This is a genomic window from Trinickia symbiotica (assembly GCF_002934455.1).
In the GTDB taxonomy this organism is placed as follows: Bacteria; Pseudomonadota; Gammaproteobacteria; order Burkholderiales; family Burkholderiaceae; genus Trinickia; species Trinickia symbiotica.
Genome location: NZ_PTIR01000031.1, coordinates 1 through 47,328, shown reverse-complemented (window position 1 = coordinate 47,328; position 47,328 = coordinate 1). Strand labels below are relative to the sequence as shown.

42 protein-coding genes and 1 pseudogene are annotated in these 47,328 nt (G+C 60.4%); 10 read left to right on the top strand and 33 right to left on the bottom strand.

Going from position 1 to position 47,328, the window contains the following annotated elements; genetic code table 11:
* Positions 1–109: 109 nt before the first annotated feature.
* The 9 genes from B0G57_RS28765 to rfbF all read right to left on the bottom strand — a co-directional run bounded on the left by B0G57_RS28765 (position 110) and on the right by rfbF (position 9,765).
* On the bottom strand, positions 110–2,380 hold the full coding sequence (locus tag B0G57_RS28765; protein ID WP_189595316.1) for a DUF7024 domain-containing protein: 2,271 nt from the start codon (positions 2,378–2,380) through the stop codon (positions 110–112).
* A 22-nt stretch (positions 2,381–2,402) separates the two neighbouring features.
* Positions 2,403–3,401, bottom strand: a complete 999-nt coding sequence (locus tag B0G57_RS28760; protein WP_018442341.1) for a glycosyltransferase family 2 protein — start codon at positions 3,399–3,401, stop codon at positions 2,403–2,405.
* Complete coding sequence (locus B0G57_RS28755; protein ID WP_223258608.1) at positions 3,398–3,757, bottom strand: GtrA family protein; 360 nt, start codon at positions 3,755–3,757, stop codon at positions 3,398–3,400. Before B0G57_RS28755 ends, B0G57_RS28760 begins: the two co-directional genes overlap by 4 nt.
* Positions 3,758–3,818: 61 nt before the next feature.
* A complete protein-coding gene (locus B0G57_RS28750; protein ID WP_020566386.1) occupies positions 3,819–4,742 on the bottom strand; it encodes a transketolase family protein in 924 nt (307 codons plus the stop codon).
* Positions 4,739–5,545 (bottom strand): transketolase, encoded by an 807-nt coding sequence (locus B0G57_RS28745; protein WP_018442338.1) that lies wholly within the window; start codon positions 5,543–5,545, stop codon positions 4,739–4,741. The genes B0G57_RS28750 and B0G57_RS28745 overlap by 4 nt, the downstream gene beginning before the upstream one ends.
* 4 nt (positions 5,546–5,549) lie before the next feature.
* Positions 5,550–6,593 (bottom strand): NAD-dependent epimerase/dehydratase family protein, encoded by a 1,044-nt coding sequence (locus B0G57_RS28740; protein WP_018442337.1) that lies wholly within the window; start codon positions 6,591–6,593, stop codon positions 5,550–5,552.
* 11 nt (positions 6,594–6,604) lie between these two features.
* On the bottom strand, positions 6,605–7,918 hold the full coding sequence (rfbH, locus tag B0G57_RS28735; protein WP_018442336.1) for a lipopolysaccharide biosynthesis protein RfbH: 1,314 nt from the start codon (positions 7,916–7,918) through the stop codon (positions 6,605–6,607).
* A 6-nt stretch (positions 7,919–7,924) separates the two neighbouring features.
* Positions 7,925–8,995, bottom strand: a complete 1,071-nt coding sequence (gene rfbG / locus B0G57_RS28730; RefSeq protein ID WP_020566385.1) for a CDP-glucose 4,6-dehydratase — start codon at positions 8,993–8,995, stop codon at positions 7,925–7,927.
* Positions 8,995–9,765 carry a glucose-1-phosphate cytidylyltransferase gene (rfbF, locus tag B0G57_RS28725; RefSeq protein ID WP_020566384.1) on the bottom strand — a complete coding sequence of 257 codons (771 nt, stop codon included), beginning with the start codon at positions 9,763–9,765 and terminating at the stop codon, positions 8,995–8,997. Before rfbF ends, rfbG begins: the two co-directional genes overlap by 1 nt.
* A gap of 1,320 nt (positions 9,766–11,085) precedes the next feature.
* Between rfbF and B0G57_RS28715 the strand changes: the two genes are divergently transcribed.
* The 3 genes from B0G57_RS28715 (at position 11,086) to B0G57_RS28705 (ending at position 14,985) form a co-directional block, all read left to right on the top strand.
* The gene (locus tag B0G57_RS28715; protein ID WP_026229980.1) at positions 11,086–12,975 is read left to right on the top strand and encodes a polysaccharide biosynthesis protein; all 1,890 of its coding nucleotides are present in this window, start codon (positions 11,086–11,088) and stop codon (positions 12,973–12,975) included.
* A gap of 46 nt (positions 12,976–13,021) precedes the next feature.
* A complete protein-coding gene (locus B0G57_RS28710; protein ID WP_051090086.1) occupies positions 13,022–13,987 on the top strand; it encodes an NAD-dependent epimerase/dehydratase family protein in 966 nt (321 codons plus the stop codon).
* Positions 13,988–14,121: 134 nt separating this feature from the next.
* On the top strand, positions 14,122–14,985 hold the full coding sequence (locus tag B0G57_RS28705) for an MraY family glycosyltransferase (protein ID WP_018442328.1): 864 nt from the start codon (positions 14,122–14,124) through the stop codon (positions 14,983–14,985).
* A gap of 72 nt (positions 14,986–15,057) precedes the next feature.
* Here the strand turns inward: B0G57_RS28705 and B0G57_RS28700 are convergent, their stop codons facing one another.
* The 4 genes from B0G57_RS28700 to B0G57_RS28685 form a co-directional block, all read right to left on the bottom strand.
* Positions 15,058–17,121, bottom strand: coding sequence for a DUF7024 domain-containing protein (locus tag B0G57_RS28700; RefSeq protein ID WP_018442327.1), 2,064 nt, complete (start codon positions 17,119–17,121; stop codon positions 15,058–15,060).
* 115 nt (positions 17,122–17,236) lie between these two features.
* Positions 17,237–18,223 (bottom strand): glycosyltransferase, encoded by a 987-nt coding sequence (locus B0G57_RS28695; protein ID WP_018442326.1) that lies wholly within the window; start codon positions 18,221–18,223, stop codon positions 17,237–17,239.
* A gap of 121 nt (positions 18,224–18,344) precedes the next feature.
* Positions 18,345–18,749: a GtrA family protein gene (locus B0G57_RS28690; RefSeq protein ID WP_018442325.1), complete on the bottom strand. Its 405-nt coding sequence runs from the start codon at positions 18,747–18,749 to the stop codon at positions 18,345–18,347.
* 11 nt (positions 18,750–18,760) lie between these two features.
* On the bottom strand, positions 18,761–19,867 hold the full coding sequence (locus B0G57_RS28685; RefSeq protein WP_018442324.1) for an MraY family glycosyltransferase: 1,107 nt from the start codon (positions 19,865–19,867) through the stop codon (positions 18,761–18,763).
* Between the two features lie 184 nt (positions 19,868–20,051).
* Here B0G57_RS28685 and B0G57_RS31025 point away from each other — a divergent pair, with 184 nt between their 5' ends.
* Positions 20,052–20,963 carry a hypothetical protein gene (locus tag B0G57_RS31025; protein ID WP_146013341.1) on the top strand — a complete coding sequence of 304 codons (912 nt, stop codon included), beginning with the start codon at positions 20,052–20,054 and terminating at the stop codon, positions 20,961–20,963.
* 394 nt (positions 20,964–21,357) lie between these two features.
* Here B0G57_RS31025 and B0G57_RS28675 read toward each other — a convergent pair whose 3' ends face one another.
* From B0G57_RS28675 to B0G57_RS28645, 7 genes are all read right to left on the bottom strand, one after another.
* Positions 21,358–22,707, bottom strand: coding sequence for an O-antigen ligase family protein (locus B0G57_RS28675; protein ID WP_018442322.1), 1,350 nt, complete (start codon positions 22,705–22,707; stop codon positions 21,358–21,360).
* A gap of 71 nt (positions 22,708–22,778) precedes the next feature.
* The gene (locus B0G57_RS28670; protein ID WP_018442321.1) at positions 22,779–23,642 is read right to left on the bottom strand and encodes a glycosyltransferase family 17 protein; all 864 of its coding nucleotides are present in this window, start codon (positions 23,640–23,642) and stop codon (positions 22,779–22,781) included.
* 574 nt (positions 23,643–24,216) lie between these two features.
* Positions 24,217–24,507 (bottom strand): HigA family addiction module antitoxin, encoded by a 291-nt coding sequence (locus B0G57_RS28665; protein WP_026229977.1) that lies wholly within the window; start codon positions 24,505–24,507, stop codon positions 24,217–24,219.
* Positions 24,508–24,561: 54 nt separating this feature from the next.
* On the bottom strand, positions 24,562–25,584 hold the full coding sequence (gene galE / locus B0G57_RS28660; protein WP_018442319.1) for a UDP-glucose 4-epimerase GalE: 1,023 nt from the start codon (positions 25,582–25,584) through the stop codon (positions 24,562–24,564).
* 18 nt (positions 25,585–25,602) lie between these two features.
* Positions 25,603–26,742 (bottom strand): glycosyltransferase family 4 protein, encoded by a 1,140-nt coding sequence (locus B0G57_RS28655; RefSeq protein ID WP_018442318.1) that lies wholly within the window; start codon positions 26,740–26,742, stop codon positions 25,603–25,605.
* Between the two features lie 4 nt (positions 26,743–26,746).
* The gene (locus B0G57_RS28650) at positions 26,747–27,577 is read right to left on the bottom strand and encodes a glycosyltransferase (protein WP_018442317.1); all 831 of its coding nucleotides are present in this window, start codon (positions 27,575–27,577) and stop codon (positions 26,747–26,749) included.
* Positions 27,574–28,836 carry an oligosaccharide flippase family protein gene (locus tag B0G57_RS28645; protein WP_018442316.1) on the bottom strand — a complete coding sequence of 421 codons (1,263 nt, stop codon included), beginning with the start codon at positions 28,834–28,836 and terminating at the stop codon, positions 27,574–27,576. Before B0G57_RS28645 ends, B0G57_RS28650 begins: the two co-directional genes overlap by 4 nt.
* 353 nt (positions 28,837–29,189) lie before the next feature.
* On the opposite strand from B0G57_RS28645, the gene B0G57_RS28640 reads away from it, so the two are divergent.
* Entirely contained in the window at positions 29,190–30,584 is a 1,395-nt protein-coding gene (locus B0G57_RS28640) for a phosphomannomutase/phosphoglucomutase (RefSeq protein ID WP_018442315.1), read from the top strand.
* A 13-nt stretch (positions 30,585–30,597) separates the two neighbouring features.
* On the opposite strand, the gene B0G57_RS28635 is transcribed toward B0G57_RS28640, so the two are convergent.
* Positions 30,598–31,650 (bottom strand): DUF2242 domain-containing protein, encoded by a 1,053-nt coding sequence (locus tag B0G57_RS28635; RefSeq protein ID WP_020566381.1) that lies wholly within the window; start codon positions 31,648–31,650, stop codon positions 30,598–30,600.
* 283 nt (positions 31,651–31,933) lie between these two features.
* Between B0G57_RS28635 and waaC the strand changes: the two genes are divergently transcribed.
* From waaC to waaA, 3 genes are read left to right on the top strand one after another with little or no spacing between them, the layout of a single operon-like run.
* A complete protein-coding gene (waaC, locus tag B0G57_RS28630) occupies positions 31,934–32,929 on the top strand; it encodes a lipopolysaccharide heptosyltransferase I (protein WP_026229976.1) in 996 nt (331 codons plus the stop codon).
* Between the two features lie 18 nt (positions 32,930–32,947).
* Positions 32,948–33,832, top strand: a complete 885-nt coding sequence (locus B0G57_RS28625; RefSeq protein ID WP_018442312.1) for a Kdo hydroxylase family protein — start codon at positions 32,948–32,950, stop codon at positions 33,830–33,832.
* A gap of 14 nt (positions 33,833–33,846) precedes the next feature.
* Positions 33,847–35,151, top strand: coding sequence for a lipid IV(A) 3-deoxy-D-manno-octulosonic acid transferase (gene waaA, locus B0G57_RS28620; RefSeq protein WP_018442311.1), 1,305 nt, complete (start codon positions 33,847–33,849; stop codon positions 35,149–35,151).
* 17 nt (positions 35,152–35,168) lie between these two features.
* Here the strand turns inward: waaA and B0G57_RS28615 are convergent.
* The 12 genes and pseudogenes from B0G57_RS28615 to B0G57_RS28560 all read right to left on the bottom strand — a co-directional run.
* Positions 35,169–35,330, bottom strand: a pseudogene (locus B0G57_RS28615) (XRE family transcriptional regulator); the annotation flags it as partial.
* Between the two features lie 3 nt (positions 35,331–35,333).
* Positions 35,334–35,954 (bottom strand): urease accessory protein UreG, encoded by a 621-nt coding sequence (gene ureG, locus B0G57_RS28610; protein WP_018442310.1) that lies wholly within the window; start codon positions 35,952–35,954, stop codon positions 35,334–35,336.
* A gap of 23 nt (positions 35,955–35,977) precedes the next feature.
* Positions 35,978–36,658 carry an urease accessory protein UreF gene (locus B0G57_RS28605; protein ID WP_026229975.1) on the bottom strand — a complete coding sequence of 227 codons (681 nt, stop codon included), beginning with the start codon at positions 36,656–36,658 and terminating at the stop codon, positions 35,978–35,980.
* On the bottom strand, positions 36,645–37,310 hold the full coding sequence (gene ureE / locus B0G57_RS28600; RefSeq protein WP_018442308.1) for an urease accessory protein UreE: 666 nt from the start codon (positions 37,308–37,310) through the stop codon (positions 36,645–36,647). The genes B0G57_RS28605 and ureE overlap by 14 nt, the downstream gene beginning before the upstream one ends.
* A gap of 21 nt (positions 37,311–37,331) precedes the next feature.
* Positions 37,332–39,038 (bottom strand): urease subunit alpha, encoded by a 1,707-nt coding sequence (gene ureC / locus B0G57_RS28595; RefSeq protein WP_018442307.1) that lies wholly within the window; start codon positions 39,036–39,038, stop codon positions 37,332–37,334.
* A gap of 99 nt (positions 39,039–39,137) precedes the next feature.
* A complete protein-coding gene (locus B0G57_RS28590) occupies positions 39,138–39,443 on the bottom strand; it encodes an urease subunit beta (RefSeq protein ID WP_018442306.1) in 306 nt (101 codons plus the stop codon).
* Positions 39,444–39,462: 19 nt separating this feature from the next.
* On the bottom strand, positions 39,463–39,765 hold the full coding sequence (gene ureA / locus B0G57_RS28585) for an urease subunit gamma (RefSeq protein WP_018442305.1): 303 nt from the start codon (positions 39,763–39,765) through the stop codon (positions 39,463–39,465).
* 47 nt (positions 39,766–39,812) lie between these two features.
* Complete coding sequence (locus tag B0G57_RS28580) at positions 39,813–40,532, bottom strand: amino acid ABC transporter ATP-binding protein (RefSeq protein ID WP_018442304.1); 720 nt, start codon at positions 40,530–40,532, stop codon at positions 39,813–39,815.
* On the bottom strand, positions 40,519–41,169 hold the full coding sequence (locus B0G57_RS28575) for an amino acid ABC transporter permease (RefSeq protein ID WP_018442303.1): 651 nt from the start codon (positions 41,167–41,169) through the stop codon (positions 40,519–40,521). The genes B0G57_RS28580 and B0G57_RS28575 overlap by 14 nt, the downstream gene beginning before the upstream one ends.
* On the bottom strand, positions 41,166–41,834 hold the full coding sequence (locus B0G57_RS28570) for an amino acid ABC transporter permease (RefSeq protein ID WP_018442302.1): 669 nt from the start codon (positions 41,832–41,834) through the stop codon (positions 41,166–41,168). Before B0G57_RS28570 ends, B0G57_RS28575 begins: the two co-directional genes overlap by 4 nt.
* Complete coding sequence (locus tag B0G57_RS28565; protein ID WP_018442301.1) at positions 41,834–42,631, bottom strand: transporter substrate-binding domain-containing protein; 798 nt, start codon at positions 42,629–42,631, stop codon at positions 41,834–41,836. Before B0G57_RS28565 ends, B0G57_RS28570 begins: the two co-directional genes overlap by 1 nt.
* Before the next feature lie 235 nt (positions 42,632–42,866).
* Positions 42,867–43,790 carry an urease accessory protein UreD gene (locus B0G57_RS28560; RefSeq protein WP_018442300.1) on the bottom strand — a complete coding sequence of 308 codons (924 nt, stop codon included), beginning with the start codon at positions 43,788–43,790 and terminating at the stop codon, positions 42,867–42,869.
* Between the two features lie 312 nt (positions 43,791–44,102).
* On the opposite strand from B0G57_RS28560, the gene B0G57_RS28555 reads away from it, so the two are divergent.
* A complete protein-coding gene (locus B0G57_RS28555) occupies positions 44,103–46,352 on the top strand; it encodes a T6SS effector phospholipase Tle3 domain-containing protein (RefSeq protein ID WP_018442298.1) in 2,250 nt (749 codons plus the stop codon).
* Positions 46,349–47,328 (top strand): virulence factor (locus B0G57_RS28550; protein ID WP_104489611.1); only part of this gene is annotated, 980 nt, incomplete at its 3' end. The genes B0G57_RS28555 and B0G57_RS28550, both read left to right, overlap by 4 nt.

Below are 47,328 nucleotides of genomic sequence, written 5' to 3'. Positions count from 1 at the left end.
CCGCATGATAGCGACGGCCGCGACCTCAGCAGGTCAGCCGCCGAACACCGGCAAATCTAGTTGTCGCCACCGGCAAAAGTAATTGTCGCCAGACACCCGGTGCTTGCAATTACTGAACCGCTTCTATGGAAAGGGCTTCGAGGCCTACCCCAAGACGGCGAACGTCGGAACTCATACCTAAGTCACTGGGCGACGTTGGTTGTGCCGAGTGAATCTCCATAACATTCGATCCAGCTGTATTATCAAAGTACAGTGAGAATTGATCTATCCCTGACGTCGGCATAAAGGCTTCTTCCTTTGTGCCGACGACCACCCTCACCGGTTTATCGGCATTCGGCCCAAATGCTCGGACGCGCAGATGAACGACAAAACGTTTCGGGAGTGACTGCGCGAATCGTAGCTCGACGTACGGAAACATATTCGCGTCCGACCAGCGCCCCCAGGTCTCCGGAACTGATAACCCCCGCACCCCGCTTAAGAATTTTGGTAAGGCTTCGCGAGAAAAGTCGATTCGTTCATGCAGCATTGTGTAATCGATCAAGCCCTGCCGATCGACCACAAAGTGAGCTCGTCTCATAATAGCCTCTGCACTTTCACCGGGAGGCAGCTGTTCGATCGGTCCTAAGGAACGGAGATCAAAAAGAAGCTGATCGCTACTTTTACTAACGGCTACAGGGCCGGTGCCGAGGATATGTGTTAAACGACCCACAATCGCGGCCGCATTGTCCGCGTATCCCCGCTTGTCCAAATAAATGGCACTGAAACCGAGTCGGCGGATGATTGCGATTTGCAGCTCCATGGGTTGCTCCGCTAGTGCGCGCAAGAAAAGGTCAGGGAGGCGCCCCTTAATAGGTCCGTAGCTCCATTTGAATGTCGTTGATTGAAGATAGCCACGCGCTAAATCATAAGAGCCCAGACGATTTTGAGGCGGCGCCTCAGGGAAGCGCACGTAGGGGAGAACGTAGATAGCGGCTCCAGCGGGCATTACCTTTCCGATTGCAGCGACGAAGTCGGCGTCGTTTTGGAATTGGGCGAGATTCGCAGCGGCGCACTTGTCGCAGGGCGGAGTCGTTTGGTCCCATATTGCGACGACGGCGAGCGTGCTGCTTATCAGTGTTGTCGCTATGACCGCGCTGCGATACTTGTTCAGCCAGGCGTCGATCACTAGCAATGCGCCGAAGATCGATGTAAAACCAATAAAGACGCTCACCCGGTTCCATGCGCGGATCAACGGGCTAATGAGAATGCTGAATAGCGAAGAAAATCCTCCGATCGTGCAGAACAGCAGAAGACTGAGTGTGATCAGCGACAACAAGTAGAATTGCTGCCGGCGCGGTGCGACTCTGGTTGGAAAAAAGAAGCCTGCAAGCAATGCGAGAAATCCAGCGGCGCCGATCATGCCAAGCGGTGACATGGCATTTTCGTTAACGAGCGGAAAGGACGCTGAATAGGAATGGTTGAATTCAGCAAGCGGCTCAGAGCGATGCTCCGGGCGGGGTAGTAGGAGTTGAGAAATCTTCAATCCGTAGGTTTCCGACTCAGCAGGTGAGCGCTGAGCTGTCTCTTGGTCCGCGCCGTTGATCAACCGGTAAGCGATGTTAGGCGCGACATTAATTGCTATACCGAGCGTGACCACAACGGCAGCAACGATCGACGTCCCTGCGGGTCGAAAGGAGTGCATCCATGCACAACGCGCGGCTCCGGCGGTAACCATTGCTATCACACCGAAGCACGAGTAGTACACACCGAAGCAAGAGAGCAGCATAAGCGCGGCGATATCGATAACTGAGCGCGCGGCGTTCTGGCGCGGATCAAAGAAATTCATGTCGCCGCTGAAAATGCGAAGCGCGAACCAAACGAAGCAGGGAGATGGAAAATACCAAGTGTAAAAGAGATGCCCCAGCCGCAAAAAATGGAAGGGCAGTATGGTAAATACAAACGCGCCTGCGGCGCTCAAATGGCGCGATATGCTAACGTTTCTAAAGACGGCGTATGCCAGGAGGGCGTTTATCGGAAATCCAATAAAGTAGTAGATATTGAATGCGAGTCCTGCGCTGCCCGTTATAACTCCGAACAACTTTAGGGCGAGAAGGCTGCCGGTGTCTGGAATAGGGTAATCGTAGAGGGTCGAACCAAACGGGAATCCCATTGAGCTACTATGGAAAATCCACGCGTTTTCCATAAGGCGTTTGATCAGGGTTAGGATCAAAAGTCCATCGCCGGAATACAGCAAGGGCACGTGCAAGTCGGCATGCTTTCCCCCAACGGCCCGCCAGGCGATAAGCAGCGAGAGCGCAGCAAGCGCGACAGGCGTGCCCCATCGCAACATCACACTTTTAGCTCGCGATGTCGCAATGGATCGATTTGTAGCGAAATCCATCTTGTGACGAGGCTCCGATGCGTTAAGCTGCTGCGGCGGGCGAGTCGACTTTATTAGTCACGCATGTTTCTACAACGCCGGCGTGCAACGAACTAGCGCCGATTCTTTCGCGTTCAACGACAAGCGGGCGCTTCTGTGCATACGTCAGAATCGCTCCGACGTATTCACCGAGCAGTCCGATGAAGAACAACTGCACGGAGGAGAAGAAGAACAGGCCGATGAGCATGGGCGCGCTACCCATAGTGAAACTGTTCCAGTACAGGAGTTTCAACACCAGGTACACGAGCGACACGCAAAGACTGGCCCCGGACAGCAAGAATCCGCCTATGGCGGCAAGGCGCAACGGCACCTTGGAGTGCGAGGTTATTCCGAGCATGGCGATATCGTAGAGCGTATAGAAGTTGTTCTTCGATATCCCTCTCTTACGGCGGGGCTGGACGTAGGGAATTTGAACCGCGTCGAAGCCGATTTCACAAATAAGTCCGCGGAAGTATGGGTACGGATCGTCAATCTTCCGCAGAATCTCAATGATCTTGCGGTCGTAGAGTCCAAAGCCGGTGAAGTTCTGTATGAGCTTCACGTTGGCAATGCGCGTAACGAGCCGGTAGTACATTCGGCGGAGCGCAAAGAAGAATGCCGACTCCTTTGCCTCAGGCTTAACTCCGATGACGATGGGTGCGCCGGCAAGCCATTTCTCGATGAATTCACGCATCAAGTCGGGCGGATCTTGTAGGTCCGCCACGAGCAAGACGACGGCATCGCCTTTGGCTTGAAGCAAGCCATGCATCGGCGAGCGGATATGCCCGAAGTTCCGTGCGTTCACGATCACGCTGACTGCCGGATCGCTCCCTGCGATTTTGCGGAGGATGCTGACAGTGGCATCCGTCGATGCGTTGTCAATGAACAGATGATCGTAGGTGATTCCCGGAATCGCCGAGAGAACGCGGCGAGCCTCACTATAGACCGTCTCGACGTTCTCCTCTTCATTAAAACAGGGGGTAACGACCGTAATGTGTTTCATGGCAGGTTGAATACGAATCGACGATTTAGGATGAACGCAATGAGGCTGAGTGGTCCGAGCGTAATCGCATTGGCCAGGTAAAGACCTGTACCGAGCTCGAGTGCGAGACGTACTCCACCGAGGTTCAAGATGTAGATAAGCGAGTAAACAGCGACAAATCGCAAAAAGCGCGAGTGCGGCGAACCGTTGAACACAAGCCGACCGACGCTCTGAAAATTGAACAGCACGCCACCAATCGTCGCGAGACCGATCGCTGCCGGGTATGGCATACCAAAATACGTTAGAGCGGCGAAAAGCGAGTAACCGAAGATTGTGTTTAGGCCAGCCACGACGAGGAATCGCAGCAATTGCCACATCGTCGCTCGTTGCTTCGATTCAGCGCGCACGTCATCTCCGAACGTCACGTTCGCGCGACCTTTATTGGTATTCGACATGTTCACGGAGCACCTTGCGGATCCGGTTTTCGACATCTGAGAGACCCAATCCATGGCTTTCCATCAAGAAAGGGTAGTTGCCGCAGAGGGTGCTGAACTGGTCGGGAATGCCGATACGCAGGAATGTGCCGACATATCGACCGACGAGAGACTCAGCAACGGCGCCGCCGAGGCCGCCGTAGATGGAATGCTCTTCAAACGTGACTACAGCCTCGCGCCTCTGCGCGAGTCTGCGTAGCGATTCTTCGGGAAATGGTTTGAGGCATGGCACGGATACAACGTCTGCATTGCCGATTGCTGCTGCAATCTTTTGTGCAAGCTTTAACCCCGAGCCAGTTGCGACGAACAAATGCGGCGCGTTGCTGGTCGTCACTGGAATGAGTTCTCCATTCCACTTCGCCAACGGGCCAGCGTGCACGTCGCCCAGATCGGCTTTCCCCATGCGCAGATAGGCGGGCCCCGAACTCTGCATGATCCGATCAAAGCACGCAGTCAGTTCAAAGCGATCCCCGGGCGAATAGATCGATACGTGCGGCACGGCCCGCAATGCGGCGATGTCTTCGGTGCTTTGGTGACTCGTGCCAAGATGTGCATAGACAACGCCAGCGCCGTCACCGATGAACGTTACCGGCAGGTGTTCATAGCAAACATCGATCTTGATCTGCTCAAGCACACGTATCGGCACGAATGCTGCCAGCCCGTAGACCACAGGCCGGAATCCGGCCTTCGCCAGGCCGGCGGCGACGCCCACCATGTTTTGTTCAGCGATGCCGCAGTTCATGTACTGATCAGGGCATGCTTTGCGAAATGGGTCGAAGAGCGCGTAGCCGTGGTCGCCGGTCAGCAGAAGAAGCTTTGGGTCCCTTTGGGCCGCAGCAACAAGTGCACTCGAAAAAGCATCTCTCATGCGTTTTCCTTTAGTTCTGCTACGGCAGATTCGTACGTTCGCAGGTCGAGGCGTGTGTAGTGCCAGACGTTGTCATTTTCCATAAACGATACGCCCTTTCCTTTGACGGTCTTCGCGATGATGGCTTTCGGCCGGCCGTTCTTCCGGCTTCTCGTATCTGCATACGCGGAATCGATGGCGCGTTCATCGTGCCCGTCGACTGCCGTCACATCGAAATCGAATGCAGCGAATTTGCGTTCGATGTCGCCTAGGCCAATAACTTCGTCGGTCCTGCCCATTGCCTGAAAGCCGTTCACATCGACGATAACGATCAAGTTGTCAAGCTTGAACTGCACGGCGAAGAGCGCCGCCTCCCAAATCGTGCCTTCGTTGAGTTCTCCATCGCCAACAAGGGCATAGCACATCTGGCCGGTCTGCTCCCTTTTTGCGGCGAGTGCGAGACCGACACCGACTGACAAGCCGTGGCCGAGCGAGCCTGCCGTCACTTCGACGCCGGGCACGTGCGCATCTGCCAAACCTTTGAGTCGTGTGCCGTTTTCGAAATAGCGGGCGAGCTCGTCGTCAGGCAGCCATCCGATCTCATTCAAGCAAGCGTATTGAGCCATCACGCCATGCCCTTTGCTAAGCACCATGTAATCGCGATTCGGCGATTGCGCATCCAACGGGTCAAAGCGCAGATGATTACGGTAGAGCACGGCGAGCAGCTCAACAATCGAGAATGCGCAGCCTATATGGACAGTCGATCCGGCAAAAGCCATGTCGAGAATCGTCTTCCGTAGATGGGTGGCATCGAACTTGTTCATACGATCACCGATGTGTGCGGTGCCAGTTGATTGTCTTGGACAAAGCGACCTCGAGCGACGTGAATGCGTCGACGCCGAGCGCGTTACGAGCCTTCCGTGTGTCCGGAACGTATCGCGGAGGAGCTTCGTCGCCCGTTGCTGCCGGCACGGTCACGGCCGGCGCCCGCGATTCGCTGATGAACTCAATTTGTGTTGCCAGTTCGGCGATGGAAATCGCACGTTCGGATCCAACGTTGTAGGCCTGTCCACTTTCGCCACGGTTCAGCATTCGCAGTAGCCATACGCACAAGTCGGCCATATACAGATAACTGCGCACCGGCCGGCCGTCGCCCTTCAGGGTGATTTGTCGCCCCGCCAGCGCGTCGCGGATAAAATTTCCTGCCGCGAACGGGCCGTCGAGCGGAATCGCTGGACCGATCAAGGCGTAAATTCGTGCAACGGAGACGTGCAAGGCATGTTGTTGCGCATACACGCAGGCTAGCCATTCGGCAGCTCTTTTGCCTTGACCATACGCTGTGCTGACGTCGAGCTGATCCGGGGCGCCTTGGAACGTCTCGGGCACCTTTAGGAGGGAAGAGGGCTGCTTGCCGTAGACGGCTCCGCTGGACGTGAGCAGAAAGCGCGACGCGCCGTTGCTAAGCGCCAAGTCCAGCACGCGCCGTGTACCAATCACGCCAGCGTCGAAAATTCGCAGCGCGTCAGCAGCTTTGCTCGTGTCTGCAACATCGGTTGCCGCATGAATGCAGACATCTATAGCGCCTATGTCCCCGTCGAAATCCGTGACGTCGCCTTTGACGAGGGTGATCCCCGAAGCGTTGAACAGATGAGGAGCGTCTGCGCGAGCCCGATCGGGATCGCGACTCAACACCACCATTTCGATGCGCGAGGACGTCACGCGATTGGCCCGCTGTACCACCTCCAGTAGCCATGAGCCGACGAATCCTGTACCGCCTGTAATGAACAGTCGTGCCCGATCGAACCTGGCCCATACGTCCGCGGTCCACTCCAAGACTTGATCGAGATCTTCCGTCGGCAACGCTTTTCGCATGGACTTTGCGCTTAGAAATTGACGCCGAGGAAAGTCTCGATCTTCTCAGCGACGAAATTGAGCATTTCTCGGTCAAGACCCGGGTAGACGCCCACCCAAAAGGTCTGATTCATTACGATGTCCGTATTCGTGAGATCGCCGCTCACGCGATATTCTCGGCCGATCATGTACGGCTGCCGCGTGAGGTTGCCGGCGAACAGCAATCGGGTGCCGATTTTGTTTTGATCGAGGTAGCCGAGCAGGTCGACGCGGCGCACTTCGGCTTCCGGTTTGAGCGTTATTGGGAAGCCGAACCACGACGGCACCGAATTTGGCGTGGCGTGCGGAAGGATCAGGAACTCCTGGCAGCTTGCCAGCCGATCGTGCAGGTATGCAAAGTTCTCGCGGCGAGCCTTGATGAATCCTTCGAGGCGGTCCATCTGGGCAAGCGCACAAGCGGCCTGCATGTCAGTAATCTTGAGGTTATAGCCGAGGTGAGAATACGTGTACTTGTGATCGTAGCCTTCCGGCAGGTTTCCAAGCTTCCAGCAGAAACGCTTGCCGCAAGTATTGTCCTTGCCGGGCGCGCAGTAGCAATCGCGTCCCCAATCGCGGAATGATTCCGCGATGAGTTTCAGATCGGGGTCGTTAGTGAACACCGCGCCGCCTTCACCCATCGTAATGTGGTGGGCGGGGTAAAAACTCAGCGTACCGATGTCCCCGAACGTGCCAACCAATTGCCCGTTGTAGGTGGCGCCGAGCGCGTCGCAGCAATCCTCCACGAGCCACAGCTTGTATTTCTTGCAGAGCGCGGTGACTACGTCGAGGTTGTACGGGTTGCCGAGCGTATGAGCCAGCATGATCGCCTTCGTTTTCGGCGAAATGGCGGCTTCGATCTTAGACGCATCGATGTTGTATGTGCCGAGTTCGACGTCGACAAACACCGGCACGGCGCCGAACTGCATGATCGGATTGACGGTCGTTGGAAACCCTGCTGCCACACCGATCACTTCATCACCGGGCCGGATCGCTCGATCGCCGAGCTTTGGGGAGGTTAGCGTGGATAGGGCAATGAGGTTGGCCGACGAGCCCGAGTTCACCGTAATCAGGTGATTGACGCCGAGGAACTCGGCGAGCTTCTTCTCGAATGCTTCGTTGAACCGCCCAGTAGTCAGCCATCCGTCCAGGGATGCTTCGACCATCAGTTCCATTTCGTGCGCACCGACCACTTTGCCGGACGGCGGAACTGCCGTCTGTCCCGGCTCGAACGCAGGACGCTGACTGGCAAGCGCGCCGTACTGGCGGACGAGCTCGATAATATGTTCGCGAATCTGATCTTTGTTCATGGTTGCTCAGGATTGGGTGTATGCGTCGATTTGCGCCAGCGTGACGGCGCGCATATCTTCTCCGCGTGCAGCGGCCTTGTGCCAAGCGACGATTTCGTCGAGGGCGCGATCGAGATCCCAGCGCGGGCGCCATCCCAGGCGGCCGCGTGCTTTCGAGCAATCGAGTCTCAGGTATGTCGCCTCGTGGGGATGATCACCGCCGTCAAGCTGCCACCGTGCGTTCTCTCCCCACTGGGAAGTAAGGCGTCCCACGATCGCCTCTACGGGGCGTGCGTCTGCATCGTGGGGGCCGAAATTCCATGCCTCGGCATGGCGAACTCCTTGAGAGTACAGACTTTCCGCGAGGATAAGGTAGCCGCTCAGGGGTTCCAAAACGTGCTGCCAAGGGCGGACCGCGTAAGGATTGCGAATCTTCACCGTCTCGCCGTTTGTGATGGCGCGCATGATGTCCGGAACGAGTCGATCAGCTGACCAGTCGCCGCCGCCGATTACGTTGCCGGCTCGTGCGCTTGCGATCGCAACGCCGTGCGTCGAGTACGTTGACGGATTGAAGAAAGAGCTGCGATATGCAGCGGTGACGAGCTCAGCACAGCCCTTACTGCTGCTATATGGATCGTAGCCGCCCATTGGCTCGTTCTCGCGGTAGCCCCAGTCCCACTCCCGGTTTTCATAGCACTTGTCTGTCGTCACGATGACGACGGAGCGAACGCCTTTGACATGCCGGATCGCATCGAGGAGATGGACGGTACCGAGCACATTCGTTTCGTATGTTTCTACAGGGTTGACATACGAGGCGCGCACGAGCGGTTGGGCCGCCATATGGATCACAATCTCCGGCGCGGCGGATTCGATGGCACTCAAGATGCGTTGGCGATCGCGAATGTCGTCGATGACCGATTCGATGCCGTGTCCCACGCGGGCAAGCTCGAATAAGTTCGGAGCCGTGTCAGGAGTGAGCGAGAAGCCGGTAACCCGGGCTCCCATTGCAGTCAGCCAAAGCGTGAGCCAGCTACCCTTGAAGCCAGTATGACCCGTGACAAAGACCTTCTTGCCTTGCCAGAATGTCTCTTGCGCCATCACCACACTTTCCATGGGGCCCTGCCCGACTGCCAGAGCTCTTCGAGGTGATTCTTGTCCCTGAGCGTATCCATTGGTTGCCAGAAACCATGATGTTCGTAAGCGGACAGCTCGCCATCGTTGGCAAGATGCTCTAACGGTTCGCGCTCCCACACACAGTCGTCGCTGTTTATCAGATCGATAACTTTGGGGGACAAGACGAAAAATCCTCCATTTATCATTGCGCCGTCACCTTTCGGCTTTTCCTTGAAAGAGCTGACCCTCTTGTCGCGAATGTCGAGCGCCCCAAAGCGACCGGGCGGATACGTCGCGCTCAGAGTTGCTAACGTTCCGCGTTCTTTGTGGTACTCGACGAGCGAGGTGATATTGATGTCGCTGAGACCGTCCCCGTAGGTGAAGCAAAACGCTTCGTCGTTCTTAACAAAATCTCTCACGCGGCGCAGTCTGCCGCCAGTCATCGTCAGTTCGCCTGTATCCACCAACGTCACCTTCCACGGCTCAGCGTATCGTTGGTGAACTTGCATTTCGTTGCTGCGCATATCGAATGTCACATCCGACATATGCAGAAAATAGTTCGCGAAGTACTCTTTGATCATGTAGCCCTTGTAGCCGCAACAGATCACGAACTCGTTGATGCCGTAAGCCGAATAGATTTTCATGATGTGCCAGAGGATCGGCTTGCCCCCAATCTCGATCATTGGTTTCGGCCGATTGACCGTGTCTTCCGAGATTCGCGTCCCAAGTCCGCCTGCAAGAATTACCACTTTCATTGGAGTCCTATGGGTTCGGTGGTCCGGGCTTTCATCGCGCGAGTTGCACAGTCCCAGGCGGGCGTTGCGCGGCGCTCTAGGCTCGGCCTGACAAAGTCGCATGGCGACTCAGCGATAGTAGAAAACGTTCCGCGCTGCAGTCCCGCTACAGCAACGGCAAAGGCGCTGAGCGTTCAGATTGTAACGTCTGGTAAGGATCCCGTAGTATATCGGAATATCCTTACGGGGTAGTCAGGAGTTTCCTACATGGTCGTCGCGCGTCAAGACGGACGACCCGGGAACTGCTCAGCCACGTCCGATGCGATCGGGGCTCCAAGGCTCGGCTCGCCTGTTCTGCCAATCCCGGAAATGACGCTGCTCTGTTCCCGCCGAGCAGAGCGAGGGCGCTTGGCTGTATTTCCTAGCAGTGCAGCCGGCGCATGCATCGTCGCATGACCGAGTTAAATGATCGGTAGGGCGCGAGCAAGGATCAGCACGTCGCCTCGACTTCTGGTTGAGGAGGTTGATCAAATTCGCGATGCATGCCGGAGCCGGTGACCTGGATCCGCACTGGATGCTCCAGCACGAGCATGTAAGTCAGATCACGCTAGATTACCTCATACCGATCGAAAGATTGGATGTGCTTGAGAAACTCATCGGTCTTTGCAGCGGAGACGGCATAAACATCGGACGGTCAAACGTCAGACCGGTCGCGACCACAGCACCCAAGCGGATTATCGATAGTTCAATCCGCAATCTCATCGTGGACGTCTATTGGTTGGACCGGCGAAGACGCCAAGAAATGTGCTGAGTTCCTTGATACACGTTTGCTTGGGCGCCAGCACTTGGAGCCTTTTTCGAACGATCGTCGCTAGTTCGCGATGCGCTGCCTCTGGCCGTCTATTCGTCTTGGCCTTGCAACAGCATTGCGCGCAATGCCAAGGAGGCAATGCGAACGGCGACCGACCGCGGGAGTGATTCCTTCATCGATGCATATGCGGTTCTCGTGACCTGCTCCGCTTGGCCGCCGATTCCTAACGTCGTCCGCACAACAGCGACTTGGGACGATCGGGGTCGCAACAGTGCCGGGGGCGGCCTCCGAGAAAGGCGGCTTGACGGGCGTGCAGTCCGATATAATGTGCGCTCGCCCGGACGGTTGTTTGTGTTCGTAACATGCACGGGAGCCACTGAGAGAGGTCGCCGGTGACGGGCGCCCGCCGGCCGCAAACCTATCTGTTCTACGCGTCCGCACCGACGTAAGAGGGCTGGCACTACCACAATGAATGTTCGATGCCGCTATTCTCAAACGACCGTTTGCGGTCGAACTGAAGGGTGACGTCGATGCTACGCCGACGCAAAGCCTCATGGCTGTCCGTTTGTGTGTTCCTATTCGACCTTTGCGCGGTTATGGGAGCATGGCTTGCCGCGTATTTCATTCGGTTCAACGGTTCCGTCCCGCTCGATTTCATGCACGGCGGGCTAAAGTCGCTCGTCTGGGTCCTTCCGGCATACGGCATCGCGTTCCGGACCTTCGGCCTGTATCGGGGCATGTGGGTCTTCGCAAGCCTGCCTGACCTCATCCGAATCTCGAAGGCAGTGACGGCAGGCGCTCTGCTCACGATGATTGCTTCGCTGATGGTTCAGCCGATGCCCATCACGCCGCGCTCGGTTCTAGTCGTGTCACCGTTGCTCGTGCTGCTTTTCATGGGGGGCGCTCGAGCGCTATACAGGACTACGAAGGAGTTCTACCTCTACGGCGCGTTGATGGCCCAAGGGAAGCCAGTCCTCATTCTTGGGGCAGGCAACGCGGGCGCGAGCCTCGCGCGCGAACTGTCCCGTTCCAAAGAGTGGCGGCTGGCCGGTTTGCTCGACGATGATCCGCTGAAGCAGGGACGCGAACTTTACGGCTACAAAGTTCTCGGCGCGATTGGAGATCTTCCGCGCTATGCGGCGTCATTGAAGATCGATCACGCAATCATCGCAATGCCTTCCGCTTCGGTCGATGCACAGCGCCGCGTCGCGACACTCTGCGTGCGGGCCGGCGTTCGGGCGATGGTTCTGCCCGCCTTGACGACGCTGGTGCCAGGACAGGCTGTGCTCTCGCAAGTCAGACAGATCGATCTCGAAGACCTCCTTGGCCGGGAACCGGTGAGCATCGATACTGAGCACGTAGAAGGATTGCTACGAGGCCGAGTTGTCATGGTGACTGGCGCCGGCGGTTCCATCGGTTCGGAGCTATGCCGTCAAGTCTTACGGTTTGCGCCCGCTCAACTCGTTGCCCTCGACCTTTCCGAATTTGCCGTTTATCGACTGACCGAAGAACTGCGCGAGCGCTTCCCTGAACTGTCGGTCGTACCGATTGTCGGCGATGCAAAGGATTCACTGCTGCTAGACCAGCTCATGTCACGCTATGTGCCGCATATTGTCTATCACGCGGCCGCATATAAGCACGTGCCGTTGATGGAGGAGCTGAACGCATGGCAGGCCGTCCGAAACAACGTGCTCGGCACCTACCGTGTCGGGCGCGCTGCGATTCGGCATGGCGTGAAGCGCTTCGTGCTGATTTCGACCGATAAGGCGGTAAATCCTTCCAACGTAATGGGCGCGAGCAAGCGCCTCGCCGAAATGGCGTGCCAGGCCCTGCAGCAGACGAGCATTGTTACGCAATTCGAGACGGTGCGTTTCGGCAACGTACTGGGGAGCGCTGGCAGCGTAATCCCGAAATTCCAGCAGCAAATCGCCAAGGGCGGACCGGTTACGGTGACGCACCCGGAAATCACCAGATTTTTCATGACGATTCCGGAAGCATCGCAATTGGTCTTGCAGGCGTCCAGCATGGGCCATGGCGGGGAGATATTTATTCTGGACATGGGGCAGCCGGTGCGAATCGTTGATCTAGCGCGGGATCTCATTCGTCTTTACGGATACACGGAGGAGCAGATCAGAATCGAATTCTCGGGGCTGCGTCCGGGAGAAAAGCTCTACGAGGAACTGCTCGCCGACGACGAGACGACCACGCGTACACCTCATCCAAAATTGCGCATCGCTCGTGCGCGTGAGGTACCGGACAGCCTGCTCGACGAACTCCTCCCGTGGCTCATGCAGCATCGCGTGGTTGCGGACGACGAAGTCAGGCGCGATCTGCGCCGCTGGGTTCCGGAGTATCGTCCGGTGTCGGCGCAATTGCTGCAGAGCGTGCATTCCCGCGCGATATCGGCGAGCCGTTCTTGAGGGGCGGCTCGTGGCTTCCCCAGACAGTGCGGTGCAGAGGCATCGGATGCGTATTGCAGTAAGCGGTGCCAACGGTTTCGTTGGTCGCGCGTTATGCGTCGCGCTCCATGAGGCGCATCAGGATGTGATCGCGCTCGTACGCCGTTCCGGAAATCATGATCCACGCTGGATCGAACTCCTCATACACGATGACAACTTTGCCTCGTTGGCCGCGGGGCAGCCGGAGCTCGGTCGCTGCGATGTATTCGTTCATCTGGCGGCGCGTGTGCACGTCATGCGCGACCGCGTAGCCGATCCGCTTTCGGTCTATCGAGCCGCCAATGTGGACGGTGCGCTCAATGCGGCTCGCGCAGCGCTGCATGCCGGTGCTCGCCGATTCGTGTTCGTCAGTAGCGTGAAAGCACTTGGCGAAGGGGAGCCGGGGCGACCCTGGCGCGAGGACGACCAGCCGGTACCTGTCGATCCATACGGGATATCCAAGAGGGAAGCGGAAATTGCGCTATCCGAGTACGGCCGCGCCAATGGGATGGAAATCGTTATCGTTCGGCCGCCGCTAGTCTATGGGCCAGGGGTGCGAGCCAACTTCTTGAGTCTGACGAAAGCCATTCAAAAGGGTATTCCGTTACCGCTCGGCGCGGTTGTCGCTCGGCGCAGCATGGTCTACGTGGGTAATCTCGCGGATGCGATCGGCCTGCTGGCGACGAATGCGGGCGCGCTCGATGGCGTCTTTCATGTGACTGACGGCAACGACCTGAGCGTTGCAGAAATGATCCAAGCGATCGCAGATGCCCTGGGCCGGCGAGCCCGGATCGTGCCTGTACCGATCGCCTGGCTGCGCGCAGCCGGAAAACTGCTCGGACAGTCAGCGCGGATCGAACGGTTGACGGGGCCTTTGCGCATGGAGACGATCAGGCTTCGCGAAGAACTTGGCTGGGTGCCACCATGGACGGTATCGGAAGGCCTCGCCGAGATGGTGCGCGGCCTGGAAAAGCATAGGGTTGACATCCCGTGATCACCGCGCTGCCATCGTTGCTCCTGACCGGCGGTATAGCCGCAGCCGTTTGCTTTGCAGTCCTATTGGTTCTGCTGCGTACGGGGTGGGCTGATGCGATAGCTATCGACATCCCCAATCACAGATCGCTGCATGTGAAGCCGATCCCGCGCGTGGGGGGATGGGGTGTGGTCCCCGCTGCATTGCTGCTTATCGTAATCGGGGCACCGGTCCTGCGTTGGATAGCGCTGGGTGCGCTCGTGCTGGGCGCCGTATCGCAGATAGACGATCGACGCGGGCTCTCCGCACGTTCACGATTCATCGCGCACATCGCTGTTGCCGGTGCGGCAGTGGCGGCAAGCGTCGTGCATATCGATGCGTGGCTTGCCGCCATAGCCGTCATTGTGGTTGTATGGATTGTGAATCTCTACAACTTCATGGACGGCTCGAACGGTTTGGCTGGTGGCATGGCTGTTTTTGGGTTCGCGACCTATGCAATCGGTGCTGCGCCGTCGCAGCCGCAACTGTCCCTCGCTGGGGCCGCTGTAGCCGGCGCGGGTCTCGGTTTTCTCATCCTCAATTTCAATCCTGCGCGAGTCTTTCTCGGCGATATCGGCTCAGTTCCGCTCGGTTTTCTCGCTGGCGCTATGGGCTTTTGGGGATGGCAGCATGGCGCTTGGCCGGTCTGGTTTCCGGCGCTCGCGTTCGCTCCATTTTTTGCTGATGCAACCGCGACGTTGCTGCGCCGCCTCGCGCGGCGCGAAAGGGTATGGGAAGCTCATCGTGAGCACTACTACCAGCGCCTCGTCCAGCTTGGGGCTTCCCACGTTCGCGTTGCCTTGTTCTACTACTCGCTGATGGTGGGCGGTTCCGCGATAGCGTTGATTGCGATGTACTTGTCGCCGATTGTCCAGTGGGCGCTCGTCATCGCTTGGTACCTGACGCTCGCGGCCGTCGGTGGCCGCATTGATCTGCGCTGGAATGCATTCCAGAAATCTCGGGCAGCGGTACCTCGATAAGCCATACTTTGATGAAATCGCGGACGGGTTGCCGACCACAGTTCGGCTTCCCAATAGCTAACCGCTCAACGCCTAGTCAATCTTCTCCGGCACGATCTGCAGCTTTATCAAGCGTATCCCGACAGGTCGCTCATCTGCGCCAAGCCCGAGAGCTTTTGCGGAAATCGGCTCAGGCACGGCGATCGAGAGCGTTCGGCTACCGTTATTCTCGAAAGAAAGGGAGACTGTCGTTGGAGTAGCTGAGAGGCGGAACGACTTGGTCTGCGGCCCTGCGCTGGCCGTGAAAGGCTTAGCCACATTAGGGCCGAACGCGGCCGCCGTCAGCCGTACGGTGAACTTTGCCGGCAGCGGTCGGTGGAACACAATCGAAACTTGACTGCCGATGGACCAAGTCCCCGACGGCTCCGGCGTCGAGACTCCGTCGATTCGCTCGATGGTCTGCGCAGAAGGCGCGCTCGAGAAGTCGACGTTGTCCAGGTTCACCAATGCGTATCGTCCGGCGTCAGAAACTTCAGCAGCGCTCTCGAGCGCATCATGCCTCCCAATCACCAAGAGCCATTTCCTGTCAGGGGGTACAGCGCTCACCTTAAAGGTGTCCCCGCTGTTCAATTCCAGGTACGAGGCAGATGGCGCGTCGACATAAAACAGCGTCCGCAGTAAGCTGGGCGCGCTCGGTCCCGCTACTAACAGCCGCTCACGATCGTCGTCGCTCAATAGCTGCCGTGCGATTAACCCGGCTGCGTCGTAGTCGTCGACGCGATGTCGTTGTCGCAGTTCATTGGAAACCGAAATAAGCGAGGTCAGAAGGAAAAGTGGCGTGAAAACGCCGATGAATAGCTTCGCCGCCTTCCTTTCATTGAACGTCCAGACCAACAATGATAAAAGGCTGCATGCACCCAATGCGAGAAAAGAAAATTGCTTATACGTAAGCACGAAAAGCTCTGGAGCATCAGCGAGACTTGGTATGAACAGGCCTTTCAGTTCAAACAGTGCGTACAGCGCCATCGCGGCGATCAGTATCGCGGTGATTGTCTTTGAGAAACCCTGCGTTTTAACGGATACGGCGCAAGAGCAAGCTGACGCGGCTATAATGAACAGGAATGGGAAAGTAAAATCATAATATCTCATATGCAATCGAACTAGCGATTCATATGGCCCACTTCCAACAGCGATAACCGTGAAGCCAGCGGTTACTGCGAGCAAGGGTGCAATTGCCGCAAGAGCCAAGATCTCTAACGACAGCATGGCGCTATGCGACCCGCGCGTCCACCTTGAGCGGGAGAACAGCCGGCCGAGGAGGATACAGAACGGCGTGCCGAATAGCACCGCGAGAGCGATTGAATGATGCCATAGCACCGTCGCGGACGACATCAGCGTCTGTATCAGGCGATGGGTATGATCGGAGTCAGCGGCCATCGACGTGTACCGACGGCCGAGCAGGGTTAGGCCGGCCCTGCCCGCGAGTAGATAGCCGCCGGCAAGCTTCGCGGCAAGCGCGGTGATTACGAACGATCCGCCTGTGATAGCTGCCTTGGTTAAGAACCGCTCGGCGTTGGTTGCATAGCCTTGGTATGCGATAAAGACGACGAAACCCGGGAGAAGAAACAGGGCATGAGGCTTAACGAGCGAAAGCGCGGCAAGCAGGAGTCCTGCGCCGATGCTGTAGTACGAGACTCCATCTCTGTAGTGCCGTATGAGAAACCACGCGAGCGCCCAGAAGCCGGCGAAATACATGGATTCCGGCATGAAGTAGACGGTGTAGGCGTTGAATGGTGACGCGATCGCGATGATCGCTATCAGCATCGCGGGAACCTTCGATAGGAACTGTCTTGCGAACAGATAGAGGAACCCCGCGCCCACCAACAACCAAGCGATATTGACAAGTCGAGCGCACTGAAGGTAGCCGTCACCGCAACGAGTGGCCACGCGAAATAATGCGAGGTAAAGATAATCAGGGTCCGGGGACGAGCGGAGATTAATAAGTCTGCTGAACGCACTGTAATGCCATTCGTCGCCCATTATTGTGGGGTATGGTCCGGTGTTTCGTAAAAGCAGAAACAGCGTCAAAATGGCGATCACGGAGACGCCGATTCGGTCAACGCGGATCGACGAAAGGAGACGTTTCACAATTCCCATGAGTGCGCTTGGTCAAGGGGTAGGACGCGCCGGTTGCCAGGCGCGGCGTAGCGCTGATGGGGGCTCCTCGCAAGACATAGCCGCTGTGCGCTGACCGAGTAGAGCAACGAGCTAGTCAAGACGGACGCACCGACGAGTAAGACATGCTTGCCTCTGCGCGTGCGGTCTCCTCGGATACCGCAAAGAAGGCCGGGTGCTGGAGATAGGCCAGCATGCGGGTCTCGCGACGGCCACGCGTTACCGTATCGAGCATAGTGCCCGTCACGAAACTTAGGCACGCCATCATCATCGTGCCCATGGACAGGATTGCTGTGGGGAGTCTTGGTACCAATCCCGTTTGCACGTACTCTTCCACTACAGGCGCCAGCAATCCTAACGAGCATGCCGCAAGAAGCGCGGCGATCGCGCTGAAGAAGAACATCGGTCGCTCATGACGAACCAGCTTGAAGATGAGCATCAAGATTCGCCAACCGTCACGGTATGTGCGCAATTTGCTCGCCGACCCTTCCACTCTGCCTCGATATGGGCCGTCGATGTGCGCGACGGGCATCGACAGCTCCAGGGCGTGTACCGTCAGCTCGGTTTCAACGTCGAAGCCGTGCGAGAGGGCGGGGAACGACTTGACAAAGCGCCTAGAGAACACCTTGTAACCCGATAGCATGTCCTGTACTCGATCACCGAAGATGCGGCGAACGACGCCGGTGAGCATGAAGTTACCGAACTTGTGACCGCCTCGATACGCGGCTTCTTCCGTCGCTTGCCGGATGCAGTTGACGAGGTCATACGGACCGCCAATGGCCAATTGCAACATCGAGCGTGCGACGCTGGCATCATAAGTGCCATCGCCATCCACCATCATGTAGAAGTCGGCTTCAATGTCCCGAAACATTCGGCGGACCACGCTTCCCTTGCCTTGTTGGACTTCTGTGCGAACGACCGCACCTGCTTCGCGCGCGAGCTCTGCCGTCTGGTCGGTTGAATTATTGTCGTAGACGTAGATCGCGGCTTGGGGAAGCGCCGTCCGAAAATCTCGAACGACTGCCTGGATTGCTCCCGCTTCGTTGTAGCAAGGTATCAGAACTGCAATGGTTGGCGTGCGCATGTTGTCGTCGTTAAACGAACGCTACCGGTCGATCGGCAACGGTATGTCAGTCAGTGAGCGGCGAGCGCGCGATTTTACAGCACGATTACTACACGTAGCAAAACGCGGCTAGGCGTCTCATTCAGCGATCTGGTTCAACTGTTGTCTTCTTGAAGACCCACCATTTCGCCGAAACGAAATTAAGCATCAGCCCTACAATGGATCCGACGGCGATGGCAAATAGCGGCAGCCATGACGTGGGCTTGAGTAGAGTGACAACTGCGCTATAGGAAGCATAGTTCGCGCAACCACCGGCCGACATTGCAACGAGATACCGCCCCCACTCGGCGAGCAGGGATTGGCTCTTCGACGGTGTGAAGGTGAACCGGCGGTTGAACTGCCATGTCGTCCACACTGCACACAGAAACGAAACGGCGCGGCCCGCGTAGTACCCCAAGCCGGCCCAAAGCGCGATGTAGAGCACGCCAGCATCGACGATGAAGCCGAGGGTGCCGGCAACGGCAAAACGGGTCAGTTCGCGTCGCATCTCAATCCTCTTCAGTGCCGGGTCCGGCCGCGCCGAAACACCAGCCACTTTGGCGACCTGAACCGTACGATGCTGACATAGAGCCACACGTAGGTCGCCGCAAAGAGAACGACGAACGCGAACAGATGCACTGTATGTTGCCAAAACAGTGTGGCGGGAATCACGCCGATCAAACAGAGCAGCCACAGATACGGCGAGGTAAGCGAATTCCTTCGTGTGATCTCATGCGCGGTTTTCGCCCCCACGGCCCAGCGCATGAGCCGCTTATAGACGAGCATGTGCAGATGTACTCCATCGGGAATGCCTGGAGACATGCCGCGCACGAACTTCTTCCGATAGATGGAAAAGCAGGTTTCGAAGATCGGATACACAAAAAGCAGTACGGGATACCAGGCCGACACTTCGCGATGCCGCATGACGAGCAGGATCGCGAGCTCCGCAAGCATGAACCCGATGAAATAAGCACCGCCATCGCCAAGGAAGATCAGCCCAGCCGGAAAATTCCAGATGAAAAAGCCGAGCACGGCGCCCATCATGATCAGCGACGCGGAAAGCACGATCGGGTCCGAGAGGCGGAAGGCCACATAGGCCAGCGACGCGAACATCATCATCGCGACCATCGAAGCGAGACCGTTGAAACCGTCGATGATGTTGACCGCGTTGGCGAGCGCCGCTACAGCGAGCACTGTCACGATGCACGAAATGGCCGCGTACGAAAGCAGGAAATCGAGTGGCGGGACACTTATGCGGATCACGGCGATATGCAACGTGAAGTAGGCGAGAGCCGCGGCACCCATCGTCGCGACGAGCCGTACGGTCGGCGAAACTCGCTTGGTGACGTCTTCGATGAGCCCCGAAGCGAAGGCCGGGATGCCGCAGGCGATCAGCGCAAGAATACCGCGCGACACTGCAGGGTAAGGGCCGAGTAGCTCCAGCGTCGAAGCGACAAGCCCAATCACGATCCCGACACCGCCAACTCGAGGCACTGGCCGCACATGAAATTTCTGAACGCCGGCCAGATCGCTGTCGGTCGAAAACCGCTCATGAAGATGCGCATAGCGCACGATCAACAACGTGACGAAGAGCGAGACGAGAAAACCGAGCGCGAAACTGAGCATGACGCGGGGCGTGAGAGGTAAGTGGCGAATTATACAGACTGGGCTCGCCCCGCCATCCGCTCGGTCCAGCGCCTCTACACGGCTTCGTATTGCCCTTCTTTACCCGAGCGATTTGATCGGCTCTCGCAGCCACTGCCTCTCACGATGATAGTCGGCGGCGCAACGCTCGGAACGGCGCCGCCAGATGCTCGAATACCGATGTAAATTTATCGTTTGTCCGGTCATGGGATTTCCCCCGCACGACCTCGTCGAGGTGGCGCTGCGCGTTCGCAACAGCCGTATCGAGTGCGGATGGCTGCTGTTCCCCATCGGAACGACTCGTCGAGCGCAACGCCAAAAACAGTTCGCGTACTTCGTGGGGCGCCGAATGGATGCCTTCAAGGTCGCTCGCTTCGAAACGCCAATGCTGAAGACCCTTGTCGAGAAAGTCGCGTTCGAAGGCGCTCGCACGGTCAATATCGAGCTCCAGCCCGAGATGTTCGGCAATCCTGAGCAACTCGCCGTGCGGAGAATCGACGAGCTTGTCGTATTCGACGATTACACGAAGCCTATCGCGCGTCGCCTGAAGCGCCGGGACCATGTGATTGAGCCAAAGCAAATAGGACCGGTCCAATGGGAAGTGGTCTCGCTTTTGCAGAGACCGGCCGACGCTGATGGGATTGCGAACGGCAATGACATAGGCGACGCGCAGGCCCAGCTGATCAAATACGGGCTGCCAGAAAGGCAGCAGCCGCGAAAGACGGGGATCCTTGAGGGCGAAGATCCGATTACCGCACTTCTCACGCAACGCGGATACTGCCTTTGCCCGCAGTGTGTTGAGCTTCTCGAGCTCGATCCTGCCGAAGTCGATCGGCGCCAGCGTATGCCATTTCGCGCCTGCGGCCGCGAGAACGCCTTCGTTGATATCGACGATATCGAGATCCTCGAAAAACCCCTTGTCGTTTTCGCCGGCTACCGCGTTGCCAAGGTTGTCGCCGAGCTCTGCACCCATCGTATTCATCGCGCGGATGATGACGCTCGTTCCACTACGGTGCATGCCCAGCACGACGATCAGCGTCGCTGTGTCAGCCAAGGTTCTCGTCGCCGCAATTCCTGATTCGAGAATGTCCTGTAGCTCGTCGTCGTCCGCCGATAAAAGTGTAGCCACCTTGCCCCTGCCTTACGAAAAGATGCAAGCTCACATCGACCCATTCGCACGGGTTTTGCATCCGGGCGGTGGCACGATGCGATGGAGGATACTCGATGCGCTAAGCCGCCGGGCGACGGCTTTTTTACGTATCGTTAAATTTCTGTGACGGCCGACGCAAGCATTATCGCTAACTGCATCCTCTCGGCGCGGGCCTCCGGCTGTCGCGTTATTCTTAATGTAAAGAAAAACGAAACTTGCCTCCGAATTCTAAGCGAAGACCCGTCGAAGCACAGCCGAGGTGATGCAATTGTTTAAAGCGCCCGGACCGGGCCGAGCGCCAATGCCAATTTCTCGAAGCAACTCAGGCGGCGCTTTTCAATGCGCCCGTAGCCAACTCGAGCGCTTTTTCGTTGGGCCTTGTCCGCCCGGCAGTACGGCCGGCCTTTGCCCGCTCGGCGAGCACCTGGCCGGCGAGGCCCGCGATCAGGAGGCCATTGAACGTTGCCGTATATTTCAGCGTGAAGGTTTCGAACGCAACGCTCGCGAACATCAAGCAAATCACAAATGCAAGTCCCATGTCTGCCGCGATGCGCGCGCGCGGGCCGTACTGGCGCGCACGCCAAAATGTGACGATTGGCGCCGCGAAAAGCGCCACGATGGCGATGCCGCCCGCGATGCCTGAGCGCAGCATGTTCGCAAGCAGTTCGTTATGCGGGCCGTCGTAAATGGTCTGCCGTGCAGCTTCGCTCGCGAAAGAGGTAATCCACGGTTCATCGAGAAAAGCGCGAAACCCGGTGTCGCCATACCCAGACCAAGGGCTATGCCGAAACAGCTCCCACGCCATGTGCCACATTGTGAGCCGCAGCCCGCCGGACGTATCGCGGTTGGAGCCGTTCAGCCACATTTCGGTTTCGCGGTAGACACTGACGAGCCGTACCGACAGGACGTCATGCCAGATCAGGGTGACTGCGAGCAGGGCGATGCCAAGCGCGATGAGCGCGACGAAATGCTTCCGGCGAATCGACGGACGCTTCAGCCATAGCCATAGAGCCGCGGCGAGCGGGACCAGCAGGTACGCGGTGCGGGTTTGCGAGCCAGCGACGAGATACAGGCCCGCCAAAATGCCCGCGATCGACAGTGCGCGTGCGAGCCGCGACTGGTCCGGCCCAATGCCGAACAGGCTCAGCATTGCCAGGAGCAACGCATAGACGCCGAACATATCAGTGTCGGCGAAGTAAGTCGCGAAACGACCTCCCCAGAGCGCGGTCGGCTGCGGATCGAGCTTTATCTCTGCGACGAGGATCAGCAGCGAGAGAGGAGCCGCGACGCGAATAAGACCGACGAAGTCGATTCGCTTGTAGCGGAAGTACAACAGCACGCCGATGGAGATCAGTATGCGCGACGGTGCGTCGTATGCCTTCGGAATCCACTCGCCCCGCAGCACTTGCCCGATCAGCACCGAGACGATCGGGAGCGCGAGCGCGATGCACATCCACCGCAGCATCGGATCCGGGCCACGCTCACGCGCGTCGCGCCACATCTTGCCCGTTGCCGCGAGAGCCGGCACTAGCAGCAGGAACAGGCACGTGTTGGTCGTAGCGCGCAGCGACAGGAGGCCGACGATGCTCATTGCCGTGACCGCGAGAACATACGCGTCGAGCCAAGGGGCGCCGGTCTGCCCGACGTAGCGTGCAATGCACTTTTTCATCATGTGGGATATCGGCCCGGAGAATTTTTGTCTGGCGGTATTCTAAGGGCATGTTCGGGGCGGTGGCACCGCTTTCAGGTCTCGACAGGATCGAGCAGCCATGTCGAGTACTTGTCGCGAGCGGCAGCGATCTGCGGCGGGAACTGAGGTTCTTCTATAGGCTGCGGCGCGTAACGCAGCGGCCGATCGAGCACGTCGAAACCCGAGCGGATCCTGCTTTCGATGAAGGCGATATCGTGGAACTCAGGCTTCATGAACTTTTGGTCCGCGACGCTCTTCATCTTCAGGACCATCTTGTCGGGGCTGGTCACCCAGGAGAAATGCCAGCCTGCGTCGAGCACATGCTGCACGCCGAACCGGCGAAACCACGCGCGCTTGAGCGAACGCAAGAGCCCGGACGACTTGTACGAGCGAACGGCATTGACGTTGCCGAAGAATTGCTTGAGGTGACGGAAGGTCGTGATCCGCGTGCCGATCCAGTCCGCGTACCCACCGCCATCGAGCAGCCGGTTGTTGAGGAAGTAGGCGTAGCAATACTGGTGGAAGTCGCCGCGCAGGTAGCGGCGCGGATCGTAGAGGCGAATACACTCGGGGCGCGGAATCTCGTCGAGATCGGACACGAGGATCAGATCGTCGGGGGCCGCGTCGTGGAGTCCGTTGATCAGGTAGCTGCGCTGGTAGTTCTCATTCTTCCAGTGATCGGGCGGGCCGGGCGGCAGGTGATCGACCTCGAGGTAGCGAATCTTGTCCTTGAAGCGCTCGAATCGCTTCATGTCGAAATTCAGCGGCTTCGGGGCCCCGACCTGCGTGTAGCGAGATTCCGCGATGACGAAGTAATCGACGTGATCCCACAGCATCTCCATCCTGAGTTCCAACAACATGTCTTCGTTGAAATAACAGAAGCAGTCGTAGACCTTGGGCAGCGTCTTTTTAGTCATTTTTTAAAAACACTCAAGAACACAGATTCGGGCGGGCGAATCGAGGACGCACAGGCGGATGCCAGCGCTCATCGCGGGCGCAGCAGTGCAGGTAAGGGAATCGTGCGGCAGGCGCACATCGAATTCGCGCTGACCGAGGGTGACGCGCACGCCTCAGTTCATCGAGCGCGAACTCCGCGGAGCGCTAATGCCGACTACAGTGGGTCTTGCGGATTAACTGGCTCTGATTGAGCAGTTGGTCGGTAGTCGAATATTTGTTTTTGTCCATATGGACTTCCCCGTTTGCCGGACGTATATGGTGCAAGGCACTCATTCTTACTATTAGTATACAGCACGCCTTTGCCCGCATTTGGCAGCGTAGCGAAATTGCGACAGGCGATCTATTCCGTACGGCGCTGGCCTGCGGTTGGGGATGGCCACTGACGGGTCCGCTTGGCGATGCCGTATATGGCGTACGCTGCTATGGAGGGTCCTGGCGGGCGCGCATCGAGCGCCAGGACGACCGCGAGTCGCCAGCCAATGAGCCACCGGCGATGGCCTTCTGACGGTTGTGTGTTGCGCTACTCGGCGCCCGCTAAGCCGCGTGCAAAAGCTCGGGGAAAGTGTCGATCTTGCGATGCGGTTTTTGCTTGGCTTGCCACAGGTCGTAGCGCGCTTGCATGATCGCCCACATTTCCGCTGACGTGCCTAGCGCTTCGCCCAGCAAGACGGCCATCTCCGATGAAATGCCGGCGTGCCCGTTCAAAATTCGCGATAGCGCAGCGCGCGTGACGCCGAGACGCTCGGCAACCGTTGTGACGCTCAGATCACCGAGGTATTCGCGTAACACCAAACCGGGGTGCGCGGGGTTGTGCATTGATGTCATAAAAACTCCCTAGTGGCGCCGACCGGGCCATTGCGCACCGATCACGCTAACCACTCAAGCAAACCCATCCGGATTCATCGACTGCCACCGCCAGTGATCGACGCACATGCGTTCGATCCCATGCTCCGCGCGCCAGCCCAACAGCTTTTCCGCTTCCGTCGTGCTCGCGAAACAAGACGCGACATCCCCGGGCCGCCGTGCGACGAGCTCATAGGGAACGGGGCGCCCCGAGGCCGCCTCGAACGCCCGCACGATCTCGAGCACGGAATACCCACGGCCTGTACCGAGATTGACCGTGAGGCTAGCATCGCGCTTCTTCAGCGCATCGAGGGCCGCGGTATGCCCGCGCGCGAGGTCCACGACATGGATATAGTCGCGCACGCCGGTGCCATCGGGCGTTTCGTAGTCGCTGCCGAACACGCGCAGCTTCTCGAGCTTCCCGACCGCCACCTGAGCGACATAAGGCATCAGATTATTGGGAATACCGGCCGGATCTTCGCCGATGAGCCCGCTCTCATGCGCCCCCACCGGATTGAAGTACCGCAAGATGGCAATGCGCCACGACGGATCGGCGCGCTCAACGTCGCGCAGAATCTGCTCCGACATCAGCTTCGTTTGCCCATACGGATTCGTGGCTGACAGCGGGAACGACTCGTCGATCGGCGAGCGCTCAGGCACGCCGTACACGGTTGCCGACGAGCTGAACACAAAACGCTTCACGTCGTGCGCACGCATCGCGTCGAGCAGCACGAGCAAGCCATCCAGATTGTTCCGATAATAGTCGACCGGCTTCGCAACAGATTCGCCGACGGCTTTCAACGCCGCGAAATGGATAGCCGCCTCGATCGGATGCGCGCTGAAAATGCGTTCGAGCGCAACGGTATCGCGCACGTCCGCTTCATAGAAAGCGACGCTGCGCCCCGCGATCTTCTCGATCCGCCGAACGGCCTCGCGCTTGCTGTTGACGAGATTGTCGACGATCACCACGTCGTAGCCGCTGTCGAGCAATTCCACCGCGGTATGTGAGCCGATGAACCCCGCGCCGCCCGTGACCAGAATCGTGCCATTGTTCGCCATCGCCGTGCTCCCTCGAAATCAAAGTGATACGCCGGTGAGTTCGTTCAACGTCTTCAAGTATCGCGCCACGACAGCCGCTTCGTCGAATTCGGCGGCGACTTTTACGCGACCTCGCTCTCCCATCGCGCTCCGATCGTCATGGCTCATCGCCATCATTTGCTCGAGCTTCTCCGCAAGACTCGCGGCATTGCGCGCCTCGCAGAGCAGCCCGGTCTCGCAGTCATCGACGACATCGCGACAACCCGGTACGTCTGTCGCGACGATGGGCCGGCCCATCGACGACGCCTCCATCAACGTCCTAGGCACGCCTTCGCGGTACGAGGGCAGCACGACGCAATCCGCATTCGCGATGTGCGCGCGAACATCGTGCGCCTCGCCAAGGTATTCGACAATGCCTTCATGCTCCCACGCGCGGACTTCTTCGAGCGTGATGGCGCTCGGGTTGTCGACACCCGTCGGCCCGAGCAACTGGAAGCGAGCCTGCGGGTGTCGAGCGCGCAGCGCGCGCGCCGCGTCGACATATTCGCCGACCCCTTTATCCCAAAGCAAGCGCCCGATAAGGATAAATGTAAAGTTCTGTTTCCGCGGCAGCGGCGTGAAGGCGAAATGATCGAGATCGACGCCTTCGCCGTTCAATAGTCGCGCGCGCTCGGGGTGCGCGAGCAGCCGCGCGTCGATGAACGCGGCTTCGTCGTCACGGTTGAGGAACCAAACCTCACGCGGGAATCGGAATGCGAATCGGTAAAGCGCTTTCGCTACGACAGCCGCGTGGCTCTTCTGAATAAAGACGTAGCCGAGCCCCGTCGTCACCGCGATCGACGGCACGCGTGCGAGCCACGCGGCAACCGATCCATAGATGTTCGGCTTGATCGTGTAGTGAAAGACGACGTCGGGGGCGACTTTTCTGTAATGCCGATAGAGCTCGGAGAGCGTGCGCAAGTCGTCGCGCGGATTCGTGCCCTTCGATGCGACGAAGAGGTCGATGCAGTGGCAGCCCATTTCTTCGAGCAGCGCAAACGTCCTGTCGCGCGGCGCGATGACGGTGATCGTCGCGCCTTTGCCGACGAGGGTTCGAATCAAACCATGCCGATAGGTGTAAATGGCCCACGCCGTGTTGCAGACGAGGCATACCGAAAGAGGGCGGTTCGATGCGTTCATCGGTTCAGGCTCGTTTCGCGAAGAGTGCCGCCTTCATTCGTTGCAGCAGCGTGTAGGGTGTCACGAGGTGCAGAAGATTCTTCAGGAGTCCTAGCCAGTCGTAGACGTTGAGCGCGCTGAAGTAGCGCAGTTGCAGCTTCAGTGTCGAGACGACTTGACGGCGGCGCTTCGTCGCGCTGATGCCGCCTTCGTTGATCTCGTAGTAAAGGCCGAGCTCAGGTAGATTCGCGCAGTCATAACGCTCCATAAGCCGCACGAAGAGGTCGAGGTCTTCGGCGGCCTTGTAGGTCGCACGATAGCTTCCGACTGCGCGCACGGCATCCACGCGCAGCATCATCGCGGGATGCACGAGCTGCGTCCGAAAAAACCTAAGACGACGTACGTCCTCCGGGGCCGCCGCCGGTTTCAACAGGAAAAGCGGCTTGCCTTCGAGCGATACGACCTGAGTCCACATCCCGACGCCGGCTACGTTCGGGTGTGCTTCGAGGTAGGCGCGCTGCTTGAAGAGGCGTCCCGGCGCCGCAAGATCGCCCGCATCGATTCGCGCCGCGTACTTGCATCCGCGCGCGGCGAGTGCCTCGATGCCCGCTTCCAGCGCGCGTTCGATGCCGCCGTTCTTCGGCATGCGCAGGATATCGACGGCAACGTTCGGCAGCTCCGGTGCGACGATGGGCGGCACACTGCCGTCGTCGACGATGATGACGCGCACGGTCGCAGGCTCGTCGAACGACGCGAGCGTGCGCTCGACATCGGCCTGAGCGTTGTACGCAGGCATGAGCACGGTCACGTCGGCGAGCGAATTGTGCGGGGTGGCGCGGGCCTCGAGCGTCGTCATGTGCGCAACTGCAACTTCAAGCGGATGTAGTAAAGGTTCACGGCCGCGGCGGCGAGATAGCCCGCGGCGAGGCCCGCCAACGCACCGTACGAGCCGATGCGAGGAATGGCGACGAGATTGACGGCAAACGCTACGGCGAGCGCGAGCACCCACTTCGCGAGGAGTACGTACTTCGCTTGATACTTGAGCACGACGAGGTTGCCGATGGCCTCGACCCCGGCCGGCACCGAGAGCCACACGCACCAGCGGAAGATCGATATCGCACCCTCGTAGTCAGGGCCGAACACGCGCGTAATGATAAAGCTCGCGAGGAGGTCGAGCACGGAGGCGCCAACGGCCATCAACGCCGCCGCCAAAACAATGAGCCGCCGTACGTTGCGCAGCAGATGCCGCAAGTCCTGCACGCGATAGACGAAGGCCGGCGCGATCGTCTGGGCCAACATGAGCCCGAGTGCGATCCAGTTCTCGTTGATCTGCTGGGCGGCCGAGTAGCGGCCGAGATCGGCGAACGAGATCGCCCGCTCGAGCATGAGCCTGTCGAGCTTCAGAAACAGGTACATGCAGATAAGGCCGGCCCAGAACACGGTGCCGGCGCTCGCGAAGTGGCGCAAGAGCGGCCGTTCGACACGCCATCCAAGCGTGCCGCCGTGGCGGCGCATGTAGTAAAGCACGAGCACACCGCCGATCACGGCGGCTTCCGCCGCCCAGAGCCAGCCGAAGCCTGCCGGTGCGATGGCGACGCGGACGAACAGATACACGAGCCCGGCCTTCACGAGCGCGGTTGCAATGCTTGTCATGAGCTGTGGCTTGCTGTAGGTCATGCTTTGCAGCCACGAGTTGATGACGCCGATGAACGGCTCTCGGAACAGCATCGTGACGGCGAGGCCGGCCAGCATCGCGCCGACGAGCGGATCGGTGGCGCCCGCGGCGATGCCGATCCACGTGGCGGCGAGCGCGAGCGCGGAGACGGTCATTCGCAGCACGAACGCGCTGCCGAGCACGACGCCGAGTTCAGAGGGCGGGCGGTGTACGATCGTCGGGACGAGAATTTCGGCTCCGCAGACCCATGTGATGGGGGCGAGCACGAGTAGCAGCGTGTTGGCGTATTGCCATTTGCCGAAGACGTCGGGGCCGAAGTAGCGCGCCAGCAGGCCGCTGATGGCGATCGCGACGGCAATCTGCGTGAGCCGTTCGAGCCCGAGCCAGACGATGTTCGCGGCGGCTTTGGCGACGTCCGGATTGGCAAGGCGTTTCAGCATGCGGCGCGCGGCAGGAATTTTGCTCGCCGCTTCGACGTGGCGCCCGCTCCGTCGAACCCGGCCCGCACGGCGGATGGAGCCGGAAAGACGGCGTCGGCTAACGAATGTCCGGCGGGGAAACGTCTTGGCATTAAAATGGGCGCGTCGTGCGTCAGTCGAAAAACGGCAATTATATGTGGGAAATCCTGCGCACTCGCGTGCGGCGGCGGTGCGGCCGAAGCCGGTGGCCGGTGCGTTGGCCGCCGTACTGTACTTGGCTTGGGCGTCTTTTACGTTTCTTTTTTCTGAAGGACGCTACGCTTGCCGCAGGTCGATCCGAATTTTTTATTGAGTAGCCAAGAGTGAGCCTATCCATGATTTCGCAATCTATCTTCAAGGCGTATGACATCCGAGGCGTGGTCGGCAAGACGCTCGATATCGATGGTGCCCGTCTGATCGGCCGCGCGTTCGGCAGCGAGATTCGCGCTCAGGGCGGCGATGCCGTCGTCATCGGGCGCGATGGGCGTCTGTCCGGCCCGTCGTTGTCGGCGGCGCTGGCTGACGGGTTGCGCTCGGCGGGCGTCGATGTCGTCGACATCGGCATGGTGCCGACGCCGGTCGGTTACTTCGCCGCAAGCGTGCCGCTCGCGCTTCCCGGCGGTGAGCGCTCGGTCGATTCGTGCATCGTCGTGACAGGCAGTCACAACCCGCCGGACTACAACGGGTTCAAGATGGTGCTGCGCGGTGCCGCAATCTATGGCGAGCAGATTCAGGCGCTCCATAAGCGTATCGTCGATGGCGACTTCAGCGCCGGCGACGGCGGCTATTTCGAGTATGACATCGCGGACAAGTACATTGAACGCATCGTCGGCGACGTGAAACTCGCGAGGCCGATGAAGCTCGTCGTCGATACGGGCAACGGCGTGGCGGGCGGCTTGGCGCCGCGTCTTTTCAAGGCGCTCGGCTGCGAGCTCGTCGAGCTCTTCACGGAGATCGACGGCACGTTTCCGAACCATCACCCGGACCCGGCGCATCCCGAGAATCTGCAAGACGTCATTCGCGCGCTGAAGGAAACGGATGCCGAGATCGGCTTCGCGTTCGACGGCGACGGCGATCGTCTCGGCGTCGTCACGAAAGACGGGGAGATCATCTACCCCGATCGTCAGCTCATGCTTTTCGCGAGCGAGATCCTTTCGCGCAATCGCGGCGCGAAGGTCATTTACGACGTGAAGTGCACGCGCAATCTCGCAAAATGGGTTCGTGATCAAGGCGGCGAGCCGCTGATGTGGAAGACGGGGCACTCGCTCGTCAAGGCGAAGCTGCGCGAAACGGGCGCGCCGATCGCCGGCGAAATGAGCGGCCACGTCTTCTTCAAGGACCGCTGGTACGGCTTCGACGACGGTCTTTATACGGGCGCCCGGCTACTCGAGCTCCTCTCGCGTGAGAAAGACCCGAGCAAGACGCTCAACGATCTGCCGAATTCGCTCTCCACGCCCGAGCTGCAATTGAAGCTCGAGGAAGGCGAGAACTTCGCGCTGATCGCCAAGATGCAGAAAGAAGCGCGCTTTACGGGCGCGGACGACGTCATCACGATCGACGGCCTGCGCGTCGAGTATCCGGACGGCTTCGGTCTTGCCCGCTCGTCGAATACGACGCCGGTCGTGGTCATGCGCTTCGAGGCCGATAGCGCGGACGCGCTCAAGCGGATCCAGGAAGACTTCCGCCGCGTGATTCTCGCGGCGAAGCCTGACGCGAAGCTGCCCTTCTGAGGGCGGTCGCCGGTTACGGCGTGGTCGTGGCCGGCGCGGCGGCGGAGGCTGGCTCAGGTGCCGCCGCCGGGTTTGCCGCCGGCTGCGCCGGGTCGGACAGCTTGGTCGAGCTGACCGGCTGAGCCGTAAGCGTGGGCAACGCGGGAGCCGTGGCCGCCGCTGTCGTCACGGTAGCGGCCGCCACAGCCGTTGCGGGCGGCGTTGTCGGCGTCGATAGCGGCGCGGGTGCCGCTACGGCTGCCGCTGCTGCGCTTGCAGACGCCATCGTCGCTTGCTGCGCGGTTGCCGCTGGAGCGGCCTTCGTCTCCGGCGCTGTTGCCGTTGGCTGCGTTGCGGGTGGCGCCGTGACTGCCGAATGCGTCGCGGGCGCGGCGACCGCCGGCTGCGAGGCTGCCGCAGCGACCGCCGGCGTGGCGGGGGCCGCCGCAGGGCTTGCCGGAGGCGTTGCCGCCGCGGCGGGACCGCCGGGCAATTGTGCCTCCTTAATCGGCGTAGGCGCGACGCGCAGCGCCTTCGGCGCCGCGTGCAGGTAGTGGTCGACGTACTCGAAGAACTGCTTGTAGAACGTGCCCGCCTTGATCGTCTCGCTCGACACTTTCACCATCGAATCGCTGCTCGAACGGATCGGGAGCGAAACCGAGCCGAGCAGGCTGAAGCCGACGCTCGCCGACGTATCGCTTTTCTTCAGCGCGTAGCCGCTTTGCACGGCGTTTGCGTAGACGATGCTCGTACTCTCCGGGTCGTCGCCGGGCGTACAGACCACGTGAAACTCGACGGTGATGTGCTTGTCGCCGTTCGGTTGGAAGTCACGCGTGGCGTCGATCGTGTCGGGGCGCGTCGCCGTGGCGAGATAGCCCTGGTTCAGCAGCGCGCGGCGCGCGGCCTCGCAGGTCTGCGTGCTGTTCGCGTTGAACGTGCGCGAGAACGGGCTCGAGCCCGTCTCGAAGAATTCCTGCTGGGGCGACGGCGGCTTGGTACTCGAGCACGCGGCGAGCGCCCCCAGCGCAACAGCTGCCGCAAGCGGCAGCGTCACGCGCAAAAGGGAGGATCGATAGAGTTTCTGCATATTTCGTTAGACGTTTCTGATGCATTCGCGTCTGCGACGCGATGACGGCGACGAGCATTGTAAAGGGATTGGCCGGCGAACATTGAGGCGTTCGCATCGACACAAAAAGGGGTGCGTTTGCGTGTGATGCAGCCCTGAAGCGCGGAAAAACGCCTCAAGCAGGGTAGAATCGCGCGCTTGGACTGATTCCCGCGCGTTCTTGCGAATTTTCGCGCAGCGGTTGGACTTCTCCGCTCTCGGCGGTTCTGCCGCCGCGTTGCGTACCTTTCTTTTTTCTTTCGTTGTGCAAAAGATACTGATCGTCCGAGTGTCGTCGCTGGGCGACGTCGTCCACAACATGCCGGCCGTCGCGGATATCCGGCGGCGTTATCCAGGCGTGCAAATCGATTGGCTCGTCGAAGAGAGCTTTGCCGATCTCGTGCAGCTCGTTACGGGCGTCCATCGCGCGATTCCGTTTTCGCTGCGGCGCTGGCGCAAGCGGCTGCTGTCGCCCGCGACATGGCGCGAGATTGCGACGTTTCGCCGCGATTTCGCAGGCGAGCATTACGACCTCGTGATCGATTGTCAGGGCCTCATCAAGACGGCTTGGGTCGCGAGCTGGGCGCGCGGGCCGCTCGTCGGTCTCGGCAATCGGACCGATGGCGCCGGCTATGAATGGCCCGTGCGCTTCTTTTACGATCGGCGAGTGCCCATTGCCCCGCGCACGCATGTCGTCGAGCGTACGCGGCAACTCGTCGCGGCGGCGCTCGATTTGCCGCCGCCCACGCCCGAAGACGATATCGACTTCGGCTTCACTACCTCGCGGGCGGCGCTTGCGATCTCCGAGCTCGGCTTGAATCTTCCGGTGCCTTACGTCGCGTTCGTTCATGCGACTTCGCGCGCCGATAAGCAATGGCCCGAATCCGCGTGGATCGAGCTCGGTCGTGCGCTCGTCGCGCGCGGCGCTTCGCTCGTGCTGCCATGGGGCAACGAGGCCGAGCGCGCGACGAGCGAACGGCTCGCCAAGGAGTTCGGCGCTGCCGCGATCGTGCCGCCGCGGCTCTCGTTGCCGGCCGTCGTCGGTTTGCTCGATGGGGCCGCGGCCACCGTCGGCGTCGATACGGGGCTCGTCCATATCGCCGCGGCGCTGAAACGTCCGACGATCGAGTTGTACAATTTCGCGACCGCGTGGCGCACGGGCGGCTATTGGTCGCCTAACGTAATCAATCTCGGCGAGGGTGGCGCGTCGCCCAGTCTGCAACAGGTGAAGTCCGCGCTCGCCGGATTCGGCCTGCTCTAGGACGGCGCTCAATCGGACATGAACGAATCGCAAATCATCGAAGTTGCCGCGGGCGATTGGCAAGGGCAAGCGCTCTCGGTCCGTCGTGAGACGCTGCTTGCGGCGCTGGAGCGCGGCAAGGTGCTTTATTTTCCGAACCTGCGGTTTGCCATCGAAGGCGGCGAGGCGGCACTCCTCGATCCGGCGCTCGCGGATCCAGAGCGCAAGAACATCAGCCTCGAGCCGAAGGGCGGCGCGTTGCGCGGCGTGATCGGCGATGCGGACAGGCAATCGGCCGTGCGCGCGCTGGTCACACGCTACCAGGACCGTGCGCTTTCGCTCGTCGACGGTCTCTTCCCCGAGTACCGCGGCAAGCTTCGAGCGGCGCCGACGAGCCTGCGCCTCATGCAGGTCGAGACGCGCCATACCTCCTGGCGCAAGGACGATAGCCGCCTGCATGTCGATGCTTTTCCCTCCCGGCCGAATCGCGGCGAGCGGATTCTGCGCGTGTTCGCAAACATCAATCCGCATGGCACGCCGCGTGTGTGGCGCGTCGGCGAGCCGTTCGAGCAGATGGCCAAGCGTTTCTTGCCGCGCATCAAGCCGCAGCTCCCGGGCACGGCGTGGCTGCTCGAACAGCTTCACATCACGAAGTCGCGCCGCAGCGAGTACGACCATCTGATGCTTCATCTGCACGATTCCATGAAGGCCGACCTCGACTACCAGAAGTCGAGCCCGCAGCAAACGATGCCGTTTCCGCCGGGAAGCGTCTGGATTTGCTTCTCGGATCAGACTTCGCATGCGGCGATGTCAGGTCAATTCATGCTCGAGCAGACCTTTTTTCTGCCGGTGCGTGCGATGGCCGAGCCCGAGTGTGCGCCGCTTGGCATCCTGGAGCGGCTCACGGGACGGGCGCTGGTTTGAGGATCGTTTATCGCATGCTCTGGTGGATCGTCGCGCCGCTCGCGGTGCTGCGATTGTTGATCCGTTCACGGCGCGAACGCGGCTATCGCGAGCATATCGGCGAGCGATTCGGCCGCACGCGCGGGCGTTCGCCTGATGACGATGCGCCGCTCATCTGGGTCCACGCGGTATCCGTTGGCGAAACGCGCGCGGCGCAGCCTCTCATCGAAGCGCTGATGAAAGCGCGACCCGATGCGCGCGTGCTTCTGACCCATATGACGCCGAGCGGCCGCGCGACGGGCGAGCAGCTTTTTGGCGACCGCGTTGCGCGCGCCTATCTGCCCTATGACATGCCGCGTGCGGTGCGCCGCTTCTTGCGGGCCTGGCGGCCCTCGCTCGGCATCGTAATGGAGACGGAAGTCTGGCCTACGCTGATCGACGAATGTCGTCGCGCCGATATGCCGCTCGTGCTCACGAATGCGCGAATGTCGGCGCGATCGTTCAAGCGCGCCGCGCGGTTCGGCAAATCGACGCGTGAAGTGTTCGGCGGTTTTGCGCGTGTGCTGGCGCAAAGTCCGTCCGATGCGGAGCGGTTGACGGCGCTTGGGGCGCGACAGATGGCCGTGCTCGGCAACTTGAAGTTCGATATGGCGACGCCGACGGAGCTGCTCGCGCGCGGGCGGGCCTGGCGCACGGCGATCGGTTCGCGGCCGGTGTGGGTGGCCGCGAGCACGCGAGAAGGCGAGGAGCCGCTCGTGCTCGATGCATTCGAAGCGCTCGCGACCAAAGGTTCGTTGTTGGTTCTCGTGCCGCGGCATCCTCAGCGGTTTGACGAGGTTGCCGATCTGGTTCAGCGACGCGGCCTGCGCTGCGTGCGGCGTTCGGCATGGGGTGGCGAGGCTGTTGCGGCGGCAGCGGCCGAGCGCGTTGCCGATGCGCCGTTGCCTGCCGATGTCGACGTCCTGCTCGGCGATTCAATGGGTGAGCTGGGCGCTTACTATGCGGCGTCGGATCTCGCGTTCATCGGGGGAAGTCTGTTACCGCTCGGCGGGCAGAATCTGATCGAAGCGTGCGGCGTGGGCGTGCCAGTGTTGATAGGGCCGCACGTCTTCAACTTTTCTCAGGCGACGGCCGATGCGGTCGTCGCTGGTGGGGCGCTGCAAGTCGAGGATCCCGCTGCGCTCGCGCGGGCGCTCGATCAGCTCTTTGCCGATCGGCCGCGACGCGTGGCGATGGGGGCGGCCGCGTCGGCTTTTGCCGCGCGGCATCGCGGGGCCACCGCGCGGACGGTGGAAGTGTTGTTGGCGCTGTTGGGAGACGGGTCAGCCGCTGAGGAGTAGGGCCTGCGGCCGAGCTCAGCCTCTTGCTGGGTCAATCCTAGACAACGCACGGCACGAGCGATTTCGATAACGAGACCCGGTTTGATCTGAAGCTTTTCGGCGTCCGCCAGCCCGAGATCCGCAAAGACGTTGCCCGAGCTCGCTTCAACGTCGATTCCTTTCACGCTGTGCTTTTTCATTTCTCAGACCTTCAGCAGCCCCTTCGTCTCAATGAAGGACACCACATCCGCTAGGCCGTCCTGCGCTTTCAGATTACACATGACGAATGGCCGCTCGCCGCGCATCTTTCGCGTATCCGATGCCATGACGTCGAGATTGGCGCCAACTAGTGGTGCCAGGTCAGTCTTGTTGATGACGAGCAGATCCGACTTCGTGATGCCCGGGCCGCCTTTGCGCGGAATCTTCTCGCCGCCCGCCACGTCAATCACGTAGATCGTCAGATCCGAAAGTTCAGGGCTGAACGTCGCCGCCAGATTGTCGCCGCCCGATTCGATGAAGACGATGTCGGCGTCGGGAAAGCGCGCGAGCATTCTGTCGACGGCTTCGAGGTTGATCGATGCATCTTCTCGAATCGCCGTATGCGGGCAGCCACCTGTCTCGACGCCCATGATGCGCTCAGCCGGCAAGGCGCCGGCGATCGTCAGCAGACGTTGGTCTTCCTTCGTGTAGATGTCGTTCGTGATCGCGACGAGGTCGTACTGATCGCGCATCGCCTTGCACAGCATTTCGAGCAGCGTCGTTTTGCCGGAGCCGACGGGCCCGCCCACACCGACGCGAAGCGGCGGCAATTTTTTCGTTCTCATTCAGCGATACCTCTCTTCTAAGACTAAGACCGGAAAAGCCGCGAGTATTGCGACTCGTGCCGCGCCGACAGCACGCCAAGCATCGGCGCAAATGTATTGATCCGGTCGGGCGGCGTTTCGAGTGCGCGGGCCACGGCGCTATCGATCGGGTCGCGCAACGCGACGATGATGCGCTGTCCCGCCATCTGACCCAACGGCACAGCCTTCAGCGCGGCGGCAGCTTGATTTTCCACCCAATTGAACGCATAGGCGGCGAGGGCGGCTGGTGCTTCGATAGCGTGCGCGGCGACAGCGAACGCAAAAGCAGTTGGCTGAGCGACGGGCGACAACGCAGCGAGCGTTTCCCTGCGCTCGGCATTGCCCCACTCGAGCGATAGGCAAAGCTGCTTCATCGACCATCCCATTTGCTCCGTTTCGCGCCTCAGCTCCGCAGATTCGCGGCTGGCAAGAAACGCAGCATCGGCAGAAGCGATTGCACCTACTTCGAGTCGATTCCAGCGTTCGATCTGATGTGCGAGAAACGGCAACTCACAGCGCGCGAGCACGTTCGTCAAGCCGCTTTCGATCCATGCGCGCGCGCTTTCGGCGTCGGTGACCCATTGTGCATCGATCGCCGATTCGAGGCCCTGCGAGTAGCTGAAGGCGCCGACCGGCAGCGCGGGCGACGCAAGATGCAGCAGGGCAGTCAGTTCAGCGATGCGCATGACCGTCGTCGTGCTCGCCGTGATGGTGCGTGCAGCCGTGATCGTGATCATGACAATGAGCGTCGCCATGATGATGGTGATGCCCATGTCCGTGATCGTGGGCATGGCCGTGTTCGTGCGCATGACCATGCTCATGCCCGTGGTGTTCCTCGAACACCTGCTGCGCGATAGCATAGTCTTCGTGGAACGTCGCATCGTGACCATGCCGATGCCCGCCGCCGTATGCGCCTGATTCAGGCTGGAATGGCAACGACGCGGTTTCCACCCGTGCCCCGAGCCGCTTCAGCATTTCTTCAAGTACGGGATCCGCCTCGAGCTTCAGGTAGTCCGCGCCGACTTCGACCGGTGTATGACGGTTGCCGAGATGGTAGGCGGCGCGCGTGAGCGTCAACGCATCGGGCGCGCGGACGAGAAGCACCGATTCGTTGGCGGCGGCGACGCGCACGAGCCCGCCATCGTCGGCAACGAGCACGTCGCCGTCGGCGAGCACGGTGCCGCGCGGCAGCACGAGCGCGACTTCCTCGCCGTTGTCGAGCGAGGCGGCGAGGCGGCTCTTGCAGCGTGCGTCGTAGGCGAGGGTCAGCGTCGGCGCGCGCGCGACGAGCGAACGGGCGATGACGGTGGGAGCGATGCGTTTATCGATCGTGCGCATGACTGAAACGAAGCTTAGGACTCAGAACAAAAAATAGCGCTGCGCCATCGGCAACACTTTGGCCGGCTCGCAGGTGAGCAACTGACCGTCCGCCACCACTTGATACGTTTCGGGATCGACACTGATCGACGGCTGCCACGAGTTGTGAATCATGTCCGCCTTCGATATGTCGCGGCAGCCGCGCACAGGCACGACGACTTTGTTGAGGCCGTACCGTTCGGCAATGCCGGCATCGGCCGCCATCTGCGAAACGAACGTCAGCGAAGTACGCCCAAGCGCGCCACCGCGTGTAGCGAACATCTCCCGATAGTGAACGGGCTGCGGCGTTGGGATCGAGGCATTCGGATCGCCCATCTGCGCGAGCGCGATCATCCCGCCCTTCAGGACGAGCGTCGGCTTGATCCCGAAGAACGCCGGCTCCCAGAACACGAGGTCGGCCCATTTGCCGGCCTCGATCGAACCCACTTCATGCGCGATGCCGTGCGTGAGCGCCGGATTGATCGTGTACTTGGCCACGTAGCGCTTCGCTCGAAAGTTATCGTTGCGCGAGCTGTCTTCCTGTAGCGCCCCACGTTGCACCTTCATCTTGTGCGCGGTTTGCCAAGTGCGGATGATGACCTCGCCGACGCGTCCCATCGCCTGCGAATCCGACGAAAGCATCGACAGTGCGCCGAGGTCATGCAGGATGTCCTCGGCCGCGATCGTTTCACGGCGAATCCGCGATTCGGCGAACGCGAGATCCTCGGCGATCGAAGGATCGAGATGGTGGCAGACCATCAGCATGTCGAGGTGCTCGTCGAGCGTGTTGATGGTGTAGGGCCGCGTTGGATTCGTCGACGACGGCAGCACGTTCGCCTCGCCGCAGACCTTGATGATGTCGGGCGCGTGGCCGCCGCCGGCACCTTCGGTGTGATAGGTGTGAATCGTGCGACCCTTGAAGGCGGCCACCGTCGCTTCGACGAAGCCGGCCTCGTTGAGCGTGTCGGTGTGGATGGCGACTTGCGTGTCGGTCGAGTCGGCCACGGACAGGCAATTGTCGATCGCCGCCGGCGTCGTGCCCCAGTCTTCGTGCAGCTTGAGCCCGATGGCGCCGGCCTTGATTTGCTCGACGAGCGGATCGGGCAGGCTCGCGTTGCCCTTGCCGAGGAAGCCGAGGTTCATCGGCCAACCATCGGCCGCCTGCAGCATGCGCTCGAGGTGCCAGGGGCCGGGCGTGCAGGTCGTGGCGTTCGTGCCCGTGGCGGGCCCCGTGCCGCCGCCGAGCATCGTCGTCACGCCCGATGCGAGCGCTTCGTCGATTTGCTGGGGACTGATGAAGTGAATATGGGTATCGACGCCGCCCGCCGTCACGATCAACCCTTCGCCGGCGATCACCTCCGTCGCCGCCCCGATCGCGATCGTGACGCCAGGCTGAATGTCGGGATTGCCGGCCTTGCCGATCGCGGCGATGCGGCCGTTCTTGATCGCGATGTCGGCCTTGACGATGCCCCAATGATCGAGAATCACCGCATTCGTTACGACGGTGTCGGCCACTTCGGCCGCGACGCGCTGCGATTGCCCCATGCCGTCGCGGATGACCTTACCGCCGCCGAATTTCACTTCCTCGCCGTAGACGGTGAAGTCGCGCTCGATTTCGATCAGCAGCTCGGTATCGGCGAGCCGGATCCGGTCGCCCGTCGTGGGGCCGAACATTTCCGCGTAGGCGCGGCGATCGATGCGAAGAGTCATGATGTTTCGGTGTCCGAAAGGATAAGCGTCGGGCTTACAGCGCGTGTGTCGGCAGGGCGATGCGGTGCGGCGGCGGTCGGTCGCGGGCGCGAGAACGCCTCAGAGCGGGCCCATCACCTTGCCGTTGAAGCCATAGACAGTGCGGTCGCCGGCCAATGCGACGAGTTCGACCGTGCGCTCCTGACCCGGCTCGAACCGCACGGCCGTGCCGGCCGCGATATTGAGCCTGAAGCCGCGCGCCCGCTCGCGATCGAAGGAAAGAGCGGCGTTCGCCTCAAAGAAATGGAAATGCGAGCCGACTTGCACGGGGCGGTCGCCCGTGTTTGCAACGACCAGCACGACCGTTTCGCGGCCGGCATTGAGCTCGATTTCGCCGGGCTCGGTCAGGATTTCGCCAGGGATCATAGGACCTCACCTCGCACGCTTACGGAATCGGATGGTGGACGGTCACGAGTTTTGTGCCGTCGGGGAACGTTGCTTCGATTTGAATATCGGGGATCATTTCGGGCACGCCTTCCATGACGTCGTCGCGCGTGAGCAGCGTCGTGCCGTAATGCATGAGCTCGGCGACAGTCTGGCCGTCGCGCGCCGCTTCCATCAGCGCCGCCGTGATGAATGCGACGGCCTCCGGGTAATTGAGCTTGAGCCCGCGGGCCTTGCGGCGCTCGGCCAGCAGCGCCGCCGTGAAGATGAGCAGCTTGTCTTTTTCGCGTGGTGTGAGCTTCATCGTTTTACCTGCTTGCCGAGCGGTGCTCGAGCGCGGTTGCCGTTCCGTTACTGGACGAATTTCTGCAATTCTATGCTCTGCGGCGATCCGAACATTTGCTCGGCCGGGCCGCTCTCCCAGACGCGCCCTTGATGCATGAAGACGACGGTATCGCTCACGCGGCGCGCGAAGCGCATTTCGTGGGTGACCATGATAAGCGTCATTCCCTCGCTCGCCAATTGCTCGACCACGCCGAGCACTTCGCCGACGAGTTCCGGGTCGAGCGCCGACGTGATTTCGTCGCACAGCAGCAATGAAGGCTCCATGGCAAGCGCCCGCGCAATGGCGACGCGCTGCTGCTGGCCGCCCGAGAGCTGGCTCGGGTAGGCGTCGAACTTGTCGCCGAGGCCCACGCGCTGAAGCATTTGCTCCGCGCAAGCGTGTGCTTTCGCGCGCGGCGCTTTCTTGACGACGGCTTGCGCGAGCATGACGTTCTCGCCGGCGGTCAGGTGCGGGAAGAGATTGTATTGCTGGAACACCATGCCGACCTTGAGCCGCAAGCGCCGCAGGTCCGCATGGCGGGCATCGATGCGTTCGCCGTCGATATCGATCGATCCCGAATCGATGCTTTCGAGCCCGTTCAGCGTGCGCAGGAGCGTGCTCTTGCCCGAGCCGCTGCGGCCGATGATCGTGACCACTTGGCCTTTTTCGACGTTCAGGTCGATGCCCTTCAGGACATGGGCCGAGCCGAACTGCTTATGGAGCGCGGTGACTTCAACGAGCGACATTGAGTTTTCTCTCCAGCGCACGGGCCGTGCGCGACAGCGGATAGCAGAGTGCGAAGTAAATGAGCGCGACGCAGCCGTAGACGAGGAACGGGCGGAACGTGGCGTTCGAGATCACCGTTCCCGCCTTCGTGAGCTCGGTGAAGCCGATGATCGAGACGAGCGCCGTGTCCTTCACCGCTTGCACCGAAAAGCCGACCGTCGGCGCGATGGCGATTCGAAAGGCCTGCGGAAGGATCACATGCCTCAATTGCTCGAAGTAGTTCATCGCGAGGCTTGCGGAAGCTTCCCATTGCCCGCGCGGGATCGCTTCGACGCAACCGCGCCAGATTTCGGCGAGGTAAGCGCTCGTGAAGAAAGTGAGACCAAGTGTTGCGGCCACCCATGGGTCGACATCGAGTCCGATGAGTGGCAGTCCGAAGAACACTACGAAAAGCTGCATCAACAGCGGCGTGCCCTGGAAGATTTCGATGTAAATCTTCGCGGCACTGCGCAGCGCGAACGACGGGGACACGCGTGCGAGCAGCAGCAGAAAGCCCGCTATGCCGCCCGAGGCGAAGGAGACGAGCGAGAGCAGGACCGTCCAGCGCGCGGCGAGCAGCAGGTTCTCGAGGATTTGCGTGAGGCTGAACTCGATCATTGTGAACCTCGCAGAAAGAGCCGCCGGCCTGCGATATTGAGCAGGGCACGCACGACGACGGCAAGCCCGAGATAGGCCACGGTAATCGCGAGATACGTTTCGAACGCCCGGAAATTGCGCGACTGGATGTAGCTCGCCGCATAGGTCAGATCGGGTACCGAGATCTGCGAGACGACGGCCGAGCCGAGCATGACGATGACGATCTGGCTCGAAAGAGCCGGGAACACCTTTGCGAGAGCCTGGGGCAGCACAACATGCCGATAGGTTTGCGCGGGCGTCATGGCGAGCGAGGCCGCGGCTTCGAGATGTCCGCGCGGCACTGCGGCCACGCCTGCGCGAATGATCTCCGTGGCATAGGCGCCGAGGTTCAGCGTCATCGCAATGACCGATGCGGAGATCTCATCGAGCCGTAGACCGAGCGCCGGAAGCCCGAAAAAGACAAAGAACAGTTGGATGATGAACGGTGTGTTGCGAATCGCTTCGACGTAGGCTGACGCGATCGCGCGCAACGGGGCCGAGCGCGCGTCGCGCGCGGCGGCCCCGCCGATGCCGATCGCGACGCCGAGCACTGTCGAGGCCGCCGTCAGCCCGAGCGTGAAGGCCGCCCCGCGCGCGAACATGCCCGCGTATTGCGCGAGGTCGCCGAATTGCAGCGCGTAGCTCATTACAGCGAAGCCGGCAGCGGCTGGCCGAGCCACTTCTTCGAGATCGCGTCGAGCGTGCCGTCGTGTCTTGCGTTGGCGATCGCGGCGTTGACCTTTTCGAGCAAACGCGTTTCGTTCTTGTTGAGACCCACGTAGCAGGGCGAGCTCTTGATGACGAACTTCGGCTCCGGCAGGCGCGGCGGCTTCTTCGCGATGATGGCGGCGGCCACGACGTTGCCGGCGGCGATCAGCTCGACCTGTCCCGAGAGGAATGCGGCGATCGTGGCATTGTTGTCGTCGAAGCGCTTGATCGTTGCATTGGGGGCCATCTGAGTCAGCGCGACTTCTTCGAGCGCGCCGCGCGTCGCGCCAACCGTCTTGCCCGTCAGATCGGCTGGGCTCGCGACCTTGACGTCGGCCGGGCCGAATACGCCCTGATAGTAGGGTGCGTAGGCTTGCGAGAAATCGATGACCTTCTCGCGCTCGGGCGTCTTGCCGAGCGAGGAGATGACGAGATCGACCTTGTTCGTCGTCAGATAGGGAATCCGGTTCGCGCTGTTGACGGGCACCAGTTCGAGCTTCGCGTTCAGCGACTTCGCGAGCACGCCGGCCATGTCGATGTCGTAGCCCTGCGGCTTCATATCGGTGCCGACCGATCCGAACGGAGGATAGTCCTCGGGTACGGCGACACGCAGGACGCCGCTCTTCGTGATGGTGTCGAGCGCATCGGCTTGGGCGTTCTGACTCGACGTCGCGGCGACCACGGCGACGGCGGCGACGAGCGCGGCAAAGGCGCGCCCGATGAAACGTTGCTTCATGGAATGGTCTCCTACGCGGCCACTCGCGCCGCGGGAAATGCGACACCGTCCGTAGCCGATTTGAGCGCCGGATTGAGCAAGGGCTATGCCAACGTCCCCAGCAACTGGTCTGGCCTGTCAGGCCCTTCCTGAATCAGCCGGCGAGAGCATTGAGTGCACCGAATTGGGACGTGTGTACCGATATCCGCTTCATTGTGGTGCTTTCATGCCCCGTTGCATGGCGTTTTGAGGCGGCTTAGGTCGCCCAAAGGCGCAGCGGGCGAGCGGCGACACCATGAACGATGGGCCGCAGCGCGGTCCAGCATTGGTGCATGAGCTGCTGCAACGGCTCCATCGACGAGGCGAGCACGCGCACGAGCAGCACCCCGCCGGGCAGCGCTGTCGCGCCTGCGCGCAGCGTTGATTCGAACGGCAACTGCTCGGCTAAGGTTTCCGCGAGCTCCGGCGTGCAGGCCGCGCCGACTGCCCATAGCGTGCCGAAGGCAGCGAACCCGGCCAGGCCTTGGGGCGCATCGCGCAGCGAATCGTGTGCGTCCAACTGGGCGCGTTCATGCCATAGGAGCGAGCTGTGGCCGTCGTTTTTTAGTGCGAGGGAGGTGAGGGAAGTCAGCTCGCCGTTGGCCCACCGTTCTCCGGCCGCTTGCCGGCCGAGCTGCATCGCATCCCAGCCAATGGCCGTTGCCCCCGGTGCGATGGTGAGGGCGAATTCGAGGTCGGCTCGCGCATCGTCGAAGACGATGTTGTTCTGCGGCAGCCAATCGAGCTTTCCGTTTGCGGCTACGTCGATTTGGATTTTTTGCGCGGCCCGTTGCCCGTTGGCCTTGTACCACTTCGTCGCGCCCGGTGTCGTCAAGACCGCGTGTGCGGCTTCCCCCACATCGATGTCGATGACGAGTCGGTCGCCGCCGGCCACGCCGCCGGGCGGATGGACGATCACCGCATGGCAGATCCCATCGCCTTCGGGGTAGAGCGGCCGCTGCACGAGCAGCGGGCCGCGATGGAGGCGCTTCGATAACGTCGTGCGATCGGCATTACGCGTGAAGCGGAGCTCGAGGCTGGCGTCCCAGCTGTTCGCGGGTATCGATTGCGCGCTGGAAGGCTGCGGTGAGGCAGCCGGGGAGGGCGCGCTGACAAATGAGTTCTGTTGGGGTGAAAGCATCGACGGGAAAAGCGGCAACGGGGGCTGTGCCGCGAATCTACACGAACGGCGCAGTCGAGGCCAGTTCTCTCACCCAATCCGCATCGCCCCTGTTGATGCGGGCCCGAGTCGTCCCTCCCGTTATTTCGTCCTAGTTTGATCGCACTAGAAGATCGCGATAGCGTTCGCGGCGCATCGTTCGCCTCGTTCACATGCGATCGCTTCATGCGTATCGCATATGCGCAATTGGAGCGATTCGATACGAACAGAGGCAATAACAAAGCAAGAGAGTAGGCGATGCAGAACCGAGTTAAAGAACGGGCTAACAAGAACATGACCGAATCGAATCAAGGCACTGTTGCATCGCCGGACGAGGCCGGAAAAAGGATGCCGCCGCGGATCCTGGTCGGCACTGCGGAGGGCGTCACGCTCTTCGACATGGACAGTGAACTGATCTGCGTCAAACAGATGCCTCTGCCTGGCGTCGTTATTTTCGTACACGGTGTGAACTCCGAAGGCGAGTGGTACACCGCCGCTGAGGAGGGTCTCTGCAAAGGGCTGAACCGGCGGTTGGGCCGCTTGGACGGTCAGCTGGCTTATACGGGCGTCAAGGCCGGGCAGATGGCGCCGGTCAGCTATATCGAGAGTTTGACACCCGACGGCTATGTCAATCCAAAGATGTGGGCTGAGACCTATATCAAGCCGGATCCGTCGTTCTCTCCGGTCATCCATTTCCGTTGGGGCTACAAAGCGAACAAGCAGGATCTCAAGGACTACGGCGCGAACCTGTTTCTCAACGAGCACAACTATTGGGGCGGCGGCCCGTTTGCGAATGGCTGCTCGAGCCTCGCGGATCTATGGAGCCCCGGACTCGACGATCGGATCTTCGGCTGGCTCACGGTGCAGGCGTTGAATTCGACGCCGCGTCTGATCTATCAAACGCCGCCGCGCGCCTACATGGTGATGGCCGCGCTGCGGCTCGCGAAGCTGATCAAATCGATACGAGAGAAGCAGGCCGATGTGCCGATCACCGTCGTCTGTCACAGCCAGGGCAACATGATCGGGCTGGCGGCCGCCTTTCTCGGTGACAGGATGTCCGAAGTGACTGACCCGTGGGGCAAGGCCGGTAGCTGTGTGGCGGACGCCTACGTGTTGGCCAATGCGCCGTACAGCCTCGTCGAGAAGCTGGGCATGGAGAACTGGGCGCAGCGCACGGTGCGCGACGCCGATGGCAACCGCGGCCGCGCGACGTTCAACGCTCGGGCTGACACGTTGAAAGCGTTCTTCGAGATATTGCGCAAGCGCGCCGCACTGGAGCCCGATGCGCGCGAACTCGATGAGGACATGGGCAACAAACGGCCGTCCGCGAAAGGCAAACCGTATAGCGCCGGCGATGATCGCACCAGTCACGGCCTGAATGGCCACACGCTTGGCCGCGTGACGCTCTACTGTTGCCCGCACGACCAGGTGATTTCGGCAACGACCGTGCAAGGGATCGGCTGGCGCGGCATGAGCGCAGAGGAGATCGAGCGGACCGGCGGTCATGGCGTCTTCACGCAGCGCGTGTTCGCATCGGGGTGGTTAGTCGGAAAGGATCCAGCTGACAGCCCTACGTATCGCTATTGGGAAGACGACTGGCGGGCGACGGTGAACCGGAGCAAGGGATTCTGGTATCCACCCTCGCCGAGCGCCGAGTTCGGGCTCTACCGCGCATTGAACGCGAACGAGAATCCGCTTGCCGCGCTGGGTACGTTGGCAACGGCGCCGCTTCTCTATTTCGCGCGGCTCATCGCGAAGCCGCGCATCAATGCGGATCCACCAGAGAACTGGACCATCCCTGTAACCGCTCCGAAGCTGGACGAGCCGTTCGAGCCCGAGGCGATGCGTTATGGGAGGGTGTCGGAGATTGTCGTTGATGGCTTAAAGAGCCGGTTCAATGAGAGCTATGACCCGCCTTCGGCAGCACGCAACGCGCAAAAGCGCGAGGGTGATAAGGACGCCGACGACCCCTATGACACTTTCAGCTCGCGCAAACCTGAGATGCACGCGCAGGGCACGCAGGAAAGCGAGGCCGCGCAACGCTACGAGGACCATGCACTGATGCGGCAGGAGGCTCGCCGAAATGAGCGGCACGGTCGTACTAAAGGGTGGGTGAACGACGACGGCAAGGTGGCCGGCGAAGACAATCTGGCCAAGGCGACGATCGAATACAAAGCATGGCGTAACGGGCAGATCGGCAAGATCCTGAAGGAGGGCAGCAAAAACAATCCGACAAACCATTCGACGATTCTGACCAATCCGATGCATGCCAGGAAAGCGCTCGCATATGACATCGCGATCGGCCTTTGCTATCTGTCGGAGGATGACTGGTGGGCGCTTCGTATCGAGGCGGATTGGCGGTTCGGAAATGGTTTGAGCGACACCAATCCGGCCAAAATGTACTGGGAATACTTCGACATGGGGACTAAAAATGGCGTGCCGCTACATGACTGGGCACACAACGATCCTGAGGCCGTGAAGCCAGCCGAGATCGACGATCAGCGAGAGGGTGATTTGTTCCTGAGCGCGGGGGGTGTTGTATGAGTTCATTGATAGGCACTTGGCGCCGGCGGCTTTTGCTCGCAGTTGGTGCCACTTTGTTCACCTTCGCGATGACACTGGCCTGGATGCTTTACGCGGACTCGCGCGAGCCACAATACTTTACCGATGAGGACTTCATGAAGCGATTGGTGCATTTTCCTTTCTGGATGGGCGTATGTGTTTTGGCAGTGAGCACATTTTTTTCACTCGGCACATTCGATACAGCGAAAGCGCAAACAGTCGCGACGAAAGCCGGAGCCGTGGAGGCGGCCGAGCCGTTCGTTGCGCAAGTGGTAGGGATCGAGTGGTTAAATCCGCTCCAGCGTCGCGACTATCCAACGGAGTGGCAAATTTTATGGACGCTCGGTCTCGTCAAGCCGAACAAGAACGACGACATGGTGAGGACCGATCCTGCTAGTTTTACTTCGCTTCAGCCAGTTGCGGGAATCGCCTATGGCAACCGCGGCACGGAAACATTCAAAGGCTTCTACCACAAGTACGTTGACAAGCTTCTCGGGATTTTCGACGAAAGATATGTGATGAACGCGAAATACTTCTATACGGTCAAGCCAGATGACCGAAGGAAGTGGCGGGAAGTGGCCGGCATTCACGTCGAACTTGCGATCCCCTCTGATCGTCTCGATCCGGCCGAAGCGCAAACGTATCTAAGTAGTAGGATCATGAGGTACTTCGAAATCGGTAACAAGTCGTTTCCCGACCTCTGGAGCAAAGATACGCCACCCGACGTACGAATAACGCCGGGCGGCCCCAACGCGGGCTTCGCTTCGCTAAACGCCGCACTCGATTACCTCCAGGCGCACCCGCAGGAAAGCGTCTGGGTGATGAACTGGGACGCGCCGAGCTTTCCGCCGAAGGACAATCAACTCAACGAAAACATCGCGCTGCTGATCCTCGCCGGACCGCAGATGAAAACCGAGCGCGCGCCGCTCGCCTGGATCGGTAAAGCGGCGACCGGCAA

What these genes read in the sequence shown, in the direction of transcription:
- B0G57_RS28765 (WP_189595316.1), bottom strand. Translation starts at nt 2,380, where the DNA reads ATGGATTTCGCTACAAATCGATCCATTGCGACATCGCGAGCTAAAAGT.
- B0G57_RS28760 (WP_018442341.1), bottom strand. Translation starts at nt 3,401, where the DNA reads ATGAAACACATTACGGTCGTTACCCCCTGTTTTAATGAAGAGGAGAAC.
- B0G57_RS28755 (WP_223258608.1), bottom strand. Translation starts at nt 3,757, where the DNA reads ATGTGGCAATTGCTGCGATTCCTCGTCGTGGCTGGCCTAAACACAATC.
- B0G57_RS28750 (WP_020566386.1), bottom strand. Translation starts at nt 4,742, where the DNA reads ATGAGAGATGCTTTTTCGAGTGCACTTGTTGCTGCGGCCCAAAGGGAC.
- B0G57_RS28745 (WP_018442338.1), bottom strand. Translation starts at nt 5,545, where the DNA reads ATGAACAAGTTCGATGCCACCCATCTACGGAAGACGATTCTCGACATG.
- B0G57_RS28740 (WP_018442337.1), bottom strand. Translation starts at nt 6,593, where the DNA reads ATGCGAAAAGCGTTGCCGACGGAAGATCTCGATCAAGTCTTGGAGTGG.
- rfbH (WP_018442336.1), bottom strand. Translation starts at nt 7,918, where the DNA reads ATGAACAAAGATCAGATTCGCGAACATATTATCGAGCTCGTCCGCCAG.
- rfbG (WP_020566385.1), bottom strand. Translation starts at nt 8,995, where the DNA reads ATGGCGCAAGAGACATTCTGGCAAGGCAAGAAGGTCTTTGTCACGGGT.
- rfbF (WP_020566384.1), bottom strand. Translation starts at nt 9,765, where the DNA reads ATGAAAGTGGTAATTCTTGCAGGCGGACTTGGGACGCGAATCTCGGAA.
- B0G57_RS28715 (WP_026229980.1), top strand. Translation starts at nt 11,086, where the DNA reads ATGCTACGCCGACGCAAAGCCTCATGGCTGTCCGTTTGTGTGTTCCTA.
- B0G57_RS28710 (WP_051090086.1), top strand. Translation starts at nt 13,022, where the DNA reads ATGCGTATTGCAGTAAGCGGTGCCAACGGTTTCGTTGGTCGCGCGTTA.
- B0G57_RS28700 (WP_018442327.1), bottom strand. Translation starts at nt 17,121, where the DNA reads ATGGGAATTGTGAAACGTCTCCTTTCGTCGATCCGCGTTGACCGAATC.
- B0G57_RS28695 (WP_018442326.1), bottom strand. Translation starts at nt 18,223, where the DNA reads ATGCGCACGCCAACCATTGCAGTTCTGATACCTTGCTACAACGAAGCG.
- B0G57_RS28690 (WP_018442325.1), bottom strand. Translation starts at nt 18,749, where the DNA reads ATGCGACGCGAACTGACCCGTTTTGCCGTTGCCGGCACCCTCGGCTTC.
- B0G57_RS28685 (WP_018442324.1), bottom strand. Translation starts at nt 19,867, where the DNA reads ATGCTCAGTTTCGCGCTCGGTTTTCTCGTCTCGCTCTTCGTCACGTTG.
- B0G57_RS31025 (WP_146013341.1), top strand. Translation starts at nt 20,052, where the DNA reads ATGCTCGAATACCGATGTAAATTTATCGTTTGTCCGGTCATGGGATTT.
- B0G57_RS28675 (WP_018442322.1), bottom strand. Translation starts at nt 22,707, where the DNA reads ATGATGAAAAAGTGCATTGCACGCTACGTCGGGCAGACCGGCGCCCCT.
- B0G57_RS28670 (WP_018442321.1), bottom strand. Translation starts at nt 23,642, where the DNA reads ATGACTAAAAAGACGCTGCCCAAGGTCTACGACTGCTTCTGTTATTTC.
- B0G57_RS28665 (WP_026229977.1), bottom strand. Translation starts at nt 24,507, where the DNA reads ATGACATCAATGCACAACCCCGCGCACCCCGGTTTGGTGTTACGCGAA.
- galE (WP_018442319.1), bottom strand. Translation starts at nt 25,584, where the DNA reads ATGGCGAACAATGGCACGATTCTGGTCACGGGCGGCGCGGGGTTCATC.
- B0G57_RS28655 (WP_018442318.1), bottom strand. Translation starts at nt 26,742, where the DNA reads ATGAACGCATCGAACCGCCCTCTTTCGGTATGCCTCGTCTGCAACACG.
- B0G57_RS28650 (WP_018442317.1), bottom strand. Translation starts at nt 27,577, where the DNA reads ATGACGACGCTCGAGGCCCGCGCCACCCCGCACAATTCGCTCGCCGAC.
- B0G57_RS28645 (WP_018442316.1), bottom strand. Translation starts at nt 28,836, where the DNA reads ATGCTGAAACGCCTTGCCAATCCGGACGTCGCCAAAGCCGCCGCGAAC.
- B0G57_RS28640 (WP_018442315.1), top strand. Translation starts at nt 29,190, where the DNA reads ATGATTTCGCAATCTATCTTCAAGGCGTATGACATCCGAGGCGTGGTC.
- B0G57_RS28635 (WP_020566381.1), bottom strand. Translation starts at nt 31,650, where the DNA reads ATGCAGAAACTCTATCGATCCTCCCTTTTGCGCGTGACGCTGCCGCTT.
- B0G57_RS28625 (WP_018442312.1), top strand. Translation starts at nt 32,948, where the DNA reads ATGAACGAATCGCAAATCATCGAAGTTGCCGCGGGCGATTGGCAAGGG.
- waaA (WP_018442311.1), top strand. Translation starts at nt 33,847, where the DNA reads ATGCTCTGGTGGATCGTCGCGCCGCTCGCGGTGCTGCGATTGTTGATC.
- ureG (WP_018442310.1), bottom strand. Translation starts at nt 35,954, where the DNA reads ATGAGAACGAAAAAATTGCCGCCGCTTCGCGTCGGTGTGGGCGGGCCC.
- B0G57_RS28605 (WP_026229975.1), bottom strand. Translation starts at nt 36,658, where the DNA reads ATGCGCATCGCTGAACTGACTGCCCTGCTGCATCTTGCGTCGCCCGCG.
- ureE (WP_018442308.1), bottom strand. Translation starts at nt 37,310, where the DNA reads ATGCGCACGATCGATAAACGCATCGCTCCCACCGTCATCGCCCGTTCG.
- ureC (WP_018442307.1), bottom strand. Translation starts at nt 39,038, where the DNA reads ATGACTCTTCGCATCGATCGCCGCGCCTACGCGGAAATGTTCGGCCCC.
- B0G57_RS28590 (WP_018442306.1), bottom strand. Translation starts at nt 39,443, where the DNA reads ATGATCCCTGGCGAAATCCTGACCGAGCCCGGCGAAATCGAGCTCAAT.
- ureA (WP_018442305.1), bottom strand. Translation starts at nt 39,765, where the DNA reads ATGAAGCTCACACCACGCGAAAAAGACAAGCTGCTCATCTTCACGGCG.
- B0G57_RS28580 (WP_018442304.1), bottom strand. Translation starts at nt 40,532, where the DNA reads ATGTCGCTCGTTGAAGTCACCGCGCTCCATAAGCAGTTCGGCTCGGCC.
- B0G57_RS28575 (WP_018442303.1), bottom strand. Translation starts at nt 41,169, where the DNA reads ATGATCGAGTTCAGCCTCACGCAAATCCTCGAGAACCTGCTGCTCGCC.
- B0G57_RS28570 (WP_018442302.1), bottom strand. Translation starts at nt 41,834, where the DNA reads ATGAGCTACGCGCTGCAATTCGGCGACCTCGCGCAATACGCGGGCATG.
- B0G57_RS28565 (WP_018442301.1), bottom strand. Translation starts at nt 42,631, where the DNA reads ATGAAGCAACGTTTCATCGGGCGCGCCTTTGCCGCGCTCGTCGCCGCC.
- B0G57_RS28560 (WP_018442300.1), bottom strand. Translation starts at nt 43,790, where the DNA reads ATGCTTTCACCCCAACAGAACTCATTTGTCAGCGCGCCCTCCCCGGCT.
- B0G57_RS28555 (WP_018442298.1), top strand. Translation starts at nt 44,103, where the DNA reads ATGACCGAATCGAATCAAGGCACTGTTGCATCGCCGGACGAGGCCGGA.